General features: G+C 73.0%; 37 protein-coding genes, 1 tRNA gene and 3 pseudogenes. 24 read left to right on the forward strand and 17 right to left on the reverse strand.

The window, feature by feature from the left end; translation table 11 throughout:
• Positions 1 to 129: 129 nt before the first annotated feature.
• Together ABZ117_RS31530 and ABZ117_RS31535 are read right to left on the reverse strand one after the other, a co-directional pair.
• Positions 130 to 966: an aldo/keto reductase gene (locus ABZ117_RS31530; RefSeq protein WP_356825723.1), complete on the reverse strand. Its 837-nt coding sequence runs from the start codon at positions 964 to 966 to the stop codon at positions 130 to 132.
• A gap of 126 nt (positions 967 to 1,092) precedes the next feature.
• On the reverse strand, positions 1,093 to 2,919 hold the full coding sequence (locus ABZ117_RS31535) for an AMP-dependent synthetase/ligase (protein ID WP_356825725.1): 1,827 nt from the start codon (positions 2,917 to 2,919) through the stop codon (positions 1,093 to 1,095).
• 628 nt (positions 2,920 to 3,547) lie between these two features.
• Between ABZ117_RS31535 and ABZ117_RS31540 the strand changes: the two are divergent.
• A pseudogene (locus ABZ117_RS31540) lies at positions 3,548 to 3,952 on the forward strand (Lrp/AsnC ligand binding domain-containing protein); the annotation flags it as partial.
• Positions 3,953 to 3,986: 34 nt separating this feature from the next.
• Here the strand turns inward: ABZ117_RS31540 and ABZ117_RS31545 are convergent.
• Positions 3,987 to 4,856: a LysR substrate-binding domain-containing protein gene (locus ABZ117_RS31545; protein ID WP_356825727.1), complete on the reverse strand. Its 870-nt coding sequence runs from the start codon at positions 4,854 to 4,856 to the stop codon at positions 3,987 to 3,989.
• A gap of 173 nt (positions 4,857 to 5,029) precedes the next feature.
• On the opposite strand from ABZ117_RS31545, the gene ABZ117_RS31550 reads away from it, so the two are divergent.
• On the forward strand, positions 5,030 to 6,043 hold the full coding sequence (locus tag ABZ117_RS31550) for a bile acid:sodium symporter family protein (RefSeq protein ID WP_356825729.1): 1,014 nt from the start codon (positions 5,030 to 5,032) through the stop codon (positions 6,041 to 6,043).
• Here ABZ117_RS31550 and ABZ117_RS31555 read toward each other — a convergent pair.
• Together ABZ117_RS31555 and ABZ117_RS31560 are read right to left on the reverse strand one after the other, a co-directional pair.
• Positions 5,993 to 7,870 (reverse strand): sialidase family protein, encoded by a 1,878-nt coding sequence (locus tag ABZ117_RS31555; protein WP_356825731.1) that lies wholly within the window; start codon positions 7,868 to 7,870, stop codon positions 5,993 to 5,995. The genes ABZ117_RS31550 and ABZ117_RS31555 overlap by 51 nt on opposite strands.
• 115 nt (positions 7,871 to 7,985) lie before the next feature.
• A complete protein-coding gene (locus tag ABZ117_RS31560) occupies positions 7,986 to 8,903 on the reverse strand; it encodes a zinc-binding dehydrogenase (protein ID WP_356825733.1) in 918 nt (305 codons plus the stop codon).
• Between the two features lie 121 nt (positions 8,904 to 9,024).
• Between ABZ117_RS31560 and ABZ117_RS31565 the strand changes: the two genes are divergently transcribed.
• On the forward strand, positions 9,025 to 9,474 hold the full coding sequence (locus tag ABZ117_RS31565; RefSeq protein WP_356825734.1) for a MarR family transcriptional regulator: 450 nt from the start codon (positions 9,025 to 9,027) through the stop codon (positions 9,472 to 9,474).
• A gap of 143 nt (positions 9,475 to 9,617) precedes the next feature.
• On the opposite strand, the gene fdhD is transcribed toward ABZ117_RS31565, so the two are convergent.
• Both fdhD and ABZ117_RS31575 read right to left on the reverse strand, forming a co-directional pair.
• Positions 9,618 to 10,499: a formate dehydrogenase accessory sulfurtransferase FdhD gene (gene fdhD / locus ABZ117_RS31570; protein ID WP_356825736.1), complete on the reverse strand. Its 882-nt coding sequence runs from the start codon at positions 10,497 to 10,499 to the stop codon at positions 9,618 to 9,620.
• A 17-nt stretch (positions 10,500 to 10,516) separates the two neighbouring features.
• Positions 10,517 to 10,624: pseudogene (locus tag ABZ117_RS31575) on the reverse strand (Fe-S-binding domain-containing protein); the annotation flags it as partial.
• 211 nt (positions 10,625 to 10,835) lie between these two features.
• Here ABZ117_RS31575 and ABZ117_RS31580 point away from each other — a divergent pair.
• The 3 genes from ABZ117_RS31580 to ABZ117_RS31590 all read left to right on the forward strand — a co-directional run bounded on the left by ABZ117_RS31580 (position 10,836) and on the right by ABZ117_RS31590 (position 12,597).
• Positions 10,836 to 11,009 (forward strand): hypothetical protein, encoded by a 174-nt coding sequence (locus ABZ117_RS31580; protein ID WP_356825738.1) that lies wholly within the window; start codon positions 10,836 to 10,838, stop codon positions 11,007 to 11,009.
• A gap of 348 nt (positions 11,010 to 11,357) precedes the next feature.
• Positions 11,358 to 12,305: a beta-ketoacyl-ACP synthase III gene (locus ABZ117_RS31585; protein ID WP_356825740.1), complete on the forward strand. Its 948-nt coding sequence runs from the start codon at positions 11,358 to 11,360 to the stop codon at positions 12,303 to 12,305.
• A gap of 204 nt (positions 12,306 to 12,509) precedes the next feature.
• Positions 12,510 to 12,597: transfer RNA gene (locus ABZ117_RS31590), tRNA-Leu, on the forward strand.
• A gap of 74 nt (positions 12,598 to 12,671) precedes the next feature.
• On the opposite strand, the gene ABZ117_RS31595 is transcribed toward ABZ117_RS31590, so the two are convergent.
• On the reverse strand, positions 12,672 to 13,235 hold the full coding sequence (locus tag ABZ117_RS31595; protein WP_356825742.1) for a dihydrofolate reductase family protein: 564 nt from the start codon (positions 13,233 to 13,235) through the stop codon (positions 12,672 to 12,674).
• Positions 13,236 to 13,454: 219 nt separating this feature from the next.
• On the opposite strand from ABZ117_RS31595, the gene ABZ117_RS31600 reads away from it, so the two are divergent.
• From ABZ117_RS31600 to fusA, 3 genes are all read left to right on the forward strand, one after another.
• On the forward strand, positions 13,455 to 13,709 hold the full coding sequence (locus tag ABZ117_RS31600) for a hypothetical protein (RefSeq protein WP_356825744.1): 255 nt from the start codon (positions 13,455 to 13,457) through the stop codon (positions 13,707 to 13,709).
• Positions 13,706 to 14,992, forward strand: coding sequence for an MFS transporter (locus ABZ117_RS31605; protein ID WP_356825746.1), 1,287 nt, complete (start codon positions 13,706 to 13,708; stop codon positions 14,990 to 14,992). The genes ABZ117_RS31600 and ABZ117_RS31605 overlap by 4 nt, the downstream gene beginning before the upstream one ends.
• A gap of 303 nt (positions 14,993 to 15,295) precedes the next feature.
• Positions 15,296 to 17,353 (forward strand): elongation factor G, encoded by a 2,058-nt coding sequence (gene fusA, locus ABZ117_RS31610; protein WP_356825748.1) that lies wholly within the window; start codon positions 15,296 to 15,298, stop codon positions 17,351 to 17,353.
• 545 nt (positions 17,354 to 17,898) lie between these two features.
• Here the strand turns inward: fusA and ABZ117_RS31615 are convergent.
• Positions 17,899 to 19,188, reverse strand: a complete 1,290-nt coding sequence (locus ABZ117_RS31615; RefSeq protein WP_356825750.1) for an ROK family protein — start codon at positions 19,186 to 19,188, stop codon at positions 17,899 to 17,901.
• 192 nt (positions 19,189 to 19,380) lie between these two features.
• Here ABZ117_RS31615 and ABZ117_RS31620 point away from each other — a divergent pair, with 192 nt between their 5' ends.
• The 7 genes from ABZ117_RS31620 to ABZ117_RS31650 all read left to right on the forward strand — a co-directional run bounded on the left by ABZ117_RS31620 (position 19,381) and on the right by ABZ117_RS31650 (position 31,290).
• Entirely contained in the window at positions 19,381 to 20,697 is a 1,317-nt protein-coding gene (locus tag ABZ117_RS31620; RefSeq protein ID WP_356825752.1) for a sugar ABC transporter substrate-binding protein, read from the forward strand.
• A 5-nt stretch (positions 20,698 to 20,702) separates the two neighbouring features.
• The gene (locus tag ABZ117_RS31625; protein WP_356825754.1) at positions 20,703 to 21,692 is read left to right on the forward strand and encodes a sugar ABC transporter permease; all 990 of its coding nucleotides are present in this window, start codon (positions 20,703 to 20,705) and stop codon (positions 21,690 to 21,692) included.
• A gap of 13 nt (positions 21,693 to 21,705) precedes the next feature.
• Entirely contained in the window at positions 21,706 to 22,545 is an 840-nt protein-coding gene (locus tag ABZ117_RS31630; RefSeq protein ID WP_356825790.1) for a carbohydrate ABC transporter permease, read from the forward strand.
• Positions 22,546 to 22,574: 29 nt separating this feature from the next.
• Positions 22,575 to 23,939, forward strand: a complete 1,365-nt coding sequence (locus ABZ117_RS31635) for a GH1 family beta-glucosidase (RefSeq protein WP_356825756.1) — start codon at positions 22,575 to 22,577, stop codon at positions 23,937 to 23,939.
• Positions 23,940 to 24,078: 139 nt separating this feature from the next.
• Positions 24,079 to 25,947 (forward strand): discoidin domain-containing protein, encoded by a 1,869-nt coding sequence (locus ABZ117_RS31640; RefSeq protein ID WP_356825758.1) that lies wholly within the window; start codon positions 24,079 to 24,081, stop codon positions 25,945 to 25,947.
• Between the two features lie 131 nt (positions 25,948 to 26,078).
• The gene (locus tag ABZ117_RS31645) at positions 26,079 to 30,767 is read left to right on the forward strand and encodes a DUF6531 domain-containing protein (protein WP_356825760.1); all 4,689 of its coding nucleotides are present in this window, start codon (positions 26,079 to 26,081) and stop codon (positions 30,765 to 30,767) included.
• A gap of 28 nt (positions 30,768 to 30,795) precedes the next feature.
• A complete protein-coding gene (locus tag ABZ117_RS31650) occupies positions 30,796 to 31,290 on the forward strand; it encodes a hypothetical protein (RefSeq protein WP_356825762.1) in 495 nt (164 codons plus the stop codon).
• A gap of 78 nt (positions 31,291 to 31,368) precedes the next feature.
• Here ABZ117_RS31650 and ABZ117_RS31655 read toward each other — a convergent pair whose 3' ends face one another.
• Positions 31,369 to 32,148, reverse strand: coding sequence for a CDP-alcohol phosphatidyltransferase family protein (locus tag ABZ117_RS31655; RefSeq protein ID WP_356825764.1), 780 nt, complete (start codon positions 32,146 to 32,148; stop codon positions 31,369 to 31,371).
• A gap of 107 nt (positions 32,149 to 32,255) precedes the next feature.
• Here ABZ117_RS31655 and ABZ117_RS31660 point away from each other — a divergent pair, with 107 nt between their 5' ends.
• The 5 genes and pseudogenes from ABZ117_RS31660 to ABZ117_RS31680 all read left to right on the forward strand — a co-directional run.
• Positions 32,256 to 33,245: a zinc-binding alcohol dehydrogenase gene (locus ABZ117_RS31660; RefSeq protein WP_356825766.1), complete on the forward strand. Its 990-nt coding sequence runs from the start codon at positions 32,256 to 32,258 to the stop codon at positions 33,243 to 33,245.
• 110 nt (positions 33,246 to 33,355) lie between these two features.
• Complete coding sequence (locus tag ABZ117_RS31665; protein ID WP_356825768.1) at positions 33,356 to 33,754, forward strand: 6-carboxytetrahydropterin synthase; 399 nt, start codon at positions 33,356 to 33,358, stop codon at positions 33,752 to 33,754.
• Entirely contained in the window at positions 33,751 to 34,932 is a 1,182-nt protein-coding gene (locus ABZ117_RS31670) for a glycosyltransferase family 4 protein (protein WP_356825770.1), read from the forward strand. Before ABZ117_RS31665 ends, ABZ117_RS31670 begins: the two co-directional genes overlap by 4 nt.
• A complete protein-coding gene (locus ABZ117_RS31675) occupies positions 34,929 to 35,900 on the forward strand; it encodes a class I SAM-dependent methyltransferase (RefSeq protein ID WP_356825772.1) in 972 nt (323 codons plus the stop codon). The genes ABZ117_RS31670 and ABZ117_RS31675 overlap by 4 nt, the downstream gene beginning before the upstream one ends.
• Positions 35,897 to 37,084, forward strand: a pseudogene (locus ABZ117_RS31680) (lysylphosphatidylglycerol synthase transmembrane domain-containing protein); the annotation flags it as partial. The gene ABZ117_RS31675 and the pseudogene ABZ117_RS31680, both read left to right, overlap by 4 nt.
• Positions 37,085 to 37,236: 152 nt before the next feature.
• Here ABZ117_RS31680 and ABZ117_RS31685 read toward each other — a convergent pair.
• Complete coding sequence (locus ABZ117_RS31685; protein WP_356825792.1) at positions 37,237 to 38,013, reverse strand: creatininase family protein; 777 nt, start codon at positions 38,011 to 38,013, stop codon at positions 37,237 to 37,239.
• A 39-nt stretch (positions 38,014 to 38,052) separates the two neighbouring features.
• On the opposite strand from ABZ117_RS31685, the gene ribA reads away from it, so the two are divergent.
• Positions 38,053 to 38,724 carry a GTP cyclohydrolase II gene (gene ribA, locus ABZ117_RS31690; RefSeq protein ID WP_356825774.1) on the forward strand — a complete coding sequence of 224 codons (672 nt, stop codon included), beginning with the start codon at positions 38,053 to 38,055 and terminating at the stop codon, positions 38,722 to 38,724.
• Positions 38,725 to 38,795: 71 nt separating this feature from the next.
• On the opposite strand, the gene ABZ117_RS31695 is transcribed toward ribA, so the two are convergent.
• Positions 38,796 to 40,019 carry a serine hydrolase domain-containing protein gene (locus ABZ117_RS31695; RefSeq protein ID WP_356825776.1) on the reverse strand — a complete coding sequence of 408 codons (1,224 nt, stop codon included), beginning with the start codon at positions 40,017 to 40,019 and terminating at the stop codon, positions 38,796 to 38,798.
• A 491-nt stretch (positions 40,020 to 40,510) separates the two neighbouring features.
• Here ABZ117_RS31695 and ABZ117_RS31700 point away from each other — a divergent pair, with 491 nt between their 5' ends.
• Positions 40,511 to 40,948 (forward strand): PPOX class F420-dependent oxidoreductase, encoded by a 438-nt coding sequence (locus ABZ117_RS31700; protein WP_356825778.1) that lies wholly within the window; start codon positions 40,511 to 40,513, stop codon positions 40,946 to 40,948.
• A 22-nt stretch (positions 40,949 to 40,970) separates the two neighbouring features.
• On the opposite strand, the gene ABZ117_RS31705 is transcribed toward ABZ117_RS31700, so the two are convergent.
• The gene (locus ABZ117_RS31705) at positions 40,971 to 41,849 is read right to left on the reverse strand and encodes an NAD(P)-dependent oxidoreductase (RefSeq protein WP_356825780.1); all 879 of its coding nucleotides are present in this window, start codon (positions 41,847 to 41,849) and stop codon (positions 40,971 to 40,973) included.
• A gap of 101 nt (positions 41,850 to 41,950) precedes the next feature.
• Here ABZ117_RS31705 and ABZ117_RS31710 point away from each other — a divergent pair, with 101 nt between their 5' ends.
• Positions 41,951 to 42,547 carry a TetR/AcrR family transcriptional regulator gene (locus ABZ117_RS31710; RefSeq protein ID WP_356825782.1) on the forward strand — a complete coding sequence of 199 codons (597 nt, stop codon included), beginning with the start codon at positions 41,951 to 41,953 and terminating at the stop codon, positions 42,545 to 42,547.
• Between the two features lie 50 nt (positions 42,548 to 42,597).
• Here the strand turns inward: ABZ117_RS31710 and ABZ117_RS31715 are convergent, their stop codons facing one another.
• The 4 genes from ABZ117_RS31715 to gnd form a co-directional block, all read right to left on the reverse strand.
• Complete coding sequence (locus ABZ117_RS31715) at positions 42,598 to 43,263, reverse strand: TetR/AcrR family transcriptional regulator (RefSeq protein ID WP_356825784.1); 666 nt, start codon at positions 43,261 to 43,263, stop codon at positions 42,598 to 42,600.
• A 107-nt stretch (positions 43,264 to 43,370) separates the two neighbouring features.
• Complete coding sequence (locus ABZ117_RS31720; protein ID WP_356825786.1) at positions 43,371 to 44,834, reverse strand: membrane-associated oxidoreductase; 1,464 nt, start codon at positions 44,832 to 44,834, stop codon at positions 43,371 to 43,373.
• A 114-nt stretch (positions 44,835 to 44,948) separates the two neighbouring features.
• Entirely contained in the window at positions 44,949 to 45,542 is a 594-nt protein-coding gene (locus tag ABZ117_RS31725; protein ID WP_356825788.1) for a histidine phosphatase family protein, read from the reverse strand.
• 6 nt (positions 45,543 to 45,548) lie between these two features.
• On the reverse strand, positions 45,549 to 46,427 hold the full coding sequence (gnd, locus tag ABZ117_RS31730; RefSeq protein ID WP_356825793.1) for a phosphogluconate dehydrogenase (NAD(+)-dependent, decarboxylating): 879 nt from the start codon (positions 46,425 to 46,427) through the stop codon (positions 45,549 to 45,551).
• Between the last annotated feature and the right edge of the window lie 126 nt (positions 46,428 to 46,553).

Below are 46,553 nucleotides of genomic sequence, written 5' to 3' on the forward strand. Positions count from 1 at the left end.
GAACTCGTGCGGCTTGACCCAGCGCTCGAGGGGGTGGTGGCCCACGGACGGACGCCCCGCTGCTGAGCGGGGCGCACGGCCGGGTGTATCGCGGTCCGGTTCCGGCCCGGTCCGTCGGGATCCGGGGGATCAGGCCATGTCGAAGGCGGCCGGGTCGGGCCCCAGGCGCCGGTCCTCGTTCAGGGCGCTGATCGCCGCGAGGTCCTCGTCGTCCAGGCTGAAGTCGAACACCTCGATGTTCTCCTTGATCCGGGACGGCGTCACCGACTTCGGGATGACGACGTTGCCGAGCTGCACGTGCCAGCGCAGCACGACCTGGGCCGGGGTGCGGTCGTGCTTCCGCGCGATCGCCACCACCGCCGGCACCTCCAGCAGGCCCTTGCCCTGGCCGAGCGGCGACCACGCCTCGGTGGCGATGCCCCGCTCCGCGTGGAACTCGCGGACGGCCTGCTGCTGGAGATGCGGGTGCAGCTCGATCTGGTTGACCGCCGGGACGACGGAGGTCTCGGAGATCAGCCGGCGCAGGTGCTCGGGCAGGAAGTTGGAGACGCCGATGGCGCGCACCCGGCCGTCGGCGTGCAGCTTCTCGAACGCCTTGTACGTGTCGATGTACGTGTCCCGGGAGGGCAGCGGCCAGTGGATCAGGTACAGGTCGACGTAGTCGAGACCCAGCTTCTCCAGCGACGCGTCGAAGGCGCGCAGCGTCGAGTCGTACCCCTGGTCGCTGTTCCAGAGCTTGGTGGTGACGAAGACGTCCTCACGGGGCAGGCCGGAGGCGGCGATGGCCTTGCCGGTGCCCTCTTCGTTGCCGTAGATCGCCGCGGTGTCGATACTGCGGTACCCGGCCTCGAGCGCCGTGGCGACGGCCCGCTCGGCCTCGTCGTCCGGCACCTGCCAGACGCCGAAACCCAGCTGGGGCATCTCGACGCCGTTGTTGAGGATGATCGGGGGGACCTTGCTGCTCACGAGCCTCTTGATCCTTCGTTTGTCGACAGGTGGTACTGACATGCTCAACGATCACGGGTTGCCGTGCATTCCTGACCACGCGATCCGATCCGCTGCATGTCACAGGTCACTCCCGGAAGCGGCTCCTCATCCCTGGTAGAGCGCCTCGACCTCGCGTTCGTACGCCTTCTCGATCGCCTTGCGCTTCAGCTTCAGCGACGGCGTCAGCAGGCCGTGCTCCTCGGTGAACGGCTGGGCGAGTATGCGGAAGGTGCGGATCGACTCGGCCTGGGAGACCAGGGTGTTCGCGGCGACCACCGCCCGCCGCACCTCGGCCTCCAGGTCCGGGTCGCGGACCAGCTCGGCCGGGGCCGGTCTCGGCTTGTTGCGCATCTGGAGCCAGTGGGCGACCGCCTCCTGGTCGAGCGTGACCAGGGCGGCGATGTACGGGCGGTCGTTGCCGACGACGATGCACTGGCTGACCAGCGGGTGGTCGCGGACCCGTTCCTCCAGCGCGCCCGGGGAGACGCTCTTGCCGCCGGAGGTCACCAGGATCTCCTTCTTGCGGCCGGTGATGGTCAGATAGCCGTCCGCGTCCAGGGAACCCAGGTCCCCGGTGGCCAGCCAGCCGTCGTGCAGGGTCTCGTCGGTGGCCTTCTGGTTGTTGAGGTAGCCCAGGAAGACGTTGCCGCCGTGCAGCCAGATCTCCCCGTCGTCGGCGATGTGCACGGTGACGCCCGGGACGGCCTGTCCCACGGTGCCGTAGCGGGTGCGCTCGGGCGGGTTGGCGGTCGCCGCGGCCGTCGACTCGGTCAGGCCGTAGCCCTCGTAGATCTGTACGCCCGCGCCCGCGAAGAACAGTCCCAGCCGGCGGTCCATCGCCGATCCGCCGGACATCGCGTTGCGCAGCCGGCCGCCCATCGCGGCGCGGATCTTCGCGTACACCAGCTTGTCGTACAGCTGGTGCTGCATGCGCAGCCCCGCCGACGGGCCGGGCCCGGTGCCCCAGGCCTTGGCCTCGACGGCCTCCGCGTAGTGCACGGCGATGTCGACGGCCTTCTCGAACGCCCCGGCCCGCCCGTCCTTCTCGGCCTTGCGGCGAGCGGAGTCGAACACCTTCTCGAAGATGTAGGGAACCGCGAGGATGAACGTCGGACGGAACGCGGCCAGGTCGGGGAGCAGGGCGGCGGCGTTCAGCTGCGGCTGGTGCCCGAAGCGGACCCGGCCGCGGATCGCGGCGACCTCCACCATCCGCCCGAAGACGTGCGCCAGCGGCAGGAACAGCAGGGTGGACGCCTCGTCGCCCTTCTTCGAGTGGAACACCGGCTCCCACCGCCGGATGACGGTGTCCGCCTCGAACATGAAGTTGCCGTGTGAGAGGACACAGCCCTTGGGCCGGCCGGTGGTGCCCGAGGTGTAGATGACCGTGGCGACCGAGTCCGGGGTGACGGCCTGCCGGTGCCGGTGCACGACCTCGTCCTCCAGGTGCGCCCCGGCGTCGTACAGCTCCTGCACGCAGCCGGCGTCCAGCTGCCACAGCTCGCGCAGCCGGGGGAGCCGGCCGATGACCGTGGCGATGGTCATGGCGTGGTCCTCGTGCTCGACGACCGCCGCGGAGACCTCGGCGTCGTGCAGCATCCAGAAGCACTGCTCGGCCGAGGACGTCGGATAGACGGGCACCACCTGGGCGCCGATCGTCCACAGGGCGAAGTCGAACAGGGTCCACTCGTAGCGGGTGCGGGACATGATCGCGACGCGGTCGCCGAAGCGGACGCCACGGGCGAGGAGTCCCTTGGCGAGCGCCATGACCTCGTCGCGGAACCCGGCGGCCGTCACGTCCCGCCACTGCCCGGAGGCGTCCTTGCGGCCGAGGGCGATGTGCAGCGGGTCGGTCACCGCGTGCTCGAAGACGGAATCCGCCAGACCGCCGACCGGCACCGGCGACTCCAGCGGCGGGTTGGTGAACTCGCGCAACCTCGCTCCCCGTGTCTCGCGCCTCAGTGACGTTGGCCGGCACACCGCCGTCAGGCCGTGAAAGCTACCCCAACCGTCCGGCGTGCGGGAGGGGTACGGAAACGTAGCAAAGCTCACGTTCTCCCCGGCCGGGGGTCGTGAAATGCCCGCACATGGGTAGGGGCCGGACACAATACTGACGGGTCAGTAAGTTTCGGTACCGTAATCTCCACCGAATCTGTACCGGCCGATTACGGCCCCCCGCGCACCCGGAGCCCCGGAGACCGGGACGTCAGGGCCCCGGAGCCGGGCCCGGGCGACCGGGGGAGAGGTCGGCAGGGGCGAGGGTTGGATGGCCGGGGGCGGCCTTGAGCAGCCGAGGGGCGGGGCTGGGCCGGCCGGGGTGCGGGGCTTGGGCGGCGGCCCGGGACCCGCGGCACGTGACCGTCCCGCGCCGGGCCTGCGTCCGGGGGCCGGCCCGCACCCGGTGTCCGTTCCGCGCCCTGCCGTCCTGCCGTTCTGCCGTTCTGTGGCCCTGCCGCGCTGCCGCCCTGCCGTCCTGTCGCCCACCGCTCCCACCGCCTGTGCGCGGAGGGCGGCCTGCGGGTCGTCGTCCTGCGGGACGCCGTACGCCTCGGCCAGGACCAGCGACGGCCGCGCCACCTACCCGGAGCTCCAGCGTGCCACCGGCCGTTCCGAGTCCGCGGTCGCATGCCGGCTGTCCGCGCTGATCGTCTCCGGCGCGGTGTACGTCGGCATCGAGTACGACACGGAGATCCTCGGGTGTCCCCGGGCAGCCGTGATCGGGAAGCCGTGATCGGGACACCACCGCGCCGGGCGCCCCGGACTCCGTCGGCCGGACCCTCGCCACCCACGACGAGGTGGCCTTCGCCTCCGCGACGGCGGGTCCGTCCCACTCGTCGTCACCGCCGTCGTCCGCGACACCGCCGGGCTGTACGCCTGCCTGAGCGGACCACCGGGCCGCCTGGAAGGCGTCCGGCACGTCGGGACGACCCCGTTCCCGCGCCGCGTCGAGCAGCTCACGTACCCCCGTGTCCCGCTGACGCGGAGTTCCGCCCGGCCCCCCGTCACCCGCCCCGTCGCCGCAGTCGCTCCCCGCCCGCCAGGACCGCCGCCGCCAGGGCGTCCGCGGCGCCCTCGCTCGCGCCGCGGCGGCTGCCGTGGACGAGGACGAAATCCACCTTTCCCAGTTCGGGCAGGCCGGAGCGCTCGGGCAGCCGGAACAGGCCGGGCGGGATCAGCCGGCGGGAGTGGGCCATCACACCGAGGCCGGCCCGGGCCGCGGCGATGAGCCCGTTGAGGCTGCCGCTGGTGCACACGATCCGCCACGGCCGGCCCTGCCGCTCCAGCACCTCCAGCGCCCGGGCCCGGGTCAGGCCGGGCGGCGGATAGACGATCAGCGGGACCGGCCGGTCGGGGTCCAGGCGCAGCCGTTCGGCACCGATCCACACCAGGTCGTCGCGCCAGACCAGCGTGCCGCGGGAGTCCTCCGGCCGCCGCTTGGCCAGCACCAGGTCCAGCTTCCCGGCGGCCAGCCGCTCGTGCAGGGTGCCGGACAGCTCCACCGTCAGCTCCAGGTCGACCTCCGGGTGGTCGTAGCGGAAGGCCTCCAGGATCTCGGGCAGCCGGGTCAGGACGAAGTCCTCCGACGCGCCGAAGCGCAGCCGGCCACGCACGCGCGTGCCGGTGAAGAACGCGGTCGCCTGCTCGTGCACGGCCAGGATCCGGCGGGCGAACCCCAGCATCGCCTCGCCGTCCTCGGTCAGCTCCACCGCATGCGTGTCCCGCGCGAACAGCTGCCGGCCGGCCGCGTCCTCCAGCCGGCGGACATGCTGGCTGACCGTGGACTGGCGCAGTCCCAGCCGCCGGGCCGCCTGGGTGAAGCTCAGTGTCTGGGCGACCGCCAGGAAGGTGCGCAGCTGCGTCGGTTCGTACACACCCCGAGCCTAGTACCGGTCATCGCGGATCATGATGACTGTCAGCACGGTGTGCGGGTTTCCCGATCGGCCGCAGGCGGGGCACGATGGTGGAGGGCCCGGCGGTCCCGGGACCGGACGACACACGCACAGCACACCGGAGCACTGTGAAACGCCTGAGCTGGCCGGCTTGGATGCCGATCGACCCGTACATCGTGCTGCTGCTCGGGACGGTGGGCCTCGCCGCGCTGCTCCCGGCCGCCGGCACCGGCGCGGACGTCGCCTCGGGTGCCTCCACGGCCGCGATCGCCTTCCTGTTCTTCCTCTACGGCGCCCGGCTGTCCACCCGGGAGGCGCTCGCCGGGCTCACCCACTGGCGGTTCCACCTCACCGTCCTGGCCTGCACCTTCATCGTCTTCCCGGTCTTCGGGCTCGCCGCGCGCGGGCTGGTGCCGGCCTTCCTGACGCAGCCGCTCTACCAGGGCCTGCTGTTCCTGACGCTGGTGCCGTCCACGATCCAGTCGTCGATCGCGTTCACCTCGATAGCCCGCGGCAACGTGCCCGCGGCGATCTGCGCCGGCTCCTTCTCCTCCCTCGCCGGCATCGTGCTCACCCCGCTGCTCGTGGCGGGGCTGCTCGGCGGCGAGGCCGGTTTCTCCGCCGACTCGCTGGTGAAGATCGTGGGGCAGCTGCTGGTGCCGTTCCTCGCCGGGCAGCTGCTGCGGCGCTGGATCGGGGACTTCGTCGCCCGGCACAAGAGGGTCCTCGGGCTGGTCGACCGCGGCTCCATCCTGCTGGTCGTGTACACCGCCTTCAGCGAGGGCGTGAACCAGGGTGTCTGGCACCAGGTCAGCGCCGTGCGGCTGGCCGGTCTGCTGGCCGTCGAGGCCGTCCTGCTGGCCGTGATGCTGGCCCTGACCTGGTACGGCGGCCGGGCGCTCGGTTTCGGCCGGGAGGACCGGATCGCCCTCCAGTTCGCCGGGTCGAAGAAGTCCCTCGCCTCGGGACTGCCCATGGCGAGCGTCCTGTTCGGCGCGCACGCCTCCCTGGCCGTGCTGCCGCTGATGCTGTTCCACCAGATGCAGCTGATGGTGTGCGCCGTCATCGCCAAACGCCGGGCCCGCGATCCCCGGGTGAGCACGGACCCGGCCGGGGAGTCAGCCGTTCACGGCGTCCAGCGGCAGCCACAGGACCGTGTCCCGCGCTGACCGCAGCACCCGCGGATCCGCCAGTTCCGCGTCGGTCAGCGCCCGGTCCCAGACGCGCACCTCGTCCAGCGCGCCGGTGAAGAAGGCGCGGCTGTCCATGCGCTGACCGAGGTGGACGCCGAAGGGGGAGTTGCGGCTGACGGAGCCCGGTGGGCCGGCGACGTCCGACCGGGTGCCGTCCACCGACAGCGACAGCCGGCCGGCGCCCCGGCGGAGCACGGCGTGGTGCCACCGGCCGTCGTTGTACGCGGTGTCCGTGCGCACGTACGCGCTCTGCGGCGCACCGGCACCGTCGCGCACCGTGACCAGCCCCTGGAGGCGGTGGTTCGCCGGCTCACCGCGCAGCCACACCTGCGGCTGGCCGGTGCCGATGCCGCCCATCCACAGCATCGGCTGCTCTCCGGCCGCCGCCGTGTACCGGAACCACAGCGACGCCGTGAAGTCCTTTTCTTCCAGGGGAAGTTCAGGGCGGTACGGCAGGCGTACGGCGTCGTCGGTGCCGTCGAACTCCAGCGCGCCCCCGGACACCCCGTCCGTCTCCTCCGCGCCGCCGAGCACCGCGGCCGGGCGGGCGTGGTGGGCGCGGTCGGCGGTGACCGGGTCGGGATCACGGCGCGGCGCGAGCCAGTCCTCGGTGAAGCGGGCGAAACGGATCTCGTCCCGCGCGTCCACCGCGCCGCCCTCGTACAGCAGGCCGACCGTGCCGGAGTCGGCGCGCACCAGGTCGGAGTAGCCGGACCAGTCCGGGGTGACCACCGTGCCGCGGTCCACGGTGTCCCAGGTCCGGCCGCCGTCGTAGGAGGAGCGGATCATCATCGTGCGGCGCCGGTCGGGGTCGGCGGGGCAGGCGAGCAGCAGGCGGTCGCCCAGGCGCAGCAGCGCACCCTGCACCTGCGGGGTGTACAGGTCGGGCAGGGCGCGGAACGGCGCGGTGAAGCTGCTCCCGCCGTCGCGGCTGACGGCCTGCGTGCGGTGGCCGAGGTCGGTGCCGTCCTGCTCCCGGCCGCTGACCAGGATCGAACCGTCCTCGCGTTCGACGATCGTCAGTTCGGAGGGCTTCTGTCGGAAGGTCCCGTCGGCGGCGACGGGCCAGGTGTCGGTGGCGCCGATCCGCCAGTGCTCCCCGTGGTCGTCGCTGACGATCAGCGCCGCGTGGTCGGCACTCACCCTGCCGCCGTCCCAGGTCTCGGTGTTGACCCCGAACACCAGGCGCCCCGCGTACCGGCCGCGGGTGAGCTGGATGCCGTGCACGGGACCGGTCGCGTACCAGGAGTTCCAGTCGGCCGGCAGGATCTCCGGGCTCAGGTCGCGCGCCGGCGACCACGTCCGGCCGGTGTCGTCGCTGTACCGCAGATGGGGGGTGCGATCGCACGGCACCGAGCAACTGGCGCTGTCCGTACGGCCCGTGTTGTACGTCTCCGCCAGCCAGATGCGCCCGGTCGAACGGTCCACGACCGGCGCGGGATTGCCGTGGGTGTCGCCGGCCCCCTCGTCGACCACCTGCAACGGGCCCCAGCTGCGGCCGCCGTCGGTGGACCGCTTGAGCACGATGTCGATGTCGGCCGCGTCCCCGCAGTTCAGGACCCGGCCCTCGGCGAACGCCAGCAGTGTGCCGTCGGCCGCCCGCACGACCGCCGGGATACGGAAGCACGCGTACCCCGGGTCCTGGGAGGCCCTGAACAGCACCTGCTGCTCGAACTCCGGGGAGCCGCCGGCCGGCCGGGCCTGCGCCGGGTGGGCCGGGAGGAGCGGTGTCAGCAGCGCGCCCGTGGTGAGGACGGCGGTGGCCAGTGCGGATCTGAGACGGGCGCGAAGACCTGACGGCACGGAGCGACCTGCCCTTCCTCGGCCGGACAACTGGACATCCGGACATCCCACGTCCAACGTGCGTCTCCCCGACGGTAGTTGGGGGTGCGGCGCCTCACAAGAAGCGTGCGGGCACTTACGGGCGCAGGACGACCTTGCCCAGGTTGGCCCGGGAGGTGATCACCTCGTGCGCCTTCGCCACGTCCTCCAGGGTGAACTCCCCGTGCACGGCGGGCCGCACGGCACCCTCCGTGTACAGCCGCCACAGCTCCCGCCGCCACCGCTCGTACAGCTCCGGCCGGTCGCGGGCGATGAGCGCCATCTGGAAGCCGATCGCCGACTTGGCCCCCACCAGCAGGTCGTACGCCCGGACGGTGCCGCCGCCCGAGCTGTACGCGACCAGGCGGCCGTGCGGGGCGAGCGCGGCGAGGGCGGGGGTGAGCAGGTCACCGCCCACGGCGTCCAGCACGCAGTCGACGGGTTCGCCCCACCCGTCGTCGCCGTACCGGACGCAGTCGTCCGCGCCCAGCGACCGGACGAACGCCGCCTTCCCCGGCCCGGACACCGCCCCCATCACCCGGGCCGCGCCCCGCGCCCGCGCCAGCTGCACCGCGAGGTGCCCGACCCCGCTCGCCGCCGCCGTCACCAGGACGGACTCCCCGGGCGTGAGCCGTGCCGCCTCCAGGGCCCCGAGCGCCACCAGACCGCTGCGCACCAGCGCGACCGCCGTCACCGCGTCCGCGCCGTCCGGTACCGGCGAGGCCATGTCCTCGCGCAGGACGGCGAAATCGGCGTACCCGTACCCGAAGCACAGGCCGGTCACCCGGTCGCCGGGCCGGAACCGGGTCACGTCCCGGCCGGAGGCGACCACCTCGCCGGCGATCTCCCCGCCCAGCGCGACCGGCTCCGCGGCCTCGGTGACCTTGCGGACCGTCGGCAGGGTGACGCCGACGGCCGCGCAGCGCACCAGCAGCTCCCCGGGGCCGGGCTCGGGCACGGGAACCTCTTCCAGGAACAGGGGGCCGCCGGCGGACTCGTACCGGACGCGACGCATCGCACCTCCATGGCCGGGCACGCCCGACGGGTCGTTGGGAACACCCACGAAATCGTGGGGAGCCCCAACGATAAAAAAGGATCGTTGGGATGTCCAATGATTCCTGGGCTAGGCTTCCGGCATGGCCGAAGCACCCCTGCCCGCGATCCGCTCCCTCCCCAGCTGGCTGCTCGGCCGGGCCGCCGCGCGGGGCCGCGCCCTGGTCGCCGACGCCCTCGCCGCCGAGGGCCTGCGGATGTGGCACCACGTCGTCCTCTCCGCCGTCCGCGACCTCGCCCCCGTCGCCCAGGCCGACCTCGGCCGTGCCGTGAGCCTCGACCCCAAGGACGTCGTCGGCATCCTGAACGACCTCCAGTCCACCGGCCTGGTCGACCGCGCCCCCGACCCCCGCGACCGGCGCAAGAACGCCGTCACCCTCACCGAGGACGGCGCCCGTCTCCTCGTACGCTGCGAAAAGGCGGCCCGCGAGGCCAACGACGCCCTGCTCGCCCCGCTGACCGCCGCCGAACGCGAGCAGTTCACGGGCCTGCTGGTCCGGATCTCCGGCACGACGGCTGACGGCGGCGGGTGAATGCGCCGGGGCGCCGGCGAGCGTCGGCATCGGCGAACGGGTCGGCGAACGTAGGGGTCGGCGAACGCAGGGGTCGGCGAAGGCAGGCGCCGGGCGCGCGCCGACGGGCCGGTCCGCTCACCGGACCGGCACCGGGAGCATGCTCACCCCTGGGTGGCGGCCTCGGTCTCCCGGCTCTCCCGCTCCCGGCTCTCCCGCAGGACGACGCGGTCCTCGCCCGCGTACACGTTCATCGAGCTGCCCCGCAGGAAGCCGATCAGCGTCAGGCCGGTCTCCGCCGCCAGGTCCACCGCCAGCGAGGACGGCGCCGACACCGCCGCCAGCACCGGGATGCCCGCCATCACCGCCTTCTGCGCCAGCTCGAAGGAGGCCCGGCCCGACACCATGAGGATCGTCCGGGACAGCGGCAGCCCACCGTGCTGGAGCGCCCGGCCGACCAGCTTGTCCACCGCGTTGTGCCGGCCCACGTCCTCCCGGGTGTCCAGCAGCTCGCCGTCCTCGTCGAACAGGGCCGCCGCGTGCAGGCCGCCGGTCCGGTCGAACACGCGCTGGGCCGCGCGCAGCCGGTCGGGGAGGTCCGCCAGCAGCTCGGGCGTGACCCGCAGCGGGGGAGTGTCGGCGATCGGCCAGCGCGTCGTCGTACGGACCGCGTCCAGGCTGGCCTTGCCGCACAGCCCGCACGAGGACGAGGTGTAGACGTTCCGCTCCAGAGCGAAGTCCGGGAGCGTGACGCCCGGCGCGGTCCTCACGTCGACCACGTTGTAGGTGTTCGCACCGCCCTCCCCGGTGGCCCCCGCGCAGTAGACGATGTTCTGGAGGTCGGCTTCCGTGGCCAGGACACCCTCGCTCACCAGGAACCCCGCCGCCAGCGCGAAGTCGTCGCCCGGGGTGCGCATGGTGATGGCGAGCGGCTTGCCGTTCAGCCGGATCTCCAGCGGTTCCTCGGCGACCAGCGTGTCCGGCCGGGCGGACACCGCCCCGTCCCGGATGCGGAGGACCCTGCGTCGTTCCGTGACTCGTCCCATGTTCTGATCAGCCCCGGGTTCGGTACGTGGTGGCCGGAACGGCCCTTGATGCAGCCGTGGGTCACCGGGCCGTCGTACGGCGGGGCGACCTTCACCGTCTCATTGTCCTGCACACGGACGCCGAGCGTGCGGCCCGCTTCCGGTACCCGGTACCCGCGGGCGGGCCGGCGAAAATGCTGCCGCCCGGGCGGCAGCGGTGTGTGATCGTGCGGACCACGGGCAACTCACGGGCGTACCCCGTCTTCCGTTCCACCGCCAGGACGGCCGCGTACCGGCAGCCCAGGCGGTTCGCGGACCCCCTGACGTCCGGAGCCGCCCCTGCACGCCTGGGCGAGGGTGCCGCGGGGAACCGCCGAGGAGCCCTTCGCCGCGGCCCTCGGGCGGGGCCGGGCCGGCATCGGCTGGCACGGCACCTGGCCGGACGACCCGGACACGGACCGGCCGGGCCACGCCGGATACGACGGGGTCCAGATCCTGTCGCACTGCGACGACGCGGACGGCGAACGGTGATCCGGCCGGCACACCGTCTTGGTCCACACGACGAAGTGGGGCGACCCGGCCCGCGCCGCGCACATCGGCGGGACGGTGCTCGGCGAGGCGCGGACCGGATGGTGAGGCGCCGCTCGCGCGCACGTCAGGCGCTCTGGACCGGAGCGTACGACCGACGGCCGGACCGGAGCGCGCGACCGACGCCGTCCGGGGCGCGCGACCCGGGGTCTGACCGGGGCGCGCGACCGATGCTCTGACCGGAGCCGACAATCCCGACACCGGATTCCTGTGGCTTCACCTGCCGTCGTACCCGTGAGTCACTGCTCAGACTGAAGGATCCCGCTACCCGGCAACGAGGGGATCCCCTGCATGAACGGCTCGCGCATCGCCGCCATCGGTCACTACCAGCCCGCCAAGGTGCTCACCAACGACGATCTGGCAGGCATGGTCGACACCGGTGACGAGTGGATCCGCAGCCGGGTGGGCATCCGTACCCGGCACATCGCCGGCCCCGACGAACCCGTCGACGAACTCGCCGCGCACGCCGCCGCCAAGGCGCTCGCCGCGGCCGGCCTGGCGCCGCACGACATCGACCTGGTCCTCGTCGCCACCTCCACCGCGATCGACCGCTCCCCGAACACGGCCGCCCGCGTCGCGGCCCGGCTCGGCATCCCGCGGCCCGCCGCGATGGACGTGAACGTGGTGTGCGCCGGGTTCACCCACGCGCTGGCCACCGCCGACCACACCGTCCGGGCCGGCGCGGCCACCCGCGCCCTGGTCGTCGGCGCCGACAAGATGTCCGACGTCACCGACTGGACCGACCGGAGCACCTGCGTCCTCGTCGGTGACGGCGCCGGGGCCGCCGTGGTCGAGGCCTGCCGGCCGGGGGAGGAGCCCGGGATCGGGCCCGTGATGTGGGGGTCGGTGCCGGAGATGGGGCACGCCGTACGCATCGAGGGCACGCCGCCGCGGTTCGCCCAGGAGGGGCAGAGCGTCTACCGGTGGGCCACCACCCGCCTGCCGGCCATCGCCCGCCAGGCCTGCGAGAAGGCCGGGATGGCACCCGAGGATCTCGCCGGGGTCGTCCTGCACCAGGCCAACCTGCGGATCATCGAGCCGCTGGCCGCGAAGATCGGCGCCGTCAACGCGGTGGTCGCCCGCGATGTCATCGAGTCCGGGAACACGTCGGCCGCCAGCATCCCGCTCGCCTTCTCCAAGCTGGCCGAACAGGGAGCGCTCCGCACCGGCGACCCGGTGCTGCTGTTCGGCTTCGGCGGCAACCTGTCGTACGCCGGGCAGGTCGTACGCTGCCCATAAGGCCCCGGAGCCCCGGCTCCCGCCGTCCCTCTCACGTGCCGTACACGCGCTCTCGCACACGGTGCACCGCTGGCGATCCACTGCCTCCCCGGGCGCCCCGGACACCGCCCGGCGTGCGGATACGCAGGTGAAACGCACTCCGAAACCTTGGTATTGTTGTCCATGTCGCCGCGGGGAACACACCCACGTGGCGGCAGACACCTGGTCCGGGTGGCGGAATGGCAGACGCGCTAGCTTGAGGTGCTAGTGCCCTTTATCGGGCGTGGGGGTTCAAGTCCCCCCTCGGACACCAGCGAAGACCCCAGTGCACCTGGGGTCTTTCTGTTTTCCTGGTCCGTCCTTCCTCAGGCCCGGCGCTGGAGCCGGCTAGCGCGCCACGCGGTAGCGGAGGTAGACGACTCTGGAGCTGAAGGTGCGGGTCTCGAGGAGTTCGAGATCCACCCGGCGCTCGCGTCGGGGAAAGAACGGAATGCCACCGCCGACCAGCACCGGGCAGACCCTGGCCCGGTACTCGTCGATCAGACCCGACGCGGCCGCCTCGGCGGCGAGGGCCGCTCCGCCGATCGCGATGTCGCCCTCTCCGGGTTCGGCTCGCAACCGCTCGATCTCCTCCGCCAGGCCGCCGGAGAGCAGGCGGGCATTGCCCCGCACCGCCGACAGCGTGGTGGAGAAGACCACCTTCGGGAGCGGCTTCCAGATCGCGGCCCACCTCAGCATCGACTCGTCGAGCGATGGATCCTGGTCGGCGGTCTCCCAGTACAGCATCGTCTCGTACAGTCGTCGTCCCATCAGGTGGACGCCGACCTCTCGCATCTGGTCGGTGACGAAGCGAAAGACATCCTCGTCGGGCGCCGTCCAGTCGAAGCCGCCGTCCGGCCCGACGATGTAGCCGTCGAGCGAGACGCCCATCGAATAAGTCACGGTGCGCATCGGAAGTCCTCCTCGGTAACGGGTTCGACAGTACGACCCCCGGACGCCGCGGGACTCATCGCGGCTCGCGGGAATCCCCGGGCCGAGTGATCTCACGAGCGACGGTGCTTGTATATGCGCTGTTATGGTGCGCCGTATGGCCGACGACATCCATCCGTCCGACCCGACGCAGCGGACTTCAGCGCACACGCTGCGGCGCTCAGCCAGAAAGTCGCCGCCATGCGCACGTCCGGCTGGGTCCGGACCGTCGTGGGCGACGACGCGCGGACCAGGAAGGTGACGCTCCCCGACAAGGCTCGCCGCGTCGTCGGCCGCCTGGCGGCGGAATCGCGGGCCACCGAGGCCGCCCTCGCCGACCTGGAGGCCGAGATCCCCTACCCGCTCTCCCAGGTCGTCACCGACATCGAGCGCGCTCCTGACCGCAGGAGTCACCAGGGCCGGATCGCCGAGAAGCTGGCCGAGGATCCCGCGTGAAGTACCGGCACGCCCTGATCGACGTGACTCCGCTCCGGTCCTCGCCGGCGTTCCGGCGGCTGTGGGCCGGGCAGGCTCTGTCCGTTCTCGGCGGCCAGATGACGCTGGTCGCCGTGCTGTTGCAGGTGTGGCAGACGACGAAGAGCACCACGTGGACGGGCGCCGTCGGGCTGGCGCAGGCGGTTCCGCTCGTCGTGCTCGGACTGTTCGCCGGGTCGCTCGTCGACCGAGTGGACCGGCGGCGGTTCTACCTGCTCACCACCAGCGGGCAAGCCCTGTGTTCGGGTCTCCTCGCCCTTCAGGGATTCCTCGCGCCCCTGCCCGCCGCCGGTGTGCTCGGGCTGGTCGCCCTCCAGTCCTGCTTCGTCGCCGGCGGCGGCCCGGCCTCCCGCACCTTCGTTCCGCACCTTCTGCCCAAGGAGCAACTGGCCGCGGGACTGGCGCTGACACGCGTCGCCTTCCAGAGCGCCATGCTGCTCGGTCCCGCGCTGGCCGGACTGGTCGCGGGCGGGCTGGGAACGGGCACCTGCTACCTGATCGACGCCCTGACGTTCGCCGCGGCCTTCTACGGCGCCCTCGGCCTGCCGAAGATGGGCCCCGGAGACGAGCCCGCGCGGCCAGGCCTGCGCGGAGTGCTGGACGGGCTGGCCTTCCTGGGCCGCACTCCCGTCATTCGCGGCGCCCTGCTCACCGACCTGGCCACCACCGTCCTGTCGATGCCCATCAGCCTGTTCCCCCTGGTCAACGCCGAGCGATTCGGCGGCGATCCGCGCACTCTCGGACTGTTCCTCACGGCCCTCGCCGTCGGCGGGGTCGCCGCGTCCCTCCTCTCCGGGACCTTCACCAGAGGCGCCCGCCCCGGCCTCGTCATGCTCGCCGGATCCGCCACCTGGGGTGCGGCGTTGACGCTGTTCGGTCTGGTGTCCGACCCATGGGCCGCTCTCGCCTTCCTCGTCATGGCCGGTGCGGCCGACACCGTCTCCGTCGTCTCCCGCAGCACCGTCGTCCAGACTCACACTCCCCACGCACTGCTCGGGCGCGTCAGCGCGGCCGAACAGATCGTCGGGCAAGCCGGACCCGACCTCGGCAACATGCGCGGCGGCCTGGTCGCGGGCGCCACCTCGGGAATGGCGGCCCTCGTCAGCGGTGGCCTGCTCTGCCTCGGCGCCGTGGCCGCGGTGGGCGCCACCACGGCGGACCTGCGCGGCCGTCGCGCCGCCCGCGTCGCCACACCGCTTCCGGGCCCGGAAAACCGTGTGCCCCGGCCGGACGGTCCTGCCTAGACTCGCCACCGATCCGGTGTCGCCCCCGTTGTGGGCCGCCGGGGGTGACAGCCGTGTCGAGTGAGGGGAGCCGGGCCGTGTGCGAGCGCACCGCTGCCGTCGCTTCCCGCTCCCGGTACGAGGTGATCCTCGTATCCTCGTCCGGCCGGTGCCCGCTGCGCGGCCGGCACCGGATCCCGTGACGCCCCGCTGACCTCTCCCCGCCGCTCCGGCCGTGTGCCGGACGCGGCCCGCAGGCCGGCGCACTTCCGGGCGCACGGGTGATCGCGCTGCCCCACTTCACCCTCCGAAAGGCATCGGGCCGTGCGTACGACCACCCACCCTCTCGCCGCTGTCCGCAATCTCGGCATCCTCGCCCACGTCGACGCGGGCAAGACCACCGTCACCGAGCGCATCCTGTTCGCGACGGGCACCACCCACAAGCGGGGCGAGGTGCACGACGGCACCACCGTCACGGACTTCGATCCGCAGGAACGCGACCGGGGCATCACCATCTTCGCCGCCGCGGTGAGCTGTGCCTGGGACGGCCACCGCATCAACCTGATCGACACCCCCGGACACGTCGACTTCGCCGACGAGGTCGAGCGGTCGCTGCGCGTCCTGGACGGTGCCGTCGCCGTGTTCGACGCCGTCGCCGGGGTCGAGCCGCAGAGCGAGTCCGTGTGGCGGCAGGCCGACCGGCACGGCGTGCCGAGAATCGCGTTCGTCAACAAACTGGACCGCGCGGGCGCCGACCTCGACCGCGCCGTCGCCTCCATCCGGGAACGGCTGCACCCCGCCCCGCTGGTGGTGCAGCTGCCGGTCGGCGCCGAGGACGGCTTCACGGGTGTCGTGGACCTGGTACGGATGCGGTCCCTTGTCTGGGACGACGGCGAAGGCCCGGCCGTGGAAAGGGCGGTGCCCGAGGAGTTGCGGGAGGAGGCGGTACGGCGGCGGCGCGCGCTGGAGGAGGCGGTCGCGGAGCGGCACCCGGCTGCCCTGGAGGAGTTCTGCGACCGCGGAACCCTCTCCGCCGCGACCCTCACCGCCGCCCTGCGCGACCTGACCCGCAGCGGGGACGGCGTGGTCGTGCTGTGCGGTTCCGCCTACCGCAACCGCGGCATCGAACCCCTGCTGGACGCGGTGGTGGCCTACCTGCCCTCGCCGCTGGACGTACCCGCCGTACGCGGGGTCCACGACGGCGCCGGACAGCGGCGGGCCGCCGATCCCGGACTGCCGTTCGCGGGGCTGGTCTTCAAGGTGAACGCGGGCGCCACCGGGCGTCTGACCTATGTGCGGGTCTACTCGGGCACGCTGGAGAAGGGGGACACCGTGTGGGACGCGGGCGCCGGACGCACCGAGCGGGTGGCGCGCATCCTGCGGGTCATGGCGGACCGGCACGTTCAGCTGGACCGGGCGGTCGCCGGTGACATCGTCGCCGTCGCGGGCGTGAAGTCGGCCCGGCCCGGCGCCACACTGTGCGACCCCGGGGCGCCGCTGCTGCTGGAACCGACCGTGGCCGCCGATCCCGTGGTGTCCGTGGCGGTCGAGGCACGGCGGAGCACGGACACCGGGCGGCTCGCCACGGCACTCGCCCGGCTCGCCGAGGAGGATCCCTCGCTGGTGGTGCGCACCGACGCCGAGACCGGGCAGACCGTGCTCTCGGGAAGGGGCGAACTCCATCTGGAGGTCGCGGTGGAGAGGATCCGCCGTGACGGCGGGCCGGAGGTCACCGTGGGCCGGCCGCGGGTCTCGTACCGGGAGACGGTGACCGGCGCGGTACGCGGGTTCGTGTACCGGCACGTCAAACAGGACGGCGGAGCGGGGCAGTTCGCGCATGTCGTCCTGGACGTGGAGCCGCTCGGGCCCGGCGCGGGTGTCACCGGCTTCGTGTTCCGGTCGGCCGTGACCGGCGGCCGGGTGCCGCAGGAGTACGTCCGCGCGGTGGAGGCCGGCTGCCGGGACGCCCTCACCGAGGGGCCGCTCGGCGGGTACCCGGTGACCGGGCTGCGCGTCACGCTCACCGACGGCTCCACGCACGTGAAGGACTCGTCGGACACGGCCTTCCGCACCGCAGGCCGGCTCGGCCTCCGCGCGGCGCTGCGGGCCTGTACGGCCGTTCTGCTGGAACCGGTCGCCGAGGTCACGGTGACCGTGCCGGAGGACGCGGTCGGCGGGGTCCTCGGGGACCTGGCCGCACGGCGCGGCCGGGTCGGCGGCTCGCAGGTCCGTGGCGGCGCGGCCGTCCTGACCGCGACCGTGCCGCTGGCGGAACTGTTCGGCTACGCCACCCGGTTGCGCAGCCGCACCCAGGGCAGGGGCACGTTCACCACCCGGCCCACCGGCTACGCACCGGCACCGGTGACGGCGCCCGCACGGTGACCACCGCACCGGTCCACCACACCGGCGGGGTGACCACGGTGCCCTCGGGGTGACCGCCGGCCCGCGCCCGGCACGCTCATGGTGTGCCGGGCGCGGACCGCGCGGGGCGAGCGGATCAGGGGCAGGACAGCCCGGCGGACGGGGGTCGTCGTGCGCCACGGCCGGGCCGCTGCACACAGCGTGTAGTCCCGGCGAGGAGGGGGAGCGGGGTGGCCGAGGGCGAACGGCCGGCTGGGGGGAGGGGGTGGCAGACCTTCTGGCCCCGGTCCCCATCGCGCCCCTGCCCCCACCGCGTCCTGCGACGCGCGGAACCGGGTCGCCAGGGCTGGGGTGGGAGCGGGTGGCGCACCTTCTGGTCCCGGTCTCCACCGCCCCCGTCTCTCGTCGCCGTCCTGCGACGGGTGGGGCCGGTCGGCCGGGTGGGGCCGGTCGGCGGGGGTGGGAGCGGTGGCGAACCCGCCGGACCCGGCCTCCACCCCGGGTGGCGAACCCGTCGGCCCCGGCCCGGCCCCCCACCACCCCCACCACCACACCCCCACCACGCCCTACACCAACCGGCTCTCCAAGCTCGCCCGCCACGGCGGTGGCGCCGCCCGGTGCACGGCGGGGCTGGGCCGGTGTCCGCCGCGGGTGAGGAACGCGGCCAGGGGGAGGACCGCCGCGCCCACGGTGACCGCGTCCGGGCCGAGGTGGCCCAGTTCGATGCGGGTGCGGCCCGCGGGGAAGCGCAGGGCCTGGGCGAGGGCGTGGGCGCGGACCTCCTCCAGGAAGGCGGGGCCGAGCTGGAGGCCCGCCCAGCCGCCGACGAGGACCCGTTCGGGCTGGAAGAGGTTGATGAGATCGGACAGGCCCGCACCGAGGTACCGGGCGGTCTCGTCGAGCACCGCCGCCGCCACCGGGTCGGGCTCCGCCCCGTCGTCCGGGCGGGCCGCGGCCAGCAGTTCGGTCAGCGCCCGCTCCTCGCCGGCCCCGGCCGACGGCCGCCCGCCGGCCTCCCGCCAGCGCGCCACCAGCGCCTCCGCGCCCGCGTACGCCTCCAGGCAGCCCCGTGCCCCGCACCGGCACCGGCGCCCGCCGACCCGTAGTGTCAGGTGCCCCCACTCCACCGCCCGGCCCTGTTCCGCGTCCTCGGTGACCACGCAGGCGCCGACCCCGGAACCGAAGAGCACCACCACGGCGTTGCGGGCACCGCGCCCCGCGCCGAACCACATCTCGGCCTGCCCCAGCGTCTTGGCGCCGTTGTCGATGAAGCAGGGTACCTGCGCGGGGAGTTGGTCGGTCAGCCGGAGCAGCCGCTCCAAGGGGACCGCGTCCCAGCCGATGGTCTGCCCGTGGACGACCGCGCCGTCCTCCCCGGTGTCCTCGATGATGCCGGGGACGCCGATGCCGATGCCGAGCAGCTCGCCGGGGGCGCCCTCGGCCGCCCGCAGCACCTCGGTGATCCCTTGACGGACGTGGTCGACGACGGCGTCGACGTCGTAACCGCGTGGCCCCAAGGGGCGCTCCGCGCGCGCCAGTTCGGTGAGGCCCAGGTCGAACAGCTCGACCCGGACCCGGGTTTCTCCGACGTCGACCCCGATCAGCCGTCCGCTGTCCGGCCGTACGCGCAGCAGCCGGCGTGGCCGGCCCGCGTCCGCGCCGACCACGCCCGCCTCCTCCAGCAGGCCGTCGGCCAGCAGCTCGGCCACGACGTTGCTGACGGATCCCGAACTGAGCCCGGTCGCCGGTCCCAGCGCGTACCGGCTCATGGGCCCGTCGAAATACAACCGTTGCAGAACGGCGCTGCGGCTCTCCCGCCGCAGGTCACGCACCGTACGGCCTCGCCGTCCCGCCACCTGGCCTCCCTGTTTCGCATCATTTTCGGGCCCGCGGGGGCGGCCGTCGCTGCCGCATCCCTTGACGAGCGTTTCTCATGAGGTTTAACTCACGTCCTAAATTAAGCCATGAGGGGCTCGGGGTGCCGGACGGGGTGCCGATCGCCGCGAGCCGCCCATGGGTTCGACTCCCGGAAAGGGACACCAGGAGCCATGCGCAGCATCCGAGCCGCGGCCGTAGGCGCCGTCACCATGTCTTTCGCCCTCGCGGCCACGGCCTGCGGGGGCGGTTCGTCCAGCGGCGGGGGCTCCGGCGACTCGCCGAAGACGCTCACCTACTGGGCCACCAACCAGGGCGCCAGCATCGCGATCGACCAGAAGGTCCTCCAGCCCGAACTCGACAAGTTCCAGAAGCAGTCCGGCATCAAGGTGAAGCTGGAGGTCGTGCCCTGGTCCGACCTGCTCAACCGGATCCTGACCGCGACCACCTCGGGCCAGGGCCCGGACGTGCTCAACATCGGCAACACCTGGAGCGCCTCCCTCCAGGCCACGGGCGCGCTGCTGCCGTGGGACGAGGGGAACTTCTCGAAGATCGGCGGCAGGGACCGCTTCGTGGACTCCGCGCTCGGCTCCACGGGCGTCCAGGGCAAGGACCCGGCCGCGGTACCGCTGTACTCGATGGCGTACGCGCTCTACTACAACAAGCGGATCTTCGCCGACGCCGGCATCACCAAGCCCCCGGCCACCTGGGACGAACTGATCGCCGACGGCAAGAAGATCGAGGCCAGTGGCAAGTCCGCGCTCGGCGCCGAGGGCGCCAACCTGTCGGAGAACATCCACCACGTCTTCGTCTTCGCCAAGCAGCACGGCGCCGACTTCTTCACCCCCGAGGGCAAGCCCGACTTCACCGGCACCAAGGTGGTCGACGCGGTCAAGCAGTACGTCGACCTGATGGCCAAGGACAAGATCATCCCCACCGGTGACGCGGAGTACGCGCAGAACCAGTCCGTCAGCGACTTCGCCAAGGGCAAGCAGGCCATGCTGCTGTGGCAGACCGCCGCCGCCAACCTCAAGAGCCAGGGCATGAGCGAGGACGCCTACGGCGTCGCCCCCGTGCCCGTGCGGTCCGGCGCCCCCGGCACCGGCGCCCAGACCAACTCGATGGTCGCCGGCATCAACATCGCCGTCTTCAAGAACAGCCACAACCTCGACGGCGCCACGAAGTTCGTGAAGTTCATGACCGGCGACGCCGAGCAGAAGATCCTCAACAAGGCCTACACCACCATCCCGCCGGTCAAGAGCGCCCAGGCCGACCCGGCGTTCGACGCCCCGGCCACCGCCGTGCTCAAGCAGACCCTCGCCACCAGCGCCGCCGCGCTGCCGCAGGTCGCGTCCGAGTCGCAGTTCGAGACGGCGGTCGGTACGGCCGTGAAGGACCTGTTCGCCGATGCCGCCGCCGGACGCGCGGTCACCACCGACTCGGTCCGGGCCAAGCTGGAGAAGGCCCAGCAGCAGATGCCGGCGGCCTGAACGCGATGACCACGACCACCACCGCCCGCAAGGAACCGGTGCGGCCGGTCTCCCCCGGTGCGGCGCGCGCCCCGCGCCGCACCGGGCGGGTCCGCCGCGTCTCACTGCCGTACCTGCTCCTCCTGCCCGCCCTGGTCCTCGAACTCCTCGTCCACCTGGTGCCGATGGTCATCGGCATCGTGATGAGCTTCAAGGAACTCACCCAGTTCTACATCCGTGACTGGGGCAGCGCCCCCTGGTCCGGCCTCGGCAACTACCGCATGTCGGTGGACTTCGACGCCCCCGTCGGCGAGGCCCTGCTGCACTCGTTCCTCGTGACCGTCGGCTTCACCCTGGCATCGGTCGGGCTGTGCTGGCTGACCGGCACCGCCGCCGCGGTCTTCATGCAGGGCGCCTTCCGGGGCCGCGGCCTGCTGCGCGCCCTGTTCCTGGTGCCGTACGCGCTGCCCGTCTACGCGGCCGTCATCACCTGGGTGTTCATGTTCCAGCACGACAACGGCCTGGTGAACCACGTCCTGCACGACCAGCTGCACGTCACCGACAAGCCGTCCTTCTGGCTGATCGGCGACAACAGCTTCTACGCCCTGCTGACCGTGTCCGTGTGGAAGGGCTGGCCGTTCGCCTTCCTCATCGTGACGGCCGGCCTCCAGAACATCCCCGGCGAGCTGTACGAGGCCGCCGCCCTCGACGGCGCGGGCGTCTGGCAGCAGATCCGCCGCATCACCCTGCCGTCGCTGCGCCCGGTCAACCAGGTGCTGGTGCTGGTGCTGTTCCTGTGGACGTTCAACGACTTCAACACGCCGTACGTGCTGTTCGGCAGGTCCGCCCCGGAGTCCGCCGACCTGATCTCGGTCCACATCTACCAAGCCTCCTTCGTCACCTGGAACTTCGGCACCGGCTCGGCCATGTCCGTCCTGCTGCTGCTGTTCCTGCTCGTCGTGACGGGCGGGTACCTGCTGCTCACCTCGCGCGGACGGAGGACCGCCGATGTCTAGCCCGAACTCACCGATGGCGGAACCCCGTTCGTTCGTCTGGGCCCGGCGGATCTTCCTCACCCTGCTCGCCGGTTTCGTGGCCGTCCCGGTGTACGTGATGGTCTCCAGCTCGCTGAAGCCCCTCGCGGACGTCACCGGCAAGTTCCGCTGGCTGCCCAGCGGGCTGACCGTCCGGCCGTACATCGACATCTGGTCGACTGTCCCGCTCGCCCGGTACTTCGTGAACTCGCTGATCGTGGCGGGCGCCGCGACCCTGTGCTCGGTCGTCATCGCGGTGTTCGCGGCCTACGCCGTCAGCCGCTACGACTTCCGCGGCAAGCGCGTCTTCACGGTCACCGTGCTGTCGACGCAGATGTTCCCGGGCATCCTCTTCCTGCTGCCGCTGTTCCTGCTCTACGTCAACATCGGCAACGCCACCGGCATCGCCCTGTTCGGCTCCCGCGGCGGGCTGATCCTGACGTACCTCACCTTCTCCCTGCCGTTCTCCATCTGGATGCTGATCGGCTACCTCGACTCGGTGCCGCGCGACCTGGACGAAGCGGCGCTCGTGGACGGCTGCGGCCCGCTCGGCGCCCTGCTCAGGATCGTCGTACCGGCCGCGGTCCCCGGCATCGTCGCGGTCGCCGTCTACGCCTTCATGACCGCGTGGGGAGAGGTCCTCTTCGCGTCCGTCATGACCAACGACACCACCCGCACCCTCGCCGTCGGCCTCCAGGGCTACTCCACCCTCAACGACGTCTACTGGAACCAGATCATGGCCGCCTCGCTGGTCGTCAGCGTGCCCGTGGTCGCCGGGTTCCTGCTGTTGCAGCGCTATCTCGTCGCCGGGCTGACGGCGGGCGCCGTCAAGTGACCCGCACCCCGCTTCCCGAAGGGACTCCCGTGTCCGAACGCATCGACCTCGCCGCCCTCCCGCACGACTTCCTGTGGGGTACCGCCACAGCGGCGTACCAGATCGAGGGGGCCGTCGCCGAGGACGGCAGATCCCCGTCGATCTGGGACACCTTCTCGCACACCCCCGGGAAGATCGCGGGCGGCGACAACGGCGACACCGCCTGCGACCACTACCACCGCTGGCGCGAGGACATCGGCCTGATGGGCCGGCTCGGCGTCAACGCCTACCGGATGTCCGTCGCCTGGCCGCGGGTGATCCCCGGCGGCACCGGCGAGGTGAACGCCAAGGGCCTCGCCTTCTACGACCGGCTGGTGGACGCCCTGCTGGAGGCGGGCATCACCCCGTCGGTCACCCTCTACCACTGGGACCTGCCGCAGACGCTCCAGGACCGCGGCGGCTGGCCCGAGCGCGACACCGCCCTCGCCTTCGCCGAGTACGCCTCCGCCGTCGCCGCCCGCCTCGGCGACCGCGTCACGCTCTGGGCGACCCTCAACGAGCCGTCCTGCTCGGCCTGGATCGGTCACCTGGAAGGCACGATGGCCCCCGGCTGGACCGACCTCACCGCCGCCGTGCGGGCCTCCTGCCACCTGCTCCTGGGCCACGGCCTCGCCACCCAGGCGATCCGCGCCGCCGCGCCCGGCGCCCAGGTCGGCATCGTCAACAACCTCTCCACCGTGCACCCGGCCACCGGCCGGCCCGAGGACCGGGAGGCGGCGCGCCGCCACGACGGCCACGTCAACCGCTGGTGGCTGGACCCGGTGCACGGCCGCGGCTTCCCGGCCGACATGGTCGAGACCTACGGCGTCGAACTCCCGCTGCGGGAAGGGGACCTGGAGACCATCGCGGCCCCGCTGGACTGGCTCGGCCTGAACTACTACTTCCCCGCCTACGTCGCCGACGACCCCGACGGCCCCGCCCCCCACGCCCGTTCCGTGCGCCGCCCGGACGTGCCGCGCACCGGCATGGACTGGGAGATCGACGCGAGCGGCATCGAGACGCTGCTGCTGCGCCTCACCGAGGAGTACGGCGCCCGGAAGATCTACGTCACCGAGAACGGCTCGGCCTACCCGGACGTGGTCCGCCCGGACGGCACCGTGGACGATGTCGAGCGCCAGGAGTACCTGGAGCGGCACCTCGCCGCCTGCGCCTCGGCGGCCCGCAAGGGGGCCCCGCTGGCCGGCTACTTCGCCTGGTCGCTGCTGGACAACTTCGAGTGGGCGTACGGCTACGCCAAGCGGTTCGGCCTGGTCCACGTCGACTACCGCACCCAGGTGCGCACCATCAAGGGCAGCGGACACCGGTACGCGGACATCGTCCGCGTCCACCGCGGCCGGGCACGCCGGGCCGCCTGAGCCCGGCCCGGACGGCCGGTGGGCGCGGGTACGGGAACCCGCGCCCACCGGTCCACACCCCGCAGGACCCCCGCACCGCCCCGGACGAACCCTGGACTGTCATGCACGCGCCAATCATCCATCCCCCGAGGAGAGCCGCATGCCATCCCGTATCCCGCGCACCCTGCTCGCCACGCTGACCACCGCGGCCCTGCTGGCCACCGGCCCCCTGCTGGCCACCCCCGCCCACGCCGCCGCCGTCGCCTGGGACACCGACCGCGCGGCCGGCGCCTACGCCGTGAACCCGGCCGCCGTCACCGCCTCCGGCAGCGAGAACGCCGGCACCGGGCCCGGCCTCGCCTTCGACGGCAACAGCGCCACCCGCTGGTCCAGCAACTTCGCCGACGACGCCTGGATCCGCCTCGACCTCGGCTCCACCCTCCGCATCGACCGGGTGAGCCTGGACTGGGAAGCCGCCTACGGCAAGCGCTACGTCCTGGAGGTGTCCGGGAACGGCACCGACTGGACCCCCTTCTACACCGAGACCGCCGGCACCGGCGGCTCCGTCACCACGTACACCCACCCGCAGGAGGTCACCGGCCGCTACGTCCGCCTGCGCGGCCTCGAACGCGCCACGCCGTACGGCTACTCGCTGTGGAGCTTCAAGGTCTACGGCGGCGAGCCGGCCCCCGCGTCGACGGCCCGCGCCAACCTCGCCCTCAACCACCCCGCCTACGCCAACTTCTACCAGGACGCGGGCCACTCACCGGCGTTCCTCACAGACGGCGGCTGGCCCGCCGATCTCAAGGGGGACTCGAGCCGCTGGTCGAGCGACTGGAACCAGGACCGCTGGGTCTCGGTTGACCTCGGCGCGCAGTCCACCATCGACACGGTGGACCTGTACTGGGAGTCGGCCTACGCCGTCGACTACCTCGTGCAGGTGTCCGACGACAACCGCACCTGGCGCACGGTGTACGAACCGTCCCCGGCCGACATCGCCGCCCGCCGCGCCGACGTCAAGGCCCCCGGTGACGCGGCGGGCCTGCACGACACGGTGAGACTGCCCTCCCCGGCCACCGGCCGCTACGTCCGCATGCTCGGCAAGGAACGCCGCTCCTTCTACAACCCCGCCCCCGCGACTGCCCAGTTCGGCTACTCCCTCTACGAGTTCCAGGTCTGGGGCACGGGCGGCAGCGCCGCGGCGGCCTACCCCGCCCTTCCCGCCGACCAGCCGGGCACGTACCGCACCACGTTCTTCGACGACTTCACCACCGCGAGCCTCGACCGCTCGAAGTGGCGGGTGGTCCGCACCGGCACCGAGATGGGCCCGGTCAACGGCGAGTCGCAGGCGTACGCCGACTCCACGGACAACGTCCTCACCCAGAACGGCAGCCTGATCCTCAAGGCGAAGTACTGCAAGGGCTGCACCCGCGCGGGCGGCGGCACCTACGACTTCACCTCGGGCCGCATCGACACCCACACCCACGCCGACTTCACCTACGGCAGGGTCAGCGCCCGCATGAAACTGCCCGTCGGCGACGGCTTCTGGCCCGCGTTCTGGCTGCTCGGCAGCAACGTGGACGACCCGTCCGTCTCCTGGCCGGCCTCCGGCGAGACCGACATCATGGAGAACATCGGCTACCCCGACTGGACCAGCACCGCCCTGCACGGCCCCGGCTACTCCGCCGACGGCAACATCGGCGCCCGCCAGACCTACCCCGACGGCGGCACCGCCGACCAGTGGCACACCTACGCCGTCGAATGGACCCCGACGGCGCTGCGCTTCTTCGTGGACGACCGCCAGGTCCAGGAGACGACCCGCAACAAGCTGGAGTCCACCCGGGGCCAGTGGGTCTACGACCACAACCAGTACGTCATCCTCAACCTCGCCCTCGGCGGCGCCTACCCGGCCGGCTGGAACAAGACCACCACCCCCTACTGGGGCCTGCCCCAGTCGAGCGTCGACAGGATCGCGGCCGGGGGAGTGCGGGCGGAGGTGGACTGGGTGAAGGTGGAGCAGAAGGGGTGACCGGGCCGTCCCGCGTGCCGGGCGTCCGTGGCCGGTCCCTCCGGCTCCCTCCTGCCGGATGCTGGTTAGGCTGATCATCTGATCGATCGGGGCCGACGCGACGGCGCCGGCAGGCATGGAGGCAACGGGGGATGGGCTACACACTGCCCAACTGGCTCGACGAGGTACTCGACTTCATCGGGATCAACTTCCCGAACGTGGATGAGGACGATTACCGCCACATGGCGGACGCCATGCGGGAGTTCGCGGACACGTTCGAGGGCCACGGCGGGGACGCACACGCGGCGTTCTCCCGGATCCTGTCCTCCTCCGAGGGCTGGGCCGTCGACGCGATGGAGGCGCACTGGAACAAGATCAAGGCGAGCCACCTGGAGAAACTCCCGGAACTCGCACGGCTCTTCGCGGACGCCTGTGACGTGCTCGCCGAGATCATCTTCTGGATGAAGACCAAGGCGGAGGCCGAACTGGCCGTCATGGCCGGGTCGGTGGGGCTGTCCATCGGGCTCGCCTGGGTGACCGGCGGCCTGTCGGCGGTGCTCGGCGCGGCCGAGATCACCGCGATGCGGCAGGCGGTCAAGCGGATCCTCGACGAGGCCGTGGACCGGATCGTCGACGAGGTGATCGCCAAGGTGACCGAGCCGGTCAACGCCAAACTGGAGGCGATGGTCGAGGACATGGTCCTCGACCTCGCGGAAGGCGCCTTCTCCATGCCGCCCGCCGACGGCGGAGACGGGCACGGGGGCGGTGGGCACGGCGGGATGCAGCTCGCCTCGGCCGGTGCGCCCGTGTCCTCCGGCGCCTCCGGCGGCGGAAGGGTCACCAGGATCGACCACCTCGAGTTCGAGGACGGCGCCGGCAAGGTCTCCCGGCACGGCGGTGAGCTGCACACCGCCGCGTCCTCACCCCTGGGACGGGTCAAGGGGGCGTTCGGCCGGAGCAAGGGCCGCGACCCCTTCACGCGGGTCTTCGACAGTGTGCTGCACGGTGCGATCACGGGCTCGGAGAAGGCCCTGAAGAAGATCTCCCACCACCTCACGGAAACAGTCCCCGACCGGGTGAAGGCCACCTCCCGCCTGCACAAGGGCATCGACCTGGACGTCCGCGACAGGCTCGACGCCGTCAACGGCCACAAGCGGGGCGGCGGCGACGGCGGACACACCCGCCCGGACGGCACGGGCAAGCGCCTGCCCGGATCGCTGAAGGACGCCCTGGCCAAGTCGCGCGAGAAGAGCGTCGCCCTGACCCGGCGCCGGTGCAAGACCGACCCGGTCGACGTCGCGAGCGGCGAGATGGTGCTGTCCCAGACAGACCTGGGCCTGCCGGGCGTCCTGCCGCTGGTGCTGCGGCGCACCCACATCTCCGGTTACCGCTACGGCCACTGCTTCGGACCGAGCTGGGCCTCGACGCTGGACGAGCGCCTGGAGCTGACGGGCAGCGGCGCGGTCTGGGCACGCGAGGACGGCTCGCTCCTCGTCTACCCCCGGGTGCCGGCCTTCCCGGACGATCCGGTCGATCCGGTCGAGGGCGAGCGCGTTCCGCTCACGTACGTCGACCGGAACGCGCTCGGCGAGGTCACCTACGCCACCACCGACCCGTACTCCGGTCACCAGCGCCGGTTCGTCGGCAGCCCCTACACCTCCGGTGGTCTGTACTGGCTCAGCGAGATCGAGGACCGCAACGGCAACGCCGTACAGATCGTCCGTGACGACGAGGGCCTGCCCGCGGCCGTCGTCCACGACGGCGGCTACGACGTGCGGGTGACCTGTGACCGGAGGAGCGGGCGCGTCGTGGCCCTCAGGCTGCGCACCGCCGACGGCCCGGTCCCGGTCGCCTCCTTCGGCTACGAGGACGGTGACCTGAGCGCGGTCACCTCCTTCTCCGACACCGTCGCGCTGCGCTTCAGCTACGACGACCAGCACCGGGTGACGTCGTGGACCGACCGCAACGGCCACACCTACGCCTATGTGTACGACGCGGCGGGCCGGGTCGTGGAGACGTCCGGTCCGGACGGCGCGCTCTCCTCACGCTTCGCGTACGACACCGCCGAGCGCGTCACCCGGTTCACCGACTCGACCGGTGCCGTCACCGTCACCCGGCTCAACGCCCTCGGCCAGACCGTCGCCGAGACCGACCCGCTCGGCCACACCGTCCACTTCGTGTGGGACCGCCACGACAACCTGCTGGAGCGCACCGACCAGCTCGGCAACACCGCCCGCTTCACCTGGGACGAGCGGGGCAATCTGACGGGGATCCGGTACCCGGACGGCACGGAGTCGACCACCCGCTACAACGGCCTCAACCTGCCGGAAGAGGTCACCGGGGCCGACGGCACGACCTGGCGCCAGGCCTTCGACGAGCGCGGCAACCGCATACGGATCACGGCGCCGGACGGCACCGAGACGCACTTCTCCTACGACGCGCGCGGCGCGCTGCGCAGCCTGACCGATCCGACCGGCGCGACCGAGCGCCTCACCTGCGACGCGGCAGGTCTCGTGCTCTCCCGCACCGACGCCCTCGGCCACACCGCGTCCGTGGAGCGCGACGCCTTCGGCCGGCTCGTCCGCGCCACCGCCCCCGGCGGCGCGACCACCTCCCTGGAGTGGCTTCCCCAAGGGTGGCTCGCCCGGCGCGTCGCACCGGACGGCGCGGAGGAACGCTGGACCTGGGACGCGGAGGGCAACTGCACGTCGCACACCGGACCCACCGGCGCCGTCACCCGCTTCGAGTACACGCACTTCGACCGGCTCGCCGCCCGCACCGGCGCGGACGGCGCCCGGTACTCGTTCGCGTACGACACCGAGCTGCGCCTCACCGAGGTCCTCAACCCGCAGGGTCTGAAGTGGAGTTACACCTACGACCCGGCCGGCAACCTGACGTCCGAGTCCGACTTCGACGCACGCACGGTCACGTACGAGTACGACCCGGTGGGCCGGCCCGTCGCGCGCACGACACCGCTCGGCACCCGGATCACCAGCGAGTACGACGTGATGGGCCGCGTCACCGCGAAGGACGTGGCAGGCCGGCGCACCCACTGCACGTACGACGCGGCCGGCCGCGTCAGCTCGCTGACCTCACCCACCTCCACACTGACGCTGGAGCGTGACGTGGTCGGCCGGGTCGTCGCCGAGACCGTCGACGGGCGCACCACCCGGTTCGGCTACGACGCCGCCGGACGCCGCACCACCCGCACCACGCCCACCGGCGCCGTGGCACGATCGGCCTATGACGAGGTGGGCAACCGCACGGCGCTGCTCGCCGACGGCCACACCCTGACCTTCACCCATGACGCGTGGGGCAAGGAGCTGACCCGCAGCTTCGGAACCGCCGAGGCACCGGTCACCCTCACCTCGGGGTGGAACGAGAGGGGCCGACTGACCTCGCAGCTGCTGACCGCCGGCGGCCGGACCCTGCGCGCCAGGGCGTACGGCTACCGGGCCGACGGCTGCCTGGAGCGAATATCCGACGAACTGAGCGGCACGAGCCGCGGCTTCGGCCTCGACCCGGTCGGCCGCCCCCTGCGCGTCACGGCCGAGAACTGGTCGGAGGCGTACGCGTACGACAGCGCCGGCAACGAGATCAGTGCCGAGTGGCCCGACCGGGCCGCGCGCACGGAGGGCCGCGGTGAGCGCACCTACGAGGGCACCAGGGTCCTGACCGCCGGGCGGGTCCGCTACGCGTACGACGCCGCGGGCCGCACCACCCTGCGTCAGAAGACGCGGCTCTCGAGGAAGCCGGACACCTGGCGCTACACCTGGGACGAGGAGAACCGCCTCGTCGCCTGCGTCACCCCGGACGGCACCCGGTGGACGTACGCGTACGACCCGCTGGGGCGGCGCACGGCCAAGCACCGCCTGGCCGACGACGGGCGCACCGTCGTGCACTCCGTCCACTTCACCTGGGACGGCACCCGGCTGGCCGAGCAGACGGACACGGCCCACCACATCACCACCACCTGGGACTACGAGGGCCACCGGCCGCTGACCCAGCTCGAACGCCGCATCGGCCCCGGGCAGGAGCCGCGGGACGAGGTCGACGCACGCTTCTTCGCGATCGTCACCGACCTGGTGGGCGCACCCAGCGAACTCGTCGACGAGCGGGGCGTGATCGCCTGGCGCGGCCGGTCCACCGTCTGGGGCGCCACGAGCTGGAACCGGGACGCGACGGCGTACACACCGCTGCGCCTGCCCGGACAGTACGACGACGCGGAGACCGGCTTCTACTACAACTACCAGCGCCACTACGACCCGGACACCGCGCGCTACGCCAGCCCCGACCCGCTCGGCCTCGGCCCGGCGCCCAACCCGGTCGCGTACGTCACGAACCCGCACACCCGGATGGACCCCGAGGGCCTCATAGCCAAGGGGTGCACGGAGAACGGCGGCTGGTACAGCGGACTCCAGCCCGCGAACCTCCTGGACGACGACAAGAACCGCGTCAATCCCGTCGACCAGGAGATCAACCACATCCCCGCGAAGGCGTCGTACTCCCACCTCGACATGCCCGGGTTCCGGACGAACAGGAACGGGGGCGGCGCCGGCATGGGCCCCGCGATCCGTATGGACGCCGCGGACCACCGGGAGCTGACGAGCACGGGTTCCAGCAGGGAGAGCGATGCGTGGCGCGCGAAACAGCGGCAGTTCATCGACGCCGGGCGCTGGGACGAGGCCATGAAGATGGACATCGACGAGATCCGTGAGCTGTACGGCGACAAGTACGACACGCACATCAAGGACATGGTCGACAGCCTGAAGAACAACAGGAAGTTCCAGGCCATGCTGGAGAAGAAGGGCTGGACGATAAACTACGACATCCTGAAATGACGAGCCGGTACGGACCGAGGGGTTGGCGATGGATCTGGTACTCGACCCGCCGCGCGGAGTCGCGCCGATCCTGCTGGGCATGACGCTCGACGAGGCACTCGCCGCGGTGCCCGACTGGGGGGAGCCCCGCGTGCTGCGCCGCCCCAGCCGGAATTCGGCGAAGGCGTCCTGGACCCTCGACCACGTCGGCGTACAGGCCCTGGCCGAGGGCGGCGGCCACGTCACGGCGATCGAGCTGTGGTGGCCCGGTGAGGGCCGCACGTCCGGCACGCGCGTCCTGCTCGACGGGGACGAGGTGTTCACCACCCCCGCCGAGGACCTCTTCCGGCGTGCCGCCGCCCGGGGCTGGACGGTCGACACCTCGCAGCCGGAGTACCCCGTGATCCCCGGGGTGTCGCTCGGTTTCACCCGGCAGACCTCGCAGGAGGTCGAACGGGACGCCGACGGCCTGCCGAGGTACGTCACCTCGGTCCTGGTGGGCGGCGAGGACTACTACGACTACCGGTACACCCAGCAGGGCTGACTCTGTCGACCGGCGTGTGAACGTCCGTCGGCGCACGGGGAAGCGGTCCGAGAGCGGGCCGGGAGCCTCCGTGCGCCCTCAGCGCGTCGCCAGCTCCAGCACCATCGGCTCGGCCACCGCCCGGTCGGTCACCGCTTCCTCGGTGACCGTCCGCGCGTTCCGCCACAGCCACACCACGTCCCGCCCGAAGGACCACACCAGCGACCCCAGGGCCAGCAGCACGACCGCGAGGTTCGCCGGAGGCGGCAGCAGTTGCGCGCCCGCCACCAGCAAGCAGATCCCCTGGAGCGCCGCCACCGTCTTGCGGGCGAAGGACGGGGGCAGGGGGGCGTTCAGCCAGGGGGCCAGCCGGGCCGCGGCGACGAACGCGTAGCGCATGCCGCCGATCAGCAGCACCCACGGGCCGAGGCGCGTGGACACGTACACGCTCAGCACCAGGATGAGGAACGCGTCGACCTCCATGTCGAAGCGCGCGCCCAGCGCGGAGGACGTGCCGGTGCGGCGGGCCACCTTGCCGTCCACGCCGTCCAGCAGCAGCGCCACGGCGGTCAGGGCGGCCATCAGGGTCACCGGCGGCGCGCTCTCGAAGGAGTCCGCGACCAGCGCCGTCACCCCGCCGACCAGGGTCGTCCGGCCGAGTGTGACCCGGTTGGCGGGCCCGAAGGAGCTGAGCCGGGAGCGGTGCAGGGCGCGGGAGAGGACCGCCCAGGTGGCGAACGCGAAGGCCAGCCCCGTCAGCCAGCCGGCCGGCCCCATGCCGATCGCCGAGCCGAGCAGGGCCAGCAGCAGGATCTGCACGCCCGCTCCCACAGCGGTCTCCTGCTGGAGCCTCGCGTCATACGTGTTGTTCAGGGCCACCGCACATCCTCCGGCCGAGTGACAGAGTCGATCAACGCCGCGTACTCTGCGCGGCCTGTGCACATCTCGGTACGTGAACAACTTCCCGATCGTTCAGGAGGATGCCGATGAACCGGTCGGCCCGCGCTTTCTGGCTCCGCTCGCCAGGCCAGGGAGAACTGCGTGACGTCACCCTCACCGGACCCGCCGACGGCGAGGTCCTGGTGCGCACGCTGTACTCCGGGATCAGCCGGGGCACGGAGACGCTCGTCTTCCGCGGCGGAGTGCCCGCGAGCCAGCACGCCGCGATGCGGGCACCGTTCCAGGAGGGCGACTTCCCGGGCCCGGTGAAGTACGGCTACCTCAACGTCGGCGTCGTGGAGGAGGGACCGGCCGACCTGACCGGGCGCACCGTCTTCTGTCTCTATCCGCACCAGAGCCGTTACGTCGTTCCGGTGAGCGCGGTCACCGTGGTACCCGACCGGGTACCCGCCGAACGGGCCGTGCTCGCCGGCACCGTCGAGACCGCCGTGAACGCCCTGTGGGACGCGGCACCGCTCATCGGCGACCGGATCGCGGTGATCGGCGGCGGCATGGTCGGCTGCGCGGTGACCGCGCTGCTCGCCCGCTTCCCGGGTATCCGCCTCCAGCTCGTCGACGCCGACCCCGGCCGCGCGAAGACCGCCCGGGCACTCGGCGTGGACTTCGCCGCGCCCGCCGACGCCCTCGGCGACTGCGACCTCGTCGTGCACGCCAGCGCCACCGGGGCGGGCCTCGCCCGGGCCCTCCAACTCCTCGCCCCGGAGGGCACCGTCGTGGAGCTGAGCTGGTACGGCGACCGGAGCGTGGCCCTGCCGCTCGGCGAGGCCTTCCACTCCCGCCGGCTCACCGTGCGCAGCAGCCAGGTCGGCACCGTCTCCCCGGCCGCCCGGGCGGGCCGCACCTACGCCGACCGGATGGCGCTCGCCCTGGACCTGCTCGCCGACCCGGCGCTGGACGCGCTCGTCACCGGGGAGAGCGCCTTCGAGGAACTGCCGTCCGTGCTGCCGCGACTGGCCTCCGGCTCGATCCCGGCCCTGTGCCACCGGATCCGGTACACCGACACCGGCCTGACCTGAGAAAAGAGTGAGTCACGGCTGAACACGGGGAAGCGAGGAGCCGTACTACACCACATCCCCCGGCGGGCAAGGGCGGGGGACCAGACGCGCCGCACCTGGAGGGTCGTCCGTTGTTCAGCATCACCGTCCGCGATCACATCATGATCGCCCACAGCTTCCGCGGCGAAGTGTTCGGACCCGCGCAGCGACTGCACGGCGCCACGTTCCTCGTCGACGCGACGTTCCGCCGCGAACAGCTGGACGAGGACAACATCGTCGTCGACATCGGCCTGGCCACGCAGGAACTGGGCGCCGTCGTCGCCGAACTGAACTACCGCAACCTCGACGACGAACCCGACTTCGCCGGCGTCAACACCTCCACCGAGTTCCTCGCCAAGGTCATCGCCGACCGGCTCGCCGACCGCGTCCACCGGGGCGCCCTCGGCGAGGGCGCCCGGGGCCTGCACGGCATCACCGTCACCCTGCACGAGTCGCACGTCGCCTGGGCGAGTTACGAGCGTGACCTGTGACCGGCCTGACCGTGCGGCCGGCCCGCCTGACGTACGTCCCCGCGCAGCACACCCCCGCCGAGAACGCCGGAATCATCCCCATGTCCCTGCGCACCGTGCACTTCGTGATGCCGGGCGGCGTCGACGACCCGGCCGCGCCCAGCGGCGGCAACGCCTACGACCGCCGGGTCTGCCTGGACCTGCCCGGCTTCGGCTGGCAGGTCACCCGGCACCCCGTCCCCGGCCCCTGGCCCCACCCGGACGGCGCCGCCCGCGACCGGCTCGCCCGCACCCTGCGGGACCTGCCGGACGACGCCGTCGTCCTGCTCGACGGCCTCGTCGCCTGCGGCGTCCCGGAGACCGTCCTGCCCGAGGCCGGACGCCTGCGGCTCGCCGTCCTCGTCCATCTGCCGCTCGGTGACGAGACCGGCCTGGACCCGGCCGTCGCCGCCGGCCTGGACACCCGCGAGCGGACGGTGCTGCGGGCGGTGCCCGCGGTGATCGCCACCAGCGACTGGGCGGTCCGCCGGCTCGTCTCCCATCACGGACTCGCCCCCGGCCGGGTGCACGTCGCCGCGCCCGGCGCCGACATCGCGCCCCTCGCCCCCGGCACCGACGGCGTCTCCCGGCTGCTGTGCGTGGCCGCCGTGACCCCGCGCAAGGGCCAGCACCGCCTGGTGGAGGCGCTCGCGGCGGTACGGGACCTGCCGTGGACCTGCGAGTGCGTCGGCGGCCTCGGCAGCGACCCCGAATACGTGGCCCGCCTGCGCAGGCTGATCGCCCGGCACGGCCTCGGCGACCGCCTGCACCTGACCGGCCCGCGCTCCGGCGCCGCCCTCGACGCCTCCTACGCCGCCGCCGACCTGATGGTCCTCACCTCCTACGCCGAGACGTACGGCATGGCGGTCACCGAGGCCCTCGCCCGCGGCATCCCGGTCCTCGCCACCGATGTCGGCGGCCTGCCCGAGGCCGTCGGCCGCGCCCCCGACGGCTCAGTGCCCGGCATCCTCGTCCCGCCCGAGAACCCGGCGGCGCTCGCCGCCGAACTCCGCGGCTGGTTCGGCGAACCCGACGTACGCCGCCGCCTCAAGGCCGCCGCGCGAAGCCGCCGCGCCGCGCTCGACGGCTGGGCCACCACCGCCCGCAGCCTGGCCGGAGTCCTCCAGCGACTCCCCGAAGCACCGAGGACGACGCCATGACCCGCCCGGACACCGACACCGGTGCAGGTGACAAGGGGGCCGAGGCGGCCCGGGGCGCGGTCATCGCCGGGGCCGGGCCCGTCGTCCGGGCCGGTGAGCGCGCCACCGTACGGCTGCGCGACGGCGACCCGGAGGACGGCCCGCGGTACGCGCCCGAGTGGCTCCAGCTGCGGGAGCCCGCCGACGCGGCGGCCCGCGCGGCCGACCTGCTCGACCCGCTGCGGATCCGGCTGGCCGAGGGGCCGGTCACCGCGGGCGGACTCGCCGTGCACGACCTGGGCTGCGGCACCGGCTCGATGGGCCGCTGGCTCGCGCCCCGCCTCGACGGCGCCCAGCACTGGATCCTGCACGACCGCGACCCCTACCTGCTGCACTTCGCCGCCGTAGCCTCTCCGCGCTCCGCCGCCGACGGCAGCGGCGTCACGGTCGAGACCCGGCGCGGTGACGTGGCCCGGCTCACCCCGGACGCGCTGTCCGGAGCCTCGCTGGTGACGGCCTCCGCGTTGCTCGACGTCCTCACCCGGGAGGAGATCGAGAACCTGGCCGACGCCTGCGCCGGCGCCGGCTGCCCGGCCCTGCTCACCCTCTCCGTCGCCGGCCGCGTCGAACTCACCCCGGCCGACCCGCTGGACACCGGGATCGCGGACGCGTTCAACGCCCACCAGCGGCGCGGCGGGCTGCTCGGCCCGGACGCGGTCACCGTGGCCGGCGAGGCGTTCGCCGCGCGCGGGGCGACGGTCCGGGTGCACCCGAGCCCGTGGCGGCTCGGCCCCGGGGAGGCCGCGCTGACCGGGCAGTGGCTGCGCGGCTGGGTGGGCGCGGCCGTCGAGCAGCGGCCGGAGCTGCGGGACCGCGCCGAGCGCTACCTGGACGCCCGGCTCGCCGCCTGCGAGGCCGGTGAGCTGCGGGTCACCGTCCACCACACCGACCTGCTGGCCCTGCCCCGGCCGACGGGCGGCCCCGCATGAACGCGCGGCCGGCCCCCGTGGCGGGCGCCGGCACCCGCGCCCGTACGACATCCACGGCCCCGGCCCGCCCCCACGTGGCCGAAGCACCCCCCGCGGGCACACACCCGCCACGCCCACGCCCGGCGCCACCTGCCCCGGCCCCCTCTGTCGGGGTGCCTGCCGCGGGCACGCCCGACCCGGTCCCGGCACCCCCGCCCGCACGCTTCACCGGGGTGCCTGCCGCGGGCACGCCCGGCACCGCCCCGGCACCCGTCCCCACCACCGGGTCCGGCGGCACCCCGGCACCCGTCCCCGCACAACCCCCCGCGCCCCGGCGCCCCGTCGCGCGCCTTCTGCGGAGCCAGGCCGGGACCTGCGCCGGCGCGGTCATCCTCGGTGTCCTACTGTGGCGGCTCGGTACCGGTGTGCTGGTGGACGGACTGCGGCGGATCGACGCGGTGACGGTGCTGGCCGCGCTGGGCATCGGCGTGGTCACCACGGTGTTCAGCGCCTGGCGCTGGCAACTGGTCGCGCGGGGGTTGCGGTTGCGGCTGCCGCTCGGTGCCGCCGTCGCCGACTACTACCGCGCGCTGTTCCTGAACGCGGCGCTGCCCGGCGGCATCCTGGGCGATGTGCACCGGGCGGTCCGGCACGGGCGGAGCGCGGGGGACGTGCGGCGCGGCGTGAAAGCGGTCGTCCTGGAGCGGGTCGCGGGGCAGATCGCGATGGCCGTGACCGCCGCGGTGGTGCTGCTGACCCTCCCGTCCCCGGTGCGCGCCGAGGCCCGCGCCTTCGCCCCGCTCATGGTGCCGGCCGTGGCGGGGGCGGCCGCCGTCGTCGTCGCCCTCCGGATGAACCGGGCGCCGGCCGGCCGGGGCGGGGCGCTGCGCCGTGTGCTCGGCGAGGCCCGCCGTGGCCTGGCGTCCCGGCAGAGCGGGCCGGGGGTCGCGCTGTCCTCCGCGGCCGTCCTCGCCGGGCATCTGCTGATGTTCGTCGTGGCGGCCCGGGTCGGCGGCTCGGCCGCCCCCGTGGCGGTGCTGCTGCCGCTCGCGGTGCTCGCCCTGCTGGCCATGGGCCTGCCGGTGAACGTCGGCGGATTCGGCCCCCGCGAGGGGGTCACCGCGTGGGCGTTCGGCGCGGCGGGCCTCGGCGCGGACACCGGGGTCGCGGTCGCCGTCGTCTACGGCGTACTGAGCTTCGTCGCGAGTCTGCCGGGCGCCGCCGTACTCGTCCTGCGCTGGTACGAGGGTCTGCGCGGCCCGGCCGCCGCGCGGGAGCCCGACCCCGCGCCGGGCACCGGACACCTGCCGGCCGGGGCCACCCCCACGGGTCCCGGCCGGCAGGCTCCCGCGCCCGACTACTCCTGTCCCGTGGCCGCGGTGAGCAGCGCGAAATACGGTGCGAAGGATTCCGTGAGGCTCGCCAGGAGTTCCTTTCCCTTTTCCGCCGAACCCAGGGAGGGGCGGCCGATGACACCCGATTCGGTATAGGCGGACATTCCCACGGTGAGCAGATGACGGCGGTCGTCGGCGGTGAAATCGGCCGACTCGTTACCAGGGCGGACGAATTCGGGGTGAGCGTGCAGCAGAATCGATGTCTCGATCTCTCCCGCGTGCATGTCGGTGAGCAGCGAGGTGACCACCCCGGCCTGTTGCCGCGCGTCCTCCCAGTCCTCGCCGGCGGGGAACAGCGCCATCCGTTCGCCCCGCGCGGAGGCCTCCTGGACGACGTTGCCGAGCACGTAGTTGCCGCCGTGTCCGTTGACCACGACGAGCGCGCCGACGCCGGAGCGGCGCAGCGACGCCGCGATGTCGGTGATCACCGCGTGGAGGGTCACGGCGGAGATGCTGACGGTTCCCGGCCAGGCCGCGTGCTCGTGCGAGCAGGAGATCGTCACCGGCGGAAGGAGATGCACCGGGTACGCGGCGGCGATCTCCCGCGCCACGGCGCAGGCGACGAGCGTGTCGGTCGCCAGCGGCAGGAACGCGCCGTGCTGTTCGAAGCTCCCGACCGGAAGGACCGCGACCTGTGCTGACGCGTCCGCCCCCCGCGCCCGTACGTCCTCCGTGGTGTCCGTCGGCATCACGCCGCTCGCCACTTCGTATGCCGCTGCGCGGGCGCCCGAACCACTCATCTCGTCCACGGCCTTTCGTCTCTGCATAGGAATCAGATCATGACAGAAAACACCGGCGTCAACATCGGCGTACTCGGCAAGAAGTCCCCGCCGCGGTCGGGTGCGGAGCGCGTCGTGAATGCGCCGCTGCCCACGGTGTACGGGCAATTCCAGGCGATCGGCTACCTGGACCACGACCGTGGTGACGAGCAAGTGGCCCTGGTGCACGGTGAGATCGGCACCGACAGGGTGCTGGTGCGGCTGCACTCGGAGTGCCTGACCGGGGACGCGTTCGGATCCCGGCACTGCGAGTGCGGTGATCAGCTGGAGGCCGCACTGCGCGCCGTGGTCGCCGAAGGCAGCGGCATCGTCGTCTACTTGAGGGGGCACGAGGGCCGCGGCATCGGTCTGCTCGCCAAGCTGCGGGCGATGGCCCTCCAGGCGGAGGGCCTGGACACGGTGGAGGCGAACCTCGCGCTGGGCCTGCCCGTCGACGCCCGGGACTACGGCGTCGCCGCGGAGATCCTGCGCGACCTCGGGGTGCGCTCGGTGCGGCTGATGTCCAACAACCCGCGCAAGCGGGAGGCCTTGGTGCGGCACGGCATCCAGGTGGCCGAGCAGGTGCCGCTGCTGATCGAGCCGTGCGAGAGCAACATCACCTATCTGCGGACCAAGCGGGAGCGGATGGACCACCATCTGCCGCATCTGGACGCCGTCGCCCACGGTTCGTGACACCCGGGCAGGGTGCCGCCCCCCGGAACGGGACACCCGCCGCCGGCTCGGGCTCGCCGGGCCGCCGGCGGTCAGTCCGCCAGCGCCTCGTGCACCAGCCGCCGCAGCTCGGGGAAGACCTTCAGCGTCTTCGGGCGTACCTGGCTCATGAACTGCACCGTCAGGTCGTGAGCCGGGTCGACCCAGAACGCGGTGGTGGCCACGCCGGTCCAGCCGTAGGTGCCCAGGTGTGAGGGGACCGGGGTGCGGGCGGGGTCGACGACCACGGAGACGTTGAAGCCGAACCCGAGGCCGTCGTTGCCCGGTTCCCGGTGGACCGGGGCGCCGCAGGAGCGGATGGTCGCGCCGCCCGGCAGGTGGTTGCGGGTCATCAGGGCCACCCACTGCGGCGACAGCAGCCGTACGCCGTCCAGTTCGCCGCCCCGGCGCAGCATCTCCATGAACCGGTGGAAGTCGTGGGCGCTGGAGACCAGGCCGCCGCTGCCGGACAGGAACCGGGGCCGGCCGCGCACCGGCAGTCCCGGCACCGGCTCGATGCCGCCGTCGTCCGTCTCGCCGTACAACTCGGCCAGCCGGCCGGCCTGTTCCGGCGTGACGTGGAAGCCGGTGTCGGTCATGCCGAGCGGGCCGAGGATGCGGTCACGGAAGAATGCGTCCAGCGGCTGCCCGGAGACGACCTCGATCACCCGGCCCAGCACATTGGAGGCGACCGAGTAGTTCCACTCGGTGCCCGGGTCGGCCTGGAGCGGCATCCGCGCGTACAGCTCGACGGTCTCGGCGAGCCCGGCGCCGGGCGGCACCGAGTACTCCAGCCCCGCCTCCCGGTAGAGGGCGTCCACGGGGTGGCGGTGGTAGAAGCCGAAGGTCAGGCCGGCGGTGTGGGTGAGCAGATGCCGGATCAGGACGGGTCCGGCGGCCGGCCTGGTGCGCACGCCGGCACCCGCCCCGCCCTCGTACACCCGGGGGGCGGCGAACGCGGGCAGATGACGGTCCAGGGGGTCGTCCAGGGACAGCCGGCCGTCCTGGGCCAGCAGCAGTACCGCGACCGCGGTGACGGGTTTGGTCATCGAGTAGATCCGCCACAGCGTGTCCGGCTCGACCGGCAGCCCGGCCGCCACGTCCCGCAGTCCGTACGTGGTCAGGTGGGCGACACGGCCGCCGCGGGCCACGGCCAGCAGACAGCCGGGCAGGCGTCCCTCGTCGACGTGGCGGGCGAAGTGCCGGTCGAGGCGCTCCAGGGCCGCGGCGTCCAGACCCGCTTCCTCCGGTCCGATGTCCTGTCGCAGCCGTGCCATCACTCTCTCCTCCGCTCGCGTCGCCGTCCGGGGCGCGGCCCGGCGGTCTTCCTCCGGGGGCGCGCCCGCTTCTCATCGTCGCGCAGGACCACCCGAGGGGACCGGCTTGCCCGGGAGATCCGGGGACAGGCGCGACGCCGGGCAGCGCGCGGGCCGGCGCCGGCGCACACACGGCCACGGTCGCCGGCACGGGCGGTGCCGGCCCGGTCCCCGCGCCCAGCAGCGCGGTCGGCCCCGGCCACGCCGACGGCGGGCCCGACGGTCAGCGCGGTCCGCTGCAAGCCGCCCGCCACTGAGGCCCCGGCCGGACGGTCACGTGGGTGGCCGCCGCCATTATCGCGCCGAACCCGCCGCCCAGCAGGGCGAACCCGCACGCGAGGGCGGCCGCACGGCGCCCCGGCCGGTACCGCAACCCCGAGCGCGCGCAGCGCCGTCGCCCCGGCTTCCGCCGGCCGGGAATGCGCGCACCGCTGCCGTGAGTTGATCCGGATATGACTCAGGACACCCCGCAGGACGCGCTGCTCGCCCTGCTCTCTGAAGGTCACGGCGGCGTGCTGGTCACGCTTCGTCGCGACGGCCGTCCCCAGCTGTCCAACGTCAGCCACGCCTACGATCCGGACGAGCGGGTCATCCGGATCTCGGTCACCGACGACCGGGCCAAGACCCGCAACCTGCGCCGCGACCCGCGTGCCTCGTACCACGTGACCAGCGCCGACCGCTGGGCGTACACCGTCGCCGAGGGCACCGCGGAGCTGACGCCGGTCGCCGCCGACACGCACGACGCGACCGTCGAGGAACTGGTCCGGCTCTACCGGGACGTCATCGGCGAACACCCGGACTGGGACGACTTCCGGGCCGCGATGGTGCGCGACCGCCGTCTGGTCGTACGGCTGCGTGTCGAGCGGGCGTACGGCGTGTCCCGGAGCTGACCGCGCGCCGTACGGCCGCGGCTCACGGCGACCCGGCGGTCCGCGCCTCGATCGCCCGCAGCACGGCGACCATGTCCGCGCCGCCGTGGCCCTGGGCCACCGTCTCCTCGAACAGGGAGTGACAGACGTCGAGGAGCGGTGAGGCCAGGCCTGCCGTGCGTGCCGCCTCGGCGATCAGCCGGTTGTTCTTGAGCACGTCCAGTGCCGCCGCCTGGACGGCGAAGTCCCGCTCGCGCAGCTTGGGCGCCTTCATCCGGGAGACCCCGCTGGCCATCGGGCCCGCATCCAGGACCTCCAGGAACAGCCCGCGGTCCAGGCCCTGCCGCTCGGCGAAGTGGAACGCCTCGGCCAGCCCGGTGACCTGGGTGATCAGGAACAGGTTCACGGACAGCTTCATCAGCAGCGCGCCCGGCGCCGGCCCGCACACGAACGTCTCCCGGCACATCGGGGCCAGCAGCGGCCGTACGGCGGTCACGGCGTCCTGCTCCCCGGCGAGCAGGGCCACCAGCTGCCCCTGTTCCGCCGGCACCCGGGACCCGGAGACGGGTGCCTCGACGTACCGGCCGCCCGCGGCGTGGATCTCGGCCTCCAGCGCGTGGGAGTACTCCGGGGAGGTCGTGCCCATGTGGACGACGGTCCGGCCCGCGACCCGCCCGGCCAGCGCGGGCGTGCCACGGCCGAGGACCTCGTCCACCGCGGCCCCGTCGGCGAGCATCAGCAGTACCGTCTCCGCGCGCGCGAACACCTCGCCGGGGTCCGCGGCGACCTCGGCGCCGGCCGCGCGCAGCTGCGCGGCGCGCTCCTGGGTGCGGTTCCACACCACCAGGTCGGTGCCGGCGGACGCCAGGCGCAGGGCCATGGGCCGGCCCATCACTCCGAGACCGATGAAACCGACCGGCATGAGCCCGCCCTCCGCCGCCGCGAACCTGCTATGACAGCGGTCATAGTAGCGTGCGTTATGACGATGGTCATAGAGTGGGGGACCGGGGACCGGAGGTGGAGATGGCACAGGCGCGGCGCGGTCCGCGGGAACGGATGGTCTTCAGCGCGGCCCAGCTCATCCGGCGCGACGGGGTCGCCGCGACCGGCATGCGCGAGGTCGCCGCGCACGCCGGCGCACCGCGCGGCTCCCTCCAGCACTACTTCCCCGGCGGCAAGGAACAGCTCGTCAACGAGGCGGTCGAGTGGGCCGGCCGGTACGCGGGCAGGCGCATCGCCCGGTTCCTCGCGGCCCTGGACCAGCCGGCGCCCAGCGGGCTGTTCGCGGCCATGGCCGCGCAGTGGACCGACGAGTACGGCCGGGACGGCTTCGCGGCGGGCTGCCCGGTCGCCGCCGCCACGGTCGACCGCGCCTCCTCGGACGGCTCGACCCGCCAGGCCGTGGCCGCCGCGTTCACGGCCTGGAGCGGCCCGCTCGCCGCGGCGCTGACGGACCTGGGCGTGCCCGCCGCACGGGCCGGGTCACTGGCCACCCTCATGATCAGCACCCTGGAGGGCGCCATCCTGATGGCGCGCGCCGAGCGGGACGTACGGCCCCTGACCACCGTCGTCCGGGAACTCGGCCCACTGCTCGACGCGGCGGTGGACCCCGCCGGGTGAGGGCGCCGAGCGGGGCCGGCCAGGTGGCGGGGGACCGGTGCGCGTCGGCGTCAGCCCGGCGTCCGCTCCGCCGCGAGGTAGGCGATCACCATGTCGGAGAGCATGGCCCGGTAGTGCGCGCGCTGCGCCGGATCCATCAGGTCCCGGCCGAACAGGGTGCCGAAGGTATGCCGGTTGGCGACCCGGAAGAAGCAGAACGACGTGATCACCGCGTACAGGTCGACCGCGTCCACGCCGGCCCTGAACACCCCGGAGTCCCGCCCGGCGGCGAGGACGCGGCGGATCACGTCGAGCACCGGCGAACCGGACCGGCCGAGCCGCCCGGAGGCCGCGAGGTGCCCGGCGCCCTGGACGTTCTCGATGCCGACCAGGCGGACGAAGTCCGGGTGCCGCTCGCAGTGGTCGAAGGTCAGCTCGGCCAGCCGCCGGATGGCCGCGACCGGGTCCAGGCGCTCGACGTCCAGTTGCTGCTCGGCGTCCCGGATCAGCCCGTACGCCCGCTCCAGCACGGCCGTGAACAGCTGCTCCTTGCCGCCGAAGTAGTAGTAGATCATCCGCTTCGTGGTGCGGGTGCGGGCCGCTATCTCGTCGACCCGGGCGCCGTCGTAGCCGGCCCGGGCGAACTCGCGCGTGGCCACGTCGAGGATCTCGGCCCTGGTCCGGGCGGGGTCGCGCGGCCGCCCGCCGGGCCCTGCCGGTTCTTCGACGCTGGTCATCGGGTTCCTTCGGGCCGTGGGGAGCCGGGGCGGGGTGCGCGTGCGGGTGCCGGTGATTGTAGAAGCGGGGCGCGGCCGCCCGGCGGCCGGGCACCCGGCGCGCGGCGTCACTGGCGGCTCACCGTGCGGGTGACGCCGGCGACCACGGTCGTCGCCAGGATCCAGCCGGTGAGCACCAGGACGTAGGCGAGGACCTGGTACCCGCCGCGCGGCGCGAACGCCGAGTCCTGCCCGAAGGAGATCACCGGCAGCAGCAGGTCGAGCGTGTAGAACACCGGATGGAACGGCGGTGCCTCGCCCGCGTTCAGCGGTTGCGGGTGGTGCAGCGCGAAGGCGGCGGAGCCGAGGGCCAGCAGCGACAGCAGCCAGCCGGCGGCGCGCAGCGGACGGAACCCGTAGCCGACGGCGACGTCCTGCACCAGGCCCCAGACCCGGCCGTACCAGGGCAGGGTGCGGCGGTGCCGGCGCTGCTTGGCGAGCTGCACCAGCCGGGCCGCGTGGTCGTCCCCGGTCCGGCGGTAGGCGGCCGTCAACTGCTCGTAGGCGTGCGGGACATAACCGTCCCGCTCCCGTTCCAGCATGGGCAGGCGGTACTCGGCGGACGCGTGCGGGGTGAGCGAGGTGTACGTCAGGCCGGCGAGCCGCACCTCCTCGGGCACCGACTCCGGTTCCAGGAGCAGGACTTCCAGCTGGGCGCGGCGCAGGTCGAGGGAGCCGTCCATGGGCGGCCCCTTGCGCAGCCACAGTTCGCCGATCGTCGTGCTGCCGGCCCGCAGCGCCGGACTCCCCGGATTGGACAGGAGGGTGTACGACAGGTCGAGCCGGCCCGCGACACGGGCGCCCCGCAGGCCCGTCCAGCCGCGCACCTCGGCGTGCCGGACGAGCATGTCGCCTCCCACGGAGAGCGTCTGCGCGTCGAGCGCGCCCTGCCCGGGATGGTTCAGGCGCGCCTCGCAGAGGTTGACCGACCCGGCGATCACGGCGCCGTTGAGCCGTGTCTGCCCGTGCGTGCGCAGGCCCGGCGCCCGTAAGTCACCGCCGATGGCGGCCTGGTTGAGCTGGAGCACCGGGTGCTCCTCCTCGGGCGCCGCCACCTCGGCGCTCTCCAGGTACAGGCTGCCGGTGACGCGGGCACCGCCGAGCCGTACGGTGCCGTGGCACCGGGTGCGGGTCATCCGCAGGACGCCGTCCACGTGGAGGGCGTGGGCGGTGAGCCCGGGCAGGACGGACTCGCTGAGGTTCAGCTCGCGCAGCCGGGCGCCGTCGCACCGCGGGGCCTCGTCGAAGTGGCAGTGCCGCAGCCGCAACGGGTGGTCGATCGTCGCGTACTGGAGGTCGAGCCGGCCGGTGATCCGGGCGCCCGCCAGATTCAGCGAGGCTATCTCCCCGTCGTGCCGCGGCCCGTCCAGCAGCAGGGCCCGCAGCACCCGGGCGCGCACCGTCCGTCCGGGCCCCCAGCCGCCGCCGTCCGCGGTGTCCTCGTCAGGGTCCTCCCGCAGATCCACCGACTCCCCTCGCGGGAACGCCCGCCACACCCGCTCCTCGGCCGCCGTCAGCTCGCTGATCTCCACCCGGGGGACTCTGACCCGGGCCGGGAGCGGCTGTCAACGCGGCGCCCTGGTGCCCGGACGGCCGTGTGCCCCCGGTCCGCCGCATCGGCGGGCCGGGGGCACACGGGACGTCGGTTACGGCTGGACGTTCCACTCCGCGATCACCGGGCGGCCGTGCTCGGTCGACAGGCGGCTGACCGTGCCGGTGGCCAGCTGGAACAGCCGGCCCTCGGCGGGCGGCAGGCCCAGGCGGCGCGCGGTGAGGACGCGCAGGAAGTGGGCGTGGGCGACGAGCACCACGTCACCGGCGTCCTCGGTGAGGGCCGCGTCGACGCGGGCCAGGACCCGGTCGGCGCGGGCACCGACCTGCGCCGGCGACTCGCCCGGATGGCCGTCCGGGCCGGGCGGCACGCCGTCGGTCCACAGATCCCAGGCGGGGCGGTCGCGGTGGATGTCGACGGTGGTGATGCCCTCGTAGCCGCCGTAGTCCCACTCGCGCAGCCCCGGGTCGGTCGTGACCCCGGGCAGGCCGGCCAGTTCGGCGGTGCGTATCGCACGGCTCAGCGGGCTGGCCAGCGCGAGGGCGTAGGTCCGGCCGGTGAGGAGCGGGACGAGGGACTTGGCCTGTTCCTCGCCGTGCCCGGTCAGCGGCAGGTCGGTCCAGCTGGTGTGCCGTCCCGACCTGCTCCACTCCGTCTCACCGTGGCGGACCAGCAGGAGGTCCCCCACGGCGGGTCAGTCCTTCTTCTCGACCGCGTGGCCGCCGAACTGGTTGCGCAGCGCGGCGATCATCTTCATCTGCGGCGAGTCGTCCTGCCGGGACGCGAACCGCGCGAACAGCGAGGCGGTGATCGCGGGCAGCGGCACCGCGTTGTCGATCGCGGCCTCCACCGTCCAGCGTCCCTCGCCGGAGTCCTCCGCGTAGCCGCGCAGCTTCTCCAGGTGTTCGTCGTCGTCCAGGGCGTTGACCGCGAGGTCCAGCAGCCAGGAGCGGATGACGGTGCCCTCCTGCCAGGAGCGGAACACCTCGCGGACGTTGTCCACCGAGCGGACCTTCTCCAGCAGTTCCCAGCCCTCGGCGTAGGCCTGCATCATCGCGTACTCGATGCCGTTGTGGACCATCTTCGAGAAGTGCCCGGCGCCGACCCGGCCCGCGTGGACGTATCCGTACGGGCCTTCCGGCTTGAGCGCGTCGAAGATCGGCTGGATGCGCCGGACGTGCTCCTTGTCGCCGCCGACCATGAGCGCGTAGCCGTTCTCCAGGCCCCACACGCCGCCGGAGACGCCGGCGTCGACGAAGCCGATGCCCTTGACGCCGAGTTCGGCGGCGTGCTTCTCGTCGTCGGTCCAGCGGGAGTTGCCGCCGTCGATGACGGTGTCGCCCTCGGACAGCAGGTCCTTCAGTTCGTCGATGACGCCCTGTGTGGCGGTGCCGGCCGGGACCATCACCCACACATGGCGGGGCGCGTCCAGCTTCTCGACCAGTTCGGCGAGGCTCTTGACGTCGGAGACCTCGGGGTTGCGGTCGTAGCCGATGACCTCGTGGCCGGCGCGGCGGATCCGCTCGCGCATGTTGCCGCCCATCTTGCCCAGACCGATGAGGCCCAACTGCATGGCTGTCATGTCACTTCACTTCCTGAGAGAACGGTAGGTGGCGACGAGGGCCTTCGTCGACGGGTCGAGGCCGGGTACGTCGGTGCCTTCGGTGAGGGCGGGTTCGACGCGTTTGGCGAGGACCTT

It is taken from the genome of Streptomyces sp. NPDC006309, assembly GCF_040613095.1.
In the GTDB taxonomy this organism is placed as follows: domain Bacteria; phylum Actinomycetota; class Actinomycetes; order Streptomycetales; family Streptomycetaceae; genus Streptomyces.

Coding starts and splice junctions, on each gene's coding strand:
- ABZ117_RS31550 (WP_356825729.1), top strand. CDS start 5,030: ATGCCGATCGACCCGTACATCGTGCTGCTGCTCGGGACGGTGGGCCTC.
- ABZ117_RS31560 (WP_356825733.1), bottom strand. CDS start 8,903: ATGCGTCGCGTCCGGTACGAGTCCGCCGGCGGCCCCCTGTTCCTGGAA.
- ABZ117_RS31565 (WP_356825734.1), top strand. CDS start 9,025: ATGGCCGAAGCACCCCTGCCCGCGATCCGCTCCCTCCCCAGCTGGCTG.
- fdhD (WP_356825736.1), bottom strand. CDS start 10,499: ATGGGACGAGTCACGGAACGACGCAGGGTCCTCCGCATCCGGGACGGG.
- ABZ117_RS31585 (WP_356825740.1), top strand. CDS start 11,358: ATGAACGGCTCGCGCATCGCCGCCATCGGTCACTACCAGCCCGCCAAG.
- ABZ117_RS31595 (WP_356825742.1), bottom strand. CDS start 13,235: ATGCGCACCGTGACTTATTCGATGGGCGTCTCGCTCGACGGCTACATC.
- ABZ117_RS31600 (WP_356825744.1), top strand. CDS start 13,455: ATGCGCACGTCCGGCTGGGTCCGGACCGTCGTGGGCGACGACGCGCGG.
- ABZ117_RS31620 (WP_356825752.1), top strand. CDS start 19,381: ATGCGCAGCATCCGAGCCGCGGCCGTAGGCGCCGTCACCATGTCTTTC.
- ABZ117_RS31625 (WP_356825754.1), top strand. CDS start 20,703: ATGACCACGACCACCACCGCCCGCAAGGAACCGGTGCGGCCGGTCTCC.
- ABZ117_RS31630 (WP_356825790.1), top strand. CDS start 21,706: ATGGCGGAACCCCGTTCGTTCGTCTGGGCCCGGCGGATCTTCCTCACC.
- ABZ117_RS31640 (WP_356825758.1), top strand. CDS start 24,079: ATGCCATCCCGTATCCCGCGCACCCTGCTCGCCACGCTGACCACCGCG.
- ABZ117_RS31645 (WP_356825760.1), top strand. CDS start 26,079: ATGGGCTACACACTGCCCAACTGGCTCGACGAGGTACTCGACTTCATC.
- ABZ117_RS31650 (WP_356825762.1), top strand. CDS start 30,796: ATGGATCTGGTACTCGACCCGCCGCGCGGAGTCGCGCCGATCCTGCTG.
- ABZ117_RS31660 (WP_356825766.1), top strand. CDS start 32,256: ATGAACCGGTCGGCCCGCGCTTTCTGGCTCCGCTCGCCAGGCCAGGGA.
- ABZ117_RS31675 (WP_356825772.1), top strand. CDS start 34,929: ATGACCCGCCCGGACACCGACACCGGTGCAGGTGACAAGGGGGCCGAG.
- ABZ117_RS31685 (WP_356825792.1), bottom strand. CDS start 38,013: ATGAGTGGTTCGGGCGCCCGCGCAGCGGCATACGAAGTGGCGAGCGGC.
- ribA (WP_356825774.1), top strand. CDS start 38,053: ATGACAGAAAACACCGGCGTCAACATCGGCGTACTCGGCAAGAAGTCC.
- ABZ117_RS31695 (WP_356825776.1), bottom strand. CDS start 40,019: ATGGCACGGCTGCGACAGGACATCGGACCGGAGGAAGCGGGTCTGGAC.
- ABZ117_RS31700 (WP_356825778.1), top strand. CDS start 40,511: ATGACTCAGGACACCCCGCAGGACGCGCTGCTCGCCCTGCTCTCTGAA.
- ABZ117_RS31705 (WP_356825780.1), bottom strand. CDS start 41,849: ATGCCGGTCGGTTTCATCGGTCTCGGAGTGATGGGCCGGCCCATGGCC.
- ABZ117_RS31710 (WP_356825782.1), top strand. CDS start 41,951: ATGGCACAGGCGCGGCGCGGTCCGCGGGAACGGATGGTCTTCAGCGCG.
- ABZ117_RS31715 (WP_356825784.1), bottom strand. CDS start 43,263: ATGACCAGCGTCGAAGAACCGGCAGGGCCCGGCGGGCGGCCGCGCGAC.
- gnd (WP_356825793.1), bottom strand. CDS start 46,427: ATGCAGTTGGGCCTCATCGGTCTGGGCAAGATGGGCGGCAACATGCGC.